This window comes from Plasticicumulans lactativorans, assembly GCF_004341245.1.
Taxonomy (GTDB): Bacteria; Pseudomonadota; Gammaproteobacteria; order Competibacterales; family Competibacteraceae; genus Plasticicumulans_A; species Plasticicumulans_A lactativorans.
In genome coordinates this window covers 115,344-169,641 of sequence record NZ_SLWY01000011.1, presented here as the reverse complement: position 1 = coordinate 169,641, position 54,298 = coordinate 115,344, and the positions used below count along the sequence as shown (strand labels likewise).

Below are 54,298 nucleotides of genomic sequence, written 5' to 3'. Positions count from 1 at the left end.
CGCCTGCTGAATGATCAGCACCTTGCATCAATGCCTCAGTGCCTCCTCGGCCGGCAGGTGGGCGTAGCCGAGCGCCTCGGCCACGGCGGCGTAGGTGACGTGGCCGGCGTGCACGTTGAGGCCGGCGCGCAGGCCGGCATCGTCGCCGAGCGCGCGCCGCCAGCCCTTGTCGGCGAGCGCGAGGGTGTAGGGCAGGGTGGCGTTGTTCAGCGCGAAGGTGCTGGTGCGCGGCACCGCACCGGGCATGTTGGCCACGCAGTAGTGGATCACCTCGTCGACCACGTAGATCGGGTCGGCGTGCGTGGTCGGGTGCGAGGTCTCGAAGCAGCCGCCCTGGTCGATCGCGACGTCGACCAGCACCGAGCCCTTCTTCATCTGCGTCACCTGCGCACGGCTGACCAGCTTCGGCGCCGCGGCGCCGGGCACCAGCACCGCGCCGACCACCAGGTCGGCGTCGAGCACGTGCGCCTCGACCGATTCGCGGGTCGAGAACACCGTGGCGATCTGTGCGCCGTACTGTTCGTCGAGCTGCTTCAGGCGCTCGATCGAGCGGTCGAGCACGAACACGTTGGCGCCCATGCCGACGGCGATGCGCACCGCGTTGGCGCCGACCACGCCGCCGCCGATGATCACCACCTTCGCCGCCGCCACGCCGGGCACGCCGCCGAGCAGCATGCCGAGGCCGCCGTTCTCCTTCTCCAGGCAGTGCGCACCGGCCTGGATCGCCATGCGTCCGGCCACCTCGGACATCGGCGCCAGCAGCGGCAGCCCGCCGTGCGCGCCGACCACGGTCTCGTAGGCGATCGCGGTGCAGCCGCTGGCGAGCAGCGCGCGCGTCTGCTCCGGGTCGGGGGCGAGGTGCAGGTAGGTGAACAGCACCTGGCCGGGGCGCAGCAGCGCGCACTCGGCCGGCTGCGGCTCCTTGACCTTGACGATCATCTCGGCGCGCGCGAACACCTCCGCGGCGCTGTCGACGATCTCGGCGCCGGCGGCGTGGTAGTGCGGGTCGTCGCAGCCGATGCCGGCACCGGCGTGGGCCTCGATCAGCACGCGGTGCCCGTGCGCGCTCAGTTCGCGCACGCTGCCGGGGGTCATGCCGACGCGGAACTCGTTGTTCTTGATCTCTCTGGGTACGCCGATGAGCATCGCTTCCACCTCGCCGAAGACATGCGGCGTTAGGGCGCGCCGCGGGCCGTATGCCGGCAAGCGTAGCCCCGCCGGCCCGCCGTCGCGGGGTGCGGTGTAACGGCGTATTTACGGGACGGGCGCGAAGGCGATGCGCTCGGCGCCGTGGTAGACGAGGAAGTGGCGCCCGCGCAGCCGCCCGACCAGGGTCACGCCGGTGCGCCGGGCGATGTCGAGCCCCATCTGCGTGGTGCCCGAGCGCGAGGTGAGCACCGGCACGCCCATGCGCGCGACCTTCATCACCATCTCCGAGGTCAGCCGGCCGGTGGTGTAGAACAGCGTGTCGGCGCCGTCGACGCCGTTGAGCCACATCCAGCCGGCGATGGCATCGACCGCGTTGTGGCGGCCGACGTCCTCGTAGAAGCACAGGACCTCGCCGCCGCGGGCGAGCGCACAGCCGTGGATCGAGCCGGTGTGCTTGTACAGCGTGTCGCGCACGCGCATCGCCTCGGCGAGTTCGTGCAGCGCCGCCACCGGCAGCAGCGGCGCTTCGAGCCGGGTGTGCTCGATCTTCTCCATCAGACTGCCGAACACCGTGCCCTGGCCGCAGCCGGTGGTGACGGTGCGCCGCCCGAGCTGCGCCTCCCAGTCGCCGATGCCGCGGCGCGTGGTGACCGCGGCGGCCTCGACCTCCCAGTCCACCTGCACCGCGAGGATGTCGTCGAGCTCGTCGACCAGACCCTGGTTGCGCAGGTAGCCGAGCGCGAGCAACTCGGGCTGCGTGCCGACCGTCATCAGCGTGACGATCTCGCGCCTGTCCACGTACAGCGTCAGCGGGCGCTCGGCCGGCACCGCACCGGCGCGGACGTGGCCGTTCTCGTCGACCGCGAGGACGGGGTGCGCGGCGTCGGCGCCGGCGCGGCTCATCTCGGGCAGATGCTGTGGCGGTCGGGGTGCGGGCATGGTGGCGGCTCGGCGGGCGTCTGCACCTGATGCTAGACGCTGCTTCGCGCCGTGCCCGCCAGCGGGCGCGGCAGGCGCTGCTAAGCTGGAACGTCGACCGCCGTCGCCGGAGTCAGCACCGCGCATGAACGCTCCGCCCGCAGATCCCGTCATGCCCGTCGCCGTGGTGATGGAATGGCGCGACGACCACGGCAACCGCTGGCTGGAGCGGCGCTGGAGCTGCGTCGGCGTGGCCTGCGGCGCGGCGCACGCGGCACCGCCTGCCGCCGCGCCCGAGCCGGCGGTGATCCACCGCGATGCCCACGGCGAGCAGTGGCTGTGGCGCGGGCTCGCGGTGCGCCTGTACCGCGACGAGCTGGAGAGCTACTACCAGAACCTGATGGGCGCCGCCCCCGGCGTGTTCGTGGTCACCCGGCCCGACGCGCGCGGCGACCCGTACCCTTGGCTGGTCACGCTGTGCTACGACCAGGCCGGCAACTGCATGGAGGTCGATGAAACCGTGCACAAGGTCGCGATGCCTGCCGAACTCTACCGCTGGCTCGAAGCCTACGTGCTCGCCGGCTACGCCCCCGAACCCCGCCACAAGCGGCAGCGCAGCTGAGGGGCGGTGTGGTGAACCCGCCCGATCACCGGCCGTCGTGGCTGCTGCGCTGGGCCGAGCGCAAGGCGCGCGCGCGCGCCGGGCAGGCGGCGGGTGCCGATGTGCCGGTCGCCGCCGGGGAGCAGGCGGCGGTCGACGCGGCGCCGCAGCCGCCGGTGCCGGAGTTGCCCGAGCTGGAATCGCTGGGGCCGGACTCCGACTTCCGCCCCTTCCTCGACCGCCGGGTCGACGCCGCGCTGCGCCGCCTCGCGCTGCGCCGGCTGTTCAGCCAGCCCGCGTTCAACGCCGGCGACGGGCTCGACACCTACATCGACGACTGCACCGCCTTCACCCCGCTCGGTGAGGTGATCACCGCCGACATGCGCCACCTCGCCGAGGTCGAGGCGCGGCGGCTGGCCGCCACCGTGTCCGCCCCAACGCCCGGCGGGGCGCCGTCCGCCGGCGCCCCGGTGCCCGTCGGGGCGGACGGCGACGGCCCTGACCTGGCCGGCACCGACGTCGCTTCGCCTGCCGCCGACACCACGGCGCCCGTGGCGGATGTCGACGTCGTCGAGGGGCGCGGATGAGCGCCGGCGCCGAGCGGCGCGCGCAGGCGCTCGCCGCCGCGGCGGCCGTGCCGGTGCAGCCGACCGACGCCGTGGAACTGCACTCGGCCGGGCGCGTGCTGATCCTCGGCCCGCTGCCGGCGGCGCTCGCCGCGGCGGCGCGGCTGGCGCCGGTGCTCGCCTGCAGCGTGCTCGCCGAGGATGCGCTCGTCGCCGCCACGCCGCCCGCAGGCGTGGCGCTGTACTTCCGTCAGGGCCGCACGCTGCAGGTAGAGGGCCACCTCGGGGCGTTTCGCGTGGTGCTCGGCCGCGGCGACGCGGCGCTCGATCTCGGTGCCCTGCTGGAGCCGGCGCGACCGCTCTTCGACCTGGTGCTCGACCTCGGCGCCGGCGCCGTCTGCACGCAGGACTGGCCGCCGCTCGGTTACCGGCACGCGCCGGATGCGGCGGCGCTCGACGCGGCGCTGGCGGAGCTGCCGGAACTGGTCGGCAGCTTCGAGAAGCCCCGCTACTTCGCCTACGACGCCGCCCTCTGCGTGCACGGACCGAAGGGGCTGGGCGGCTGCCGGCGCTGCATCGACGCCTGCCCGGCCGAGGCCATCATCTCGGTCGGCGAGCGCGTGCAGGTCGACCCCAAGCTCTGCCAGGGCGGCGGCGTCTGCGCCAGCGTGTGCCCGAGCGGCGCCATGCGCTACCGCTATCCGCGCCCGGCCGACGCGCTCGAACGGCTGCGGCGCCTGCTCGCGGCATGGCTCGCGGCCGGGGACGGCCGGCCGGTGCTGCTGCTGTACGACGCCCGTGCCGACCAGCCCGACTGGAACGCCTGGCCCGACGGCGTGCTGCCGGTGGAACTCGAGGAGATCGGCAGCGCCGGGCTCGAGTTCTGGCTGGGTGCGTTCGCCTTCGGCGCCGCGCGCGTGTGCCTCGCGCGCGGCGCCGCACTGCCGGCGCGGGTCGCGCGGGCGCTGGACGAGCAGCTCGACCTCGGCCGTGCGCTGCTCGACGGCCTCGGCTACCCGGGCGATGCGCTCGCCTGGGTGGCGGCCGCGGCGGCGCCGGCGGCGGCGCTCACCGGCCCAGCGATGCCGCCGCTGCCGCCCGCGACCTACGCGGGGTTCGACGACAAGCGCTCGATGCTGTGGGCCGCCATCGACCACCTGTACGCGCACGCGCCGCAACGCGCGGAGGTGCTGGCGCTGTCGGCGGGCGCCCCGTTCGGGCGCATCGCGGTCGACACGCAGGCCTGCACCCTGTGCATGGCCTGCGTGTCGGTGTGCACGCCGCGCGCGCTCGGCGACGGCGGCGATACCCCAAAGCTCACCTTCATCGAAGGCGCCTGCGTGCAGTGCGGGCTGTGCGAGCGCGCCTGCCCCGAACACGCGATCAGCCGCGAGCCGCGCCTGCTGGTGCCGTTCGAACGCCGGCGCGTGCCGGTGCTGCTGCACGAGGAGCCGCCGTTCTGCTGCGTGGTGTGCGGCAAGCCCTTCGCCACGCCGGCGATGATCCGCACGATCACCGCGAAACTCGCGCACCACCCGATGTTCGCCGGCGACGGCCTGCGGCGCCTGCAGATGTGCGACGAATGCCGGGTGAAGGAACTGTTCCGCGGCGAGGGGCTCGGCCGGGCAGCGCCGGGGCGCGACGCATGAGCGCGGCGAGCGACGCCGTCGCACTGCGCGGCACCACCTGGACGCTGCTCGCCGCGCTGCTGCGCGCGCCGCCGGACGCGGCGCTGCTGGCGCGGCTGCGGGCGCTGCCGGCGGGCGACCCCGGCGATCCGCGTCCGCTCGCCGCGGCCTGGGCGGCGCTGCGCAGCGCCGCCTGCACGAGCGCCCCCGAGACGCTCGCGGCGGAATACCAGGCCTTGTTCATCGGCGTCGGGCGCGGCGAGCTCGTGCCCTACGGCTCGTGGTACCTGACGGGCTTCCTGATGGAGCGGCCACTCGGCGAGTTGCGCGACACGCTCGCGCGGCTCGGCTATGCGCGCAGCGACGGGGCGCACGAGCCCGAGGACCACGCCGGTGCGCTGTGCGAAACCCTGGCGCTGCTGCTCGCCGACCCCGACCTCACCGCGGAGCAGGCGACGGCGTTCTTCGCGCAGCACGTCGACCCGTGGATCGGGCACTTCTTCGCCGATCTCGAAAACGCACCGTCGGCGCACTTCTACAGGGCAGTGGGACGCCTCGGCTCGGCCTTCGTCGCGTTCGAACGCCGCTACCTCGCGCTGCCGCCCTGAGCGGCGCACATTCCAGGGTTGCATGACCTACGCTGATGCCATGGCAGGGCGGAGGGCACGCGATGAACGAGATCGTCGAGACAGGCGAACGTGTGGCCAGCGAGGCGCGGCGCGCCTTCCTGAAACGCCTCGGCGGCGGCGCCGGTGCCGCTGCGGCCGCGGTGCTGCTGCCGCAGGCCGCGACCGGCGCACCCCCCGCCGCGGTGCCGCCACCGGCCACCGCGTCGGGTTACCGGGAGACCGCGCACGTGCGCGCGTACTACCAGAGCGCCGATCGCTGAACCGGGGGCCGCCATGAAGCTGACCAGGAAAGGCATGGGCGAGCCGGCCGCCGCCGGCGTGTTCCGCGGGCGCACGGTGACGCGGCGCGAGTTCCTCGCCGGGTCCGGGCTTGCCGTCGGCAGTGCCGCGCTCGCCGGGCTGCTTGCCCCGGGGCTGATGCGCCGGGCGCGCGCCGCCGACCCCGCGCCGGCACCGGCCGCGGCGCCGGTCGAGATCAGGCGCACGATCTGCGGGCATTGTTCGGTGGGCTGCGGCGTCTACGCCGAGGTGCGCAGCGGCGTGTGGGTCGGGCAGGAGCCGGCGTTCGACCACCCGATCAACCTCGGTTCGCACTGCGCCAAGGGCGCCAGCCTGCGCGAGCACGGCCACGGCGAGCGGCGGCTCAAGTACCCGATGAAGCTCGTCGACGGCCAGTGGACGCGCGTCACCTGGCAGCAGGCGCTCGACGAGCTCGGCGCGCGCCTGCTGCAGATCCGCGAGGCGTCGGGCCCCGATTCGGTGTACTGGCTTGGTTCGAGCAAGCACAGCAACGAGCAGGCCTACCTGTTCCGCAAGTTCGCGGCGTTCTGGGGCTCGAACAACATCGACCACCAGGCGCGCATCTGTCATTCGACCACCGTCGCGGGTGTGGCCAACACCTGGGGCTACGGGGCGATGACCAACTCGTACAACGACATCGTCAACGCCAAGGCGGTGTTCTTCATCGGCTCGAACGCCGCCGAGGCCCACCCGGTGTCGATGCAGCACGTGCTGCGCGCCAAGGAGCGCGGCGCGAAGATGATCGTCTGCGACCCGCGCTTCACGCGCACCGCGGCGCACGCCGACATCTACGTGCGGCTGCGCCCGGGCACCGACGTGCCGTTCATCTGGGGCCTGCTGTGGCACATCTTCGGCAACGGCTGGGAGGACCGCAGCTTCATCGAGCAGCGCGTCTACGGTCTCGACGAGGTGCGCGCCGAGGTCGCCAAGTGGCCGCCGGCCGAGGTCGAGCGCGTCACCGGCGTCAAGCCGGAGCTGGTCCGGCGGGTCGCGCAGACCATGGCCGAGAACCGCCCCGGCACCTTCGTCTGGTGCATGGGCGGCACCCAGCACAGCATCGGTAACAACAACACGCGCGCCTACTGCATCTTCCAGCTCGCGCTCGGCAACCTCGGCGTCGCCGGCGGCGGCACCAACATCTTCCGCGGGCACGACAACGTGCAGGGCGCGACCGACGTCGGCCCGAACTCCGATTCGCTGCCGGCGTACTACGGCCTGTCGCCCGACGCCTGGAAGCACTGGGCGCGGGTGTGGGACGTCGACCTCGACTACCTGAAGTCGCGCTTCGACCCCGGCGAGTACGACGACGGCAAGGGCGGCAGGCTGAGCCCGATGAACATGCCCGGCATCACCGTGAGCCGCTGGATCGACGGGGTGCTCGAGGACGGCGCCAACATCACGCAGAAGCACCCGTTGCGGGCGATGGTGTTCTGGGGCCACGCGCCCAACAGCCAGACGCGCGGCCCGCAGATGAAGCAGGCGATGGAGAAGCTCGACCTGCTGGTGATCATCGATCCCTACCCGACCGCCGCGGCGGTGATGCACGAGCGGCGCAACGACACCTGGCTGCTGCCGGCCTGCACGCAGTTCGAGACCACCGGTTCGTGCACGGCGTCGAACCGCTCGATCCAGTGGCGCGACAAGGTCATCGAGCCGCTGTTCGAGTCCAAGCCCGACCACGTGATCATGTACCTGTTCGCGAAACGCTTCGGCTTCGCCGAGCCGCTGTTCAAGCACATCGCGGTGAACGGCGACGAGCCGTCGATCGAGGACCTGACGCGCGAATTCAACCGCGGCAGCTGGACCATCGGCTACACCGGCCAGAGCCCGGAGCGCCTCAAGGCGCACCAGAAGAACTGGCATGTGTTCAGCCCCGACACGCTCAGGGCCGAGGGCGGCCCGCCCGACGTCGCCGGCGACTACTACGGCCTGCCGTGGCCGTGCTGGGGCACGCCCGCGCTGCGCCACCCCGGCAGCCCCAACCTGTACGACACCCGCGTGCCGGTCGCCGAGGGCGGCCTGTGCTTCCGCGCCAACTTCGGGGTGGAGCGCAACGGCGTGAACCTGCTCGCCGAGGGCAGCTATCCGAAAGGCTCCGAGATCGAGGACGGCTACCCGGAATTCAGCTTCGGCCTGCTGCAGAAGCTCGGCTGGGACGGCGACCTCACGGCCGACGAACTCGCGGCGATCCGCGCCGTGGGCGGCGACAAACCCGAGGCGGTGAACTGGAAGACCGACCTCTCGGGCGGCATCCAGCGCGTGGCGATCAAGCACGGCTGCGCGCCCTTCGGCAACGCCAAGGCGCGCTGCGTGGTGTGGAACTTCCCCGACGCCGTGCCGGTGCACCGCGAGCCGGTCTACGCCAGCCGGCGCGAACTCGCCGAGCAGTACCCGACCTACGCCGACCGCAAGGCCTTCTTCCGCCTGCCGACGCGCTACGCGTCGATCCAGGCCCGCGACTACAGCAGGGACTTCCCGCTGATCCACACCAGCGGGCGCCTGGTCGAGTACGAGGGCGGCGGCGAGGAGACGCGCTCCAATCCGTGGCTCGCCGAACTGCAGCAGCACATGTTCGTCGAGATCAACCCGGTCGACGCCAACAATGCCGGCGTGCGCGACGGCCAGGACGTCTGGCTCGAAGGTCCCGAGGGCGGGCGCATCCGGGTGCGGGCGATGGTGACGCGGCGGGTGGGCCCGGGGGTGGTGTTCACGCCCTTCCACTTCGCCGGCCACTTCCAGGGCCGTGACCTGCGCTCGAAGTATCCGGCGGGTTCCGACCCCTACGTGCTCGGCGAGTCCAACAACATCGCCACCACCTACGGCTACGACTCGGTGACGATGATGCAGGAGACCAAGGTCACGCTCTGCCGCGTGATACCGGCCTGACGACGGGAGAGGTGAGCGAAATGGCGCGAATGAAGTTTCTCTGCGACGCCGAGCGCTGCATCGAGTGCAATGCCTGCGTGACCGCCTGCAAGAACGAAAACGAAGTGCCCTGGGGGGTGAACCGCCGGCGCGTGGTGACCCTCGACGACGGCGTGCCCGGCGAGAAGTCCATCTCGGTCGCGTGCATGCACTGCTCCGATGCCCCGTGCATGGCGGTGTGCCCGGTCGACTGCTTCTACCAGACCGCCGACGGCCTGGTGCTGCACGACAAGGACCTCTGCATCGGCTGCGGCTACTGCTTCTACGCCTGCCCGTTCGGTGCGCCGCAGTACCCGCAGAAGTCGGCGTTCGGCACCCGCGGCAAGATGGACAAATGCACCTTCTGCGCCGGCGGCCCCGAGGCCGACGGCTCCGAGGAGGAGTTCCATAAGTACGGCCGCAACCGCATCGCCGAGGGCAAGCTGCCGCTGTGTGCCGAGATGTGCTCGACCAAGGCCCTGCTCGCCGGCGACGGCGACGTCGTCGCCGACATCTTCCGCAAGCGCGTGATCCAGCGCGGCGGTCGGCCGCAGACCTGGGGCTGGGACAAGGCGTACCCGGAATGAACCGCGTGCCGCTGCTGCTGCTGGGGTGCGTCGCGGCGCTGGCCGGCTGCTACGAGCGCGTGGGCGACGTCGTGCTGCACGAGCCGCACGTCTACAAGGGCAAGGCCGATCCGCTGATCGCGCGGATGGAGCAGCCCGGCCTGCGCGAGCGCCTGCGCGAGCGGCTCGTCGCCGTGCAGGCCGAACGCGAGAGGGGGCAGCCATGAACACCGTTGCCAAGCGCGAGCACCCGCTGGTGCTGCTCGCCCTGTGCTGGGGGCTGGCGGCAGGGCTCGTCATGGGGCTCGACGGCGGCTTCGGCCCGGCGCGTGCCGAGACCGCCGCGGCGCCGGCGGGGCAGGGGACGGCCGCGGCGCCCGCCGGGGAGGCGCAGGACGCCGTCCCGCACCCCGGCTGGACGCGCGACGCCGACGGCAAGTGGGTCAACCCGCGTGCGCGGACCTGGCGCGAGGTGCGCGAAGGCTACGGCGGCTATACCGCGGTGGTCGGCACCGCGGGCGACGACAAGGGCGTGCTGATCCAGAACGGCGGCGAGAACTGGCGCCAGCTGCGCAACGGCCCGGTCGCGGCCGTGGCCGGCTGGGGCCTGCTCGGCGTGGTCGGCATCCTCGCGGCGTACTTCGCGCTGCGCGGCAGCGTCAGGCTCGACCACGGGCGCAGCGGGCTGACCGTGCCGCGCTGGAGTGCGGTGTCGCGCTTCATCCACTGGTACACGGCAGTGCTGTTCGTGGTGCTGGCGCTGACCGGGCTGTCGCTGCTGTTCGGACGTCACCTGCTGATCCCGCTGCTCGGCAAGTCCGCCTTCGCGGCCTATGCCGGGTTCGCCAAGGCCTTCCACAACTACCTCGGCCCGTTCTTCGGCGTCGGCGTGCTGGCGCTGGCGCTGGCGTGGGGGCGCGCCAACCTGTTCGCGCCGCGCGAGGACGTGGCGTGGATCAAGGCCGGGGGCGGGTTGGTCGGCAAGGGCCACCCGTCGGCCGGGCGGTTCAACTTCGGCGAGAAGACCTGGTTCTGGGTGGTGGTGCTGGTCGGGGGTGCGGTCGTCGCATCGGGGCTGGTGCTCGACTTCCCGCAGTTCGGGCAGACGCGCCAGACGATGCAGTGGGCGCACCTCGTCCACGTGGTGCTGGCGATGGCGATGCTCGCCTTCGCGCTCGGCCACATCTACATCGGCAGCATCGGCAGCGAGGGCTCGCTGCAGGGGATGGTCACCGGTCGGGTCGACGTCAACTGGGCGAAGCAGCACCACGATCTCTGGTACGACGAGATCAGCGCCGAGCCGCCGCCGCCGCCGGCGACCGGGCGCACCCCGCCGGGGAGGCCGCAGCGGGTCTGAGCGGGCGCGGGCGCCACCACCCCGGCCCGGCCGCGGGGAGGGCGCCGCGGCGTCATCGGTGCGGCGTCGTGCGCGCTGATCCTGACGCGCACTCGTTCCTGGATCTCGGGTTCTGGGCGTGGGATACGGCGTTCCCGTGGACGTAGACTGTGGTCATGGACAAGACCATATTCCGAAAAGACGTCTTCTTCTGTGCCGCCCTCGCGGCCAGTGCTGCCGCGATGTACCTGTCGATCCGGTTGGGCGGAGGCTGGTGGTTTGTGGCGGCGTTCATGGGCTCGTGGCTGTTGCTCGGGGCGGTGTTCCGGTGCGCCGGTGGATCGTGGATCATCAGCGTCGGCGGCGCGTTCCTAGCTGCAGCCATCATCTTCCCGGGCGTTGTCAAGCTGTATGAGCGCAGCGATCACGCGCAGGCCATCAGGGACGAGCAGGCGCGAGTCGCAGCGCGCGCGAAAGCCGCGCAGGACGCGCAGCGGCAAGCCGAGATCACCCGCCAGAATCGCGAGCGCGCCGCGGCGCAGGCCGCCGACAAGGCACGCCGTCTGCCGGTGTCACGCAAAGAAGCCGAAAGCCTCATTTCCCTGATCACCGCCGACCAGCCACTGCGGTCGCGCGGCATCCGCAGCATCGCAGTGGATGGAAGCGATCCTGATCAACTTGTCGTCGTGGTCGAAAACGCTTGGCACGACCGCAACAAGTACGTACGCAAGGCCGATGCGATGGGGCTGGGCAAGCTCTGGGCAACCGTTCACGCCGCCAACCCGACCGTCACGATTCGAGCGCTCAGCGGCGACCAAGTGGCGTTCGCGATCGGAGCGGATTCCGTGAGCTTGGCGGATGAGTAGCGCCCAGACTCATCGAAATGCCACCACATTCCTCTTTTTGCGCAAGCAATTGATTTTGCTGGTTTGTAAATGCGTTTATTGCGGCGTTTTTTATCCACAAAAAACAATAAATTTATTATATAAATCATTTATTTAATTCCATCCAGGCAGCGTGCTTGGCGCGCATGTCGGCGAGCACCTCGAGGTCGATCAGGTCGTCGTCGCGCATGCGCTCGTCGTAGTTCTCCCAGCCCATGAAGTCGCGCAGCGCCCGCCGCGTCTCGGCGTCGAAGGCCTGCGCCGCGGGCTCGGCGGCGTAGAAGCCGCGCGCGTGCAGCAGCCGGCGCAGCTCCAGCGCGAGCGTGGGCGTGATCGGCACGAGCTGCTCCGGCGGGCTGCGGAAGTAGGTCAGCCGGTGCAGGCCGTAGAGCCGTTCGAGCTCGGCGATCGGCGTCGGGTGGTCGTACACCGAGATGTCGACGTAGCGGTCGTCGTGGCCGCCGTAGCCGCCGCCGGCGCGCACCACCTTGACCGCCGCCGACTGCTGGCCGCGGCGGTCGCCGCCCGCCGCCTGCCCGGCCGCCAGCGCCCGCAGCAGGCGCTCGACCAGCGGCCCGGATGCGCTGGTGAAGGTCGTGTACATCGCCTCGACCACCGCGGCGCCGGCGAGCGTGTTGCCCTGCACCGCGCAGTGCCCGCCGACGCGCCCGCCGGCCCAGCCGAAGCACGCCGCGCCGGTGAAGCTCGCCGCGCGTCCGCACGCGTCGACGATGCCGACCTGGCGGTAGTCGCGGTCGGCGTCGGTGCCGGTGAGCACCTCGAGCGCCTGCTCGGGGCTCGCGCCGTTCTCCAGCAGGCTCAGGCCGCGCGGCCCGAAGCTCGTGTTGCAGTACGACTGCGTGGCCACCGCGCCGACGCCCGCGCGCGCGAACGGGATGCTGACGCCGACGTTGGGGAACTTGGACTGCACGGCGACGCCGAGGTCGCCGTTGGCCGGGTCGAAGCCGACGATGGAGAAGGTCATGGCGAAGTCCGTGCACGGGGTGGGGGGAGCGCCACCATTCTTCACCGTCGCGTGCGGTGCCGCCAGCGCGTCAGCCGGGTGCCGCGTGCTGGCGGCGCCAGGCGGCGGGCGAGGCGCCGGTGCGGCGGCTGAAGAAGCGCGAGAAGTAGGCCGGGTCGCGGAAGCCGAGCGCGTAGCCGATCTCGGCCGCGCTCATCGAGGTGTACAGCAGGTCGCGCTGCGCCTCGGCGAGCAGGCGCGCGTGGATCACCGCGAGCGGCGAGCGCCCGGCGATGCGCCGGCAGACCTCCTGCAGGCGGCTCTCGCTGACGCACAGGCGCGCGGCGTAGTCGCCGATCGCGCGCTCGTGATCGCGAAAGCCCGCCTCGACCAGCTGGCGGAAGCGCAGGAACAGCTCGTCCTCGCCCGCCTGCAGCCGCTCGTCCGCGCTCGCGCGCGCGGCCTTCAGGCGCACCACCGCGGCGAGCACCAGGCCGAGGTGCGCGGCGATCGCGGTGATGCGCCCCGGCATCGACCACACGAACTCGCTGGCGATCGCCTCGAAGTGCGCCGCCAGCGCGTGCAGCCTCATCTCGTCGGCGCTCGGCTCGAACACCGCCACGCGTTCCAGCACCGGGCGGATCTCGGCGGCCATGCGGCCGGTCAGCACGCCGTCGATGAAGCGCTCCGACACCGTCAGCACGTAGCCCTCGGTGTCGGGCGCGAAGCTGAAGCCGTGCACCACCGCCGGCGGCAGCACGATCAGCGTCGGCGCGCGCAGCTCGATGCGGCGCTCGTCGCAGCGCAGTTCGCCGCTGCCGCGCACCATCAGGAACAGCTGGGCGAGGTCGCGGTGGCGGTGCGGCTGGATCTCCCAGGCATGCAGGCTGCTGCGCGCGGCGATGGTCTCGACGTGCAGGAAGTCGCGCTCGGCGTCGCGGTCGGGTTCGCCGTACAGGGCGTAGCGGGGGATGGCGGCCGTCTCGCGCATCTCGGGTGCCTCCAGGTCGGGCAGCGCTGCCGGCCCTGCCGTGGGCGGCGTCCGCGGACGCCGGCCGGGCTCGTGGGCACGCGGCGAAGGCTACCGGAAAAGTACAAGAATCGCCCCGATTCATCCATTCCGACGGAGGCGATGCATCGGTAGATTTTGACTCCAGAGAGCCGGCAATCGACCAGATAAGCGATAACCGAACATCTCGATCCGCCGCGGACGCACCCGGTCCGCGGCCTCAGGTCAACGAGCCCATGGCCGCCCGAGCCGCGCGCCAGCCGAGAGAGGAAGCCCCATGTCCACCCCGTCCCCGCACGCCATCCGCACCCAGGTCGCGATCATCGGCGCCGGCCCCGCCGGCCTGCTGCTGTCCCAGCTGCTGCACCTGCAGGGCATCGAGTCGATCGTGCTCGAATCCCGCAGCCGCGATGCCATCGAAGGCACCATCAAGGCCGGCATCCTGGAGCAGGGCACCATCGACCTGATGAACGCGATCGGTGCCGGCGAACGCATGATGAAGGAAGGTTTCGTCCACGAAGGCATCCGCCTGCGCTTCGATGGCCGCGAGGAGCGCATTGATTTTCCCGAACTCACCGGCGGCAGGAAGGTGATGATTTACGCCCAGCACGAGGTCATCAAGGACCTGGTGCAGGTGCGGCTCGACACCGGCGCGGACATCCGCTTCGAGGTCAGCGAGGTCAGCGTGCACGAACTCGGCGGCACGCGCCCGCAGGTCCGCTTCCGCGACCGCGACGGCGTGCTGCGTCGCATCGACTGCGACTTCATCGCCGGCTGCGACGGCACCCAGGGCGTGAGCCGGCCGTCGATCCCGGCGGGCGAGCTGAGCATCTACGAGCGCCTCTACCCGTTCGGCTGGTTCGGCATCCTCTGCAAGGCGCCGCCGTCCTCCGACGAGCTGATCTACGCCCACCACGAGCGCGGTTTCGTGCTGGTCAGCACGCGCTCGCCGGAAGTACAACGCATGTACTTCCAGTGCGACCCCACCGACAAGGTCGAGAACTGGTCCGACGACCGCATCTGGGCGGAGTTCAACGCCCGCCTGGGGAGCCGCGACGGCTGGAAGCTGCAGGAAGGCCCGATCTTCCACAAGGTGATCGTCGGCATGCGCAGCCAGGTGGTCGAGCCGATGCGCTACGGGCGGCTGTTCCTCGCCGGCGACGCGGCCCACGTGGTGCCGCCGACCGGCGCCAAGGGGCTCAACCTGGCGGCGGCCGACGTGCGCGTGCTCGCCCGGGCGCTGACGCACTACTACGCCACCGGCCGCACTGACCTGCTCGACGGCTACTCCGACACCGCGCTGAAGCGCATCTGGAAGGCGCAGCGCTTCTCGTGGTGGATGACCTCGATGCTGCACACCTTCCCCGGTGCCGACGCCTTCCAGCGCCGCGTGCAGATCGCCGAGCTCGACTACGTCACCGGTTCGCGCGCCGCCGCGACCGCGCTCGCCGAGAACTACGTCGGGCTGCCCTTCGACGGGCTCTGAGCGTCACCGAGCGGGCCGAGACCCGCACCTCCAGACACAAGCACTGCCACCGGCGCTGCGCCGCGGGGAACCGTCCCGGTGACGGTTCCGCCCGCGTGCGCGCCGCCGCGGGCGAGGACGAGAACCATGCAACACCGCCTCGACGTCCAGGATTTCATCGACAATCACCGCTTTTCGGGCCTCCAGTGGAGGGTGCTCGGCTTCTGCTTCCTGGTCGTCGCGCTCGACGGCCTCGACACCGCCGCCATCGGCTTCATCGCACCGGCACTGGTGCAGGAATGGGGCATCCCGCGCGAGTCGCTCGGCCCGGTGCTGAGCGCGGCGCTGGTCGGGCTCGCGCTCGGCGCGCTGATCGCCGGGCCGCTCGCCGACCGCTTCGGCCGCAAGGCCGTGATCGTCTGGTCGGTGGTCTTCTTCGGCCTCGGTTCGCTCGCCTCGGCGCTGGCGGGCTCGGTCGGCGAGCTGACGCTGCTGCGCCTGCTCACCGGCATCGGCTGTGGCGCGGCGATGCCGAACGCGACCACGCTGATGTCGGAGTACGCGCCGGCGAAGCACCGCTCGGTGCTGGTGACGACGATGTTCTGCGGCTTCACGCTCGGCTCGGCCGCGGGCGGCTTCCTCGCCGCGAAGCTGATCCCGCTGTTCGGCTGGCACAGCGTGCTGCTGCTCGGCGGCGTGCTGCCGCTCGTCTTCGCGCTCGCGCTGCTGCGCTGGCTGCCCGAGTCGGCGCGCTTCCTGGTGCTGCGCCAGCGCCCGGCCGCGGAGGTCGCCGCGATCCTGCGCCGCATCGAACCCGCGCTGCCCGAAACCACGGAGTTCGTCATCCACGACCAGCTCCGCCACGCCGGCAAGACCGACTCGTCGATCGCCACCGTGCTGTCGCCCGAGCTGCGCTTCGGCACCGCGATGCTGTGGCTCGCATACTTCATGGGGCTCGCGGTGTTCTACCTCCTCACCGGCTGGCTGCCGACGCTGGTGAAGTCGGTCGGCTTCCCGTTCGACCAGGCGGCCATGGTCGGCGCGATGCTGCCGGTCGGCGGCACCGTCGGCGCGATCCTGTGCGGCTGGCTGATGGACCGCCTGAAGCCCCAGTGCGTGATCGCCCTGGCGTACGCCGCCGGCGCCGGGCTGATCTACGTGCTGTCGCGGCACTACACCGACCTGACGACGCTGCTGTGGCTGGTGTTCGGCACCGGGGTGTGCGTCAGCGGCGCGCAGACCTCGCTGAGCGCGCTCGCCGCCGGCTTCTACCCGACGCAGGGGCGCGCCACCGGTGTGGCCTGGATGCTCGGCTTCGGGCGCTTCGGGGCGATCTTCGGCACGCTGCTCGGTGGCGTGATGCTCGGTGCCGGCTGGCACTTCAGCAACATCTTCGCGATCCTCGCGCTGCCGACGCTGGTCGCGGCGGCGGCGATCGGCCTGAAGGGGCTGCGCTACCGCGCGCCGGGGGTGGCCGGGGCATGAGCGTACACCCGCGCTGAGGACGTGAAGGCGAGGCCGACCGGGGGACCGGCCGGCCTCGTGGCGTTACGGCCGCCGCCGCGTCAGTTCAGGCTCAGCCACACGAACTGGCGCGCCCCCAGCGTCACGCCGTCGCGCAGGTGGTAGTCGACGCCGCTGACGAGGTCGCGGGCGCTCGCCGGCAGCGCGCCGAAGGTGCCGGCGGCGAGCGCCTGCGGCGTGTCGGCGAAGTTGGCGAGGACGAGGACGGTGTGGTCGGCGCCCGGGCGCTGGTAGCCGAGCACGTGCGGATTGTGCGTCGCGAAGCCGATCAGGCGCCCGCCCGCCAGCGCCGGCGTGGCCTTGCGCAGCCGGATCAGGTGGCGGAAGCCCGCGTGGATGCGGCCGGCGTCGGTCGCCGCGTCCTCGCGCTCGGCGTAGCGCTGGGCGGGGTAGTGCGGCCGGTGCACCCAGCGGCTGTCGATGGCCTGGTGCGGATCGTCGGCGTAGGAGTAGTCGTTGAGCTGGCCGACCTCGTCGCCCAGGTAGAGCAGCGGAATGCCGCCCGTGCTGAGCGCGATCGAATAGGCGAGCAGCACGCGCTCGATGCCGCCGATGTCGCCGGCCTCGACGCCGGCGAGCGAGGCCGCGGTGCCGCAGATGCGGCAGTCGCCGGTCTTCGGGTTGTCCTGGAACGGCACGCCGCGGGCGAAGCTGCCGGGAAAGCGGTTGACGTAGAAGTTGTTGAGGAAGCGGCGATGCTCGAAGCCGTCGATGCCGAACTCGGCGGCGTCCTCGTCGGCGAAGGTCCAGCCGATGTCGTCGTGGCTGCGTACGTAGTTGACCCAGGCGCAGTCGCCGTCGATGTTGTGGCGCCGCTCCAGCGCCTGCGCCAGCAGGCGCGCGTCGCGGGTGGCGAGTCCTTCCCAGGTCAGCGCCATCTGCAGCGGGTTGTAGGAGATCTGGCATTCGCCGGGGCTGATGTACTCGACCACCTCGTCGGGGTGGACGATCGCCTCGGACTTGAACAGCAGCGACGGTGCCGCCAGCCGGCAGACGGCGTTGAACGCTTTGATCAGCGTGTGCGCCTGCGGCAGGCTTTCGCACGGCGTGCCGAGCTGCTTCCAGATGAAGGCGACGGCGTCCATGCGCAGGAAGTCGATGCCCTGGTTGGCGAGGAACAGCATCTCGCCCGCCATCGCCCGGAATACCGCCGGGTTGGCGTAATTCAGGTCCCACTGGAAGTGGTAGAACGTGGCCCAGATCCAGCGCCCGTCCGGCAGCTGCACGAAGGAGCCGGGGTGATCGTCGGGGAAGATCTCGCGCACCGTGCGCTCGTAGGCGTCCGGCAGGCTGCGGTCGGGGAAGATCCAGTAGAACTTCTCGTACTCGGCATCACCCGCCAGCGCCTGCTTCGCCCAGGCGTGCTCGTTGGAGGTGTGGTTGAAGATGAAGTCGACGACCAGCGAGATGCCGCTCGCGCGCAGCTCCGCCGCCAGCGCCTTCAACTGCTCCATCGTGCCGAGGGCGGGGTTGACGTCGCGGTAGCTCGACACCGCATAGCCGCCGTCGGAGTTCTTCTCCGGGCAGCGGAACAGCGGCATCAGGTGCAGGTAGGTGAGCCCCAGCTCGCGGAAGTACGGGATGCGCGCGCGCACGCCTTCGAGCGTGCCGGCGTAGCGGTCCACGTAGCACACGCCGCCCAGCATGCGGTTGGACTGGAACCAGTGCGGGTCCGCCTCGCGGGCGGCATCGATGGCCTTCAGCTCGGGCCCGCGCTCGCGCCAGCTGCGCGCGGCCATCACCACGAGTTCGGCCAGCTGATCGAGGAAGTCCTCGCGCTCGCCATACACCTCGGCGAACAGCGCGCACAGCGTCGGGAACTGCATGTGCAGCCGCGCCTCGAACGCCGCCCAGTCCGCGCCGCGGCGCCCGCTGCCGATGGCCGTCTTGAGCCGTTGCTCGACGTAGGCGAGGGCGGCCTTGATCTGCTGATGTCTGGCAAACACGATGTTTCCCCTGGTGGCGGGTTCGGCCCGCATGTCGTTCAGGCACGTTCTTTATGGGCGTCGGGCCCGGGCGCGTGCAGATAGCACGGAAAGCGGATCGGAATCCACCGTCTGGGCCGCGCCCGCCGGGCTCCGGCAGTGGGAAGGCGCGGCACACGCCGGACCCGATCGAATTCATCGCGGACGTCATCATCATGCGGCGCTTTCACCGGCGCCACGCCCGGGAACCCGATGTCCACTGTAGCGAACCGAAACGTGCTGCGGCTTTCTGGCCGGACGCAGGATCAGGACGCTTGGTTTATTTGGCAATCAGATACAGGCCAAGCAAAAGCATTACGATGCCCGCAAGTGCTTTGAGCCAGCGTCCCTCTTTTTCCTGAAGGCGGCGCTGACTCAGCGTGATGACGCCGATTGCGAGTATGACGATGTCATCCAGCATATATAAAAAAATATAAAGCAAGAGATAGCCATAATATGACCATTGATCCAATTCCCGAAGCGTCAGGATGCTCGTGTAGAGCGCCGGAAATCCTGCGGTACAGAGGAGTTCGACGAACTGCACGAGGATGGCGAGCACCACTGCGCCGGCAATCGCCGCGAGCATTCGCTTCTCATGCAAAATTCTCCGCAATCGTGCATAAAGCCCCGGTTTCGCCGCCGCCGGAATCGAGAGCGAGGGGCCACGACCCCATGTCCAGAAATCCTTGACGTTGACCAGTCCGGCAATGATGGCGATGGTTCCCAGGATGAGTTCCGACGGGCGCGACACGCCGACCAGGACGAACACATTGAGCCAGGCCGCCATGAAGGCGAAATACGCGATGCCCTGGATGACCACGAAGGTGCCGGCGATGGCCAGCATCCGTTTGCGGTCGCGGGTGGCTGCCAGAAGGGCGAGCATCATGACCAGCACCCACATCGAACACGGATTGAAGCCGTCCAGCAGCCCGATCATGACCGTAAACAGCGGTAAGCCAAGGTCCTGGACGCCAAACGTGTGCCCGAGCCATCGCACCGTCAGCGTATCGCCGGGGCCACCTGCCACGGCGCTGCAGCTATAGTCCGCCCGCGCGCAGGTCTGGCCGTCATCGCCATCCGCTGCGGGTTTGGGGGGGGCGAGTTCGAGCAGGGCTGCAATGTGCGCTCCACTCGTTTCTTCTCCGGCGAAGCCGACGATCAACTAGCCGCGCAGATAGAAACTGGGCACCCCGGGATTTGTAATGCCGTGCTCGACTGCCAGGGCGTCGAGACGTTCGCGGTTGGGCCGTTGTAAGACATCGAGGATCGAGATGGACAGGCCGGGTCGCCGTTCCTGCAAGCGCAGAAGAAACCCTTTGGCTTCTTCGCAGCGGGGGCATCCTTGCCGGACAAACACGATGACGTCTTCGGCGCCGGCGACTTCCGCGATCGCTGGTGTCGCCCTCGCCTGAGCCGTCAGACAATAAAGCGCCAAGCCAAGCATCCAGATCGCAGCGAACGGGAGCCATCTATCCGTCGGTAAGGTCGAGCGAGCAGTCATCGTAGCCAGTCTTGTGAGCTTGCCGTTCAGCCTGGATCGAAAGGGGTTGGAACGGGTTTCTGCCGGCCTGCTCCCGTTCAATGATCTGCCGGCGTGACGCGGCCGGGTATGGCGACCGGGATTTGGGCATTGCCGGTTCCCTGCGTCGTCAGTTTCAGGTGTCCGCGCAAAAGGGGCAATTGGGCTCGTCGGTCCGGACCGGGGGCGACCGTTCATCGCCGACCGGTCGACGAACGGCTGCACGCGCTGGACGAGGTGCGGGCGATGGCGCTGGCGGCGCGAGCGCGGCGTGGGGCTCGCCCGAAAACATCACGCGGACCCCCTATAGTGAGTTGGCGAGGCGGCCGGCGCATGCCGCCGCCGCAGGCCCACTCCGCTGCTGCAAGGAGCAAGGTGCGATGAACACCGACCCGGCGTGCGTTCCATCCCCCGTCCCGGCCGCCAGCCGCCGCGCATGGCCTGGCATCCCGCCCGCCGTCGCGGGTTGAACGCGGAGCAGGACGAGGTCGTCGCCAGGCTGGTCGGGCCACAGCGTGCGCAGGTGGTCGCGCACCTCGAAGCCGTGCTCGGCTGCGCGGCGCGCTGAGGGGGGACGATGGACACGGCGGGCAGGGGGCGGGCGACGGCGAAGCACGGCGAGGGCCAGGCCGGTGCGGCGGCGCCGGCACGCGCGGCACCTCCGGCACCGGCGAGCAATGCGAACTGGCTGCAGCTCGCGCTGGCCACCGCCCCCGGCAGCGGTGCGGCGGGCGGCCGGGCGGCGGCCGGCGCGGGCACGCCGCCCGGGGGGGCGCCGCTGCCGGCGGCGCTGCGCGCCGAGGCCGAGCCGCTGTTCGGCCGCGGCTTCGGTGACGTGCGGGTGCACGCCGATGCCGCCGGCGACGCCGTGGCGCGTGCCCATGGCGCGCGGGCGCTGACCTTCGGCACGCACATCGCGCTGCGTGCCGGGCACTACCGCCCGGCCGCGCACGCCGGCCGGGCGCTGCTGGTGCACGAGCTCGCGCACGTGGTGCAGGGGCGCGGCCAGCCGGCGGCCGCCGCGCTCGCCGCGCCGCTCGCGCGCGCACCGGCGACGAGTGCCGCCGAGCGCGAGGCGCGCGCGCTCGCGCGCGACTACGCCCGCGGCGCCGAGCGGCTGCGCCCGGCGGTGCGCGCACCGGCCGGGGTGCTGCACGCCGACGACGGCGAGAACGTCGAGATGGCGGACGAGGACGAGACGCTGCCGATCGCCTATCCCGAGGTGCTGAAGAAGAACCGCTACTGGTGGAACCGCCTGGGGCTAGCGCCGATCACGCCGTTCGGTTCGCTGAACCCCTGGGACTACCCGATCGCCTACGCCAACGAGACCTACCGCCTGCAGCGCTTCGCCCACGCGAGCGGCGCCGACCAGGAGATCTTCGGCGTGCCGCAGGACCCGGACGGCGTGTTCGGCGCGCGCACCTACGTGATGCTGCGGCGCATCGCCGAGGCCGCGCGCGACGATCCGAAGGTCGCCGAGGCGGTCGACAAGGCGCTGATCGGGCACCTGCTGCCGTCGATCCTCGCCGCCGACGCCAAGGCCGCCGACGAAGCCTGGAACCGCGCGCTGGCCGACATCTTCAAGGCGAAGTTCACGGTGCGCTGGAACGTCTCGGTCAGCAACACCGCGCTGTGGGACTTCTGGGAGCAGGCCTTCGTGCTCGGCGACGCCATGCGCGCGCGCACCGACACGCTGCTGTTCGACGGCAAGCCGCCGGAGGGCACCGAGGACGCCGACCGCTTCGCGATCCTGCGCCGGCTCTACGGCGAGGAGGCGCTGCCGGGCGTGGCCGCGCTGTTCGAGGCCGAGCGCGACTTCATCCACTTCTTCGACATCGAGCGCCTGGGCGACACCGCGAAGCAGCCGAAGGGCTCGACCTGGAACGCCTACCTCGGCCTCGCCGGGCCGGACGTGGTCGACGCCGCGCTCGACCAGCTCGGGCTGGAACCGCCGGAGGGCGAGAAGACCGACCGCCTGCTCGCCGAGATCCACGCCAGCGAGGCCGATGCCACGGGCACGAAGAAGCCCAGGAAGGCGGGCAAGCCGCACATCGCGGCGCTGGGGCTGGTGTATTTCCTGCCCAAGCGCAGCGCCGAGCAGATCGGCGAGGCGGTGCGCGCGCACTTCTACCAGAAGCAGCTCGGCGAGGCGGCGACCGAGCAGGCGGCGGCCGAGTGGCTCGCCGGCTTCTCCGAGAAGATCGAGACGCGGCTCAAGGGCAAGCCCGACATCGAGGACTACGACACCCTGCTCGAACTGCTGGCGGGGCCGGCCGGTGCGCCGGTGCGCGACGCCGGCAAGGCCGAGGCGCTGGCGGCGCGCGCCGAGGAGACGCTCGGCCTGGTGCTGAAGATCGGCAGCGACGCCACGCCGACCTTCCTGCCGTGGCCGAACATCCGCCAGCTGCGCCAGAAGGGCATCGAGAACGCCAAGCGCATGCTGCGCTTCGGCGTGTTCAAGCCGCCGAAGGATTCGCCGCTGAACCTCGACAAGGAGGGCTTCACCGCGCGCCGGGTCGACGACAGCTCGGTGGAGCTCGCGCGCACGGTGTCGCAGCTGACCTGGGACTCCGAGAAGGGCGAGGGCCACGGCAACGTCTGGGCCGACTGGAAGTACTTCGACAAGGAGACCTACGGCAACCTCGAACCGGTGCACCTGCGCCTCGGCGAGCTCGACCCGCACACCACCTTCTGGGTCAAGCGCTACCGCGACGTGATCGGCGAGAACGAGTGGATCGTGCAGGACCTGTGGCTGCTCGGCGGCAACCTCCCCGAGGTGTCCAAGCAGTTGTGGGAGAAGGTCAACGCCGAGGCGATCATCGGCCTGATCGACGCCGCGCTGTCGCTGGTCGCCGCCGGCGCGCTGGTCGCCGGGCCGCTGATCGCGCTCGAGGCCGGCGCGGCCTCGGCGGCGACCGCGATGACCACCGGCCAGATCGCGCTGACGCTGACGCGCGCCTTCCTGCAGCGCGCGTTCTGGTTCGTCGTCAGCGAGTACCTGGCGCAGAAGTTCCTCGACCTCGACCACAGCATCAGCACCGAGAAGGACAAGTACACCGACAGCGACCGCGAGCATTGGCGCTACTTCAAGATCGGCCTGCTGGTGCTCGCCGGCACGCTGCTGCTGCGCCAGGCCTGGCGCGGCCTGAAGGCCGGCTCGTCGGCGGCGCTGCGCGCCTCGCTGGCCGAGATCGAGAAGGAGATGCTGAAAGCCGAGCTGAAGACCGAGGGCGCGGCGGCGGGTGCCGCCGGGCGCGGGCTGACGCAGGCGGAGCTGGCCGTCGGCAAGCGCGCGAACGAACTGGTGGAGGCCGTCGGCGGCGCCGAGGCGAAGACCGTCGCCGGCGAGGTCGCCGCCGAGACCGCGGTCAAGGGCGCGAGCGTCACCGACCGCATCGTCGCCGCCGGGCCGACCATCGCCGAGCGCGTCAGCGCCATCGCCGCCGACGCCGCCGGCACCCCCTACCTGCAGTACGGCGGGCAGCCGGTGCGGCAGTTCATCGCGCTGCTGAAGGGCCAGCTCGAGCGCCTGGCGCCGGCCGCGCGCGGCGCCACCGGCGCCGAGCTCGACCTGATCGACACGCAGGTGCGCGAGCTCGAGGCCGCGCTCGCCGGCGGCACGCGCCAGGCCGCCGACGCCGCGGTGCAGGCCGAGATCGGCCGCCTGCTGACGCGCCTGGAGGGCATCGCCGGCAAGCAGGGGCTGGCGAGCCTCGACGAGCTCACCGCGCGCTCGATGCTGAGCTTCATGTTCGGCTCGAAGAGCGTGCCGGTGCAGGCCGAACTCGACAAGTTCGTCGACGAGGCGTGGAAGCTCCTGAAGGGCAAGAACCGCCCCACGGCGGTGATCGACGCGACGATCCCGAAGGACACCAGCGGCTGGTTCAAGGCCTGGGTCGGCAAGTTCGGCGAGATCGCGACGAGCGCGCGCGCGCAGACCCGCGGCCAGCTCGCCGACACCGCCTACCACGAGGCGATGCACGCCAGGCTGCGCGAGCTGTTCCCGTTCCTGCGCGAAGGCGCGACCAAGAACCCGGCGCTGCGCACCACCTTCCGCCACCTCGACGAGATCATCGCCTACGCCTTCGGCGGCGTCGGCCGCATCCGCCACGGCGCCTCGGTCGCCGACAAGCTGATCGGCGTGGTCGAGATCCTCGGCAGCCCGTGGATCGCCTACGGCTCGGCGAACAACTTCCTGGAGGCGGTGCCGGGCATCGTCCGCGACGCGATCCTGTTCACGCTCTACATCTACGCGCTGGTGCGCTTCGCCGAGTCGCGCCAGCCGGCGCCGCCGAGCCAGCCGCAGGGCGGCACGACCGGACCGTGAGCGGCGAGGCGCGGCGGCTCGCGCAGGCGCTGCGCTGGCTGCAGGCCGCCATCGTCGCGGCCCGTGCAGCCGGTGCCGACGACGCGGCGCTGTGGCAGGTGCTGGCGACGCAGCCGTACCCGCCGCTGCCGGGGTGGATCGCCGCGCTCGCGGAGCTGCCGCGGGCGCGGCGTGTCGCCAGCGCGGCCGGGCCGGCGTGGCGCCTGCGCGCGCGCCTGGCCTGCTGCAGCGAGCCGGTGCCGGTGCAGGTGCTGCTGCTGCCAGTGGCGGCGGTGACGCTGCACGCGGGCGCCTGGCCGGCCTTTGCCGCCGTCGCCGCGCGCTTCGCGCTCGAGCGCATCTGCCGGGCGCGCGGCTGGCGCTTCCCGCAGGACCTGAACGCGCCCGAGCGCGCCGCCTTCGTCTGGGCACTGCCCTGGGCCGGCGTGCCGCCGCTCGCGCTCGACGCCGCCAGCCGGCAGCGCCTGCGCTTCGACGCCGCGGCAGGGCGGCTGGCGCTCGCCGGCACCTGGACGGCGAACGGTCGGCCGGGGCGGGTCGAACTCGCCTGGTCGGCGCTTACCCTCGCGGTCACGCCGCTCGCCGGCGCAGGCGGGCTACGCTGAGGGGGCGCGGTGCGCGCGCAAGCCCGATGCGAGGAGGAGCGATGTGGAGCGAGACCCGCCTGCGCCGGCCCGCGCCGGCATCGCCAGCCGCGGCGCAGCCGCACCGCAGCGACGCCGCGCACGCGGCCAATCCGCACTGGGCGCGCTTCGCGACCGCCGCGCAGTGCGCACGCCCGCAGGCGGCCGCGGCCGATGCGGCCGAGCGCGAGGCCGAGGCGAATGCCGCGCGCGCCGCGCACGGCGCGGCGCTGGCGGCGCCGTCGGCCCGCCCGCCGGCCGCCGCCGGCGGCGAACCGCCCGTCGGCGGTGAAGCCCTGCACGCCGGCGAGCGCGCTGCGATGGAGGCGCGTTTCGGCGCCGATTTCGGCGGCGTGCGCGTCCACGCCGACGCCGCGGCAGCATCGGCCGCCCGCGGGCTCGGCGCGACCGCCTTCACCGTCGGCGAGCACATCGCCTTCGCCGCCGGCGCCTACCGCCCGGGCAGCGAGCCCGGGCGCGCGCTGCTCGCGCACGAGCTCACCCACGTGCTGCAGCAGCGCGCCGCCGCGCCGGCGCTGCAGCGCCAGGACGCGCCGGCCGCCGCCACGCCGCCGCCGGGCACGCTCGCCGACGTGCGCGGCTTCGTCGACCACCCGGGTGACGAGCCCGATGCGACGCTCGCCGCCGCGATGCGCCTGTGGGATCGCTACCGCGCGCGGGTGACGGTGGCCGCCGTCACCTTCCGCGTGCTGCCGGAAGGCGAGCGCGAGTCGCACCTCGGCAGCGCGCATCGCATCGGCGGGCGCTCGACGTGGGAAGGCGCCACCCCGGTGATCGAGCTGCCGCAGGCGGTGCTCGACGACATCGCCGGGTACCTGCGCGTGCGCGGCACGCCGGCGGCGAGCGTCGGCGACACCGAGACGCCGGACGACGCCGAGCAGGCGGCGCAGGTGCGCGTGCAGCGGGCGCCGCTGGAGCGCGCGCACGAGGCGGTGCGCCTGATCGGCCACGAGCTCTATCACCTGTACCGCGAGCGCAGCGGTCATCCGGGCAACCCGGTGCAGCCGGTGTTCGAGCGCGAGGCGCAGGCGCAGCTGGCGCAGGTGCGGGCGAACTGGGTGGCGTGGCTGCGCGATGCGCCGCCGGCTTCGCTGCGCGCCGAAGGCATCCCGGCCGGCACCCGCATCACGCGCTGGGAGGACATCCCGCAGGCGGTGCGCGATTCGATCGAGCAGGGCACGGTGCGGACGATGGTCATCGACCCGCTGTACCAGCGCAGCGCCTACCTGGTCGAGGAGATCTACACCAAGCTCGAGGAGCTTTCGTACCTGCGCGTGCAGCAGCGCGACACCACGGCGAGCATCCGCCAGCCCTCGCTGAGCGAGGTGAGCCAGCTCGCGAACCTGATCTACTTCCTGCACAACGTGCTGCACAGCCAGGCCGACGACAGCGGGCTGCTGACGCCGGCGCTGCTCGCCGAGACCGACGCCGCGATCCTCGCCGAGCTGCGCCGGCGCTACCCGGCCGCCGCCGGCCGCCGCTACGACGCGTACGAGGTCGTGTTCTACCTCAGCGCGATCAACGGCGGCCTGCCGCCGCACTACGACAGCGCCGGGCACCTGCTGTCGCGGGTGCCCGGCGCGCGCCTGCCGCCCTGAGCCCGCGACGGCGGCTCAGTCGGCGAGCAGCGTGCCGGGCTTGCGGTAGGCCAGGCGCTCGCGCCCGGCGATCATGCACAGGCGCTGCCCCGGGCGTACCAGCCGGGTGACCGCCTCGACCGCGAACAGCAGGCCGCTGGTGGTGGCGAGCACCGGGGTGCGGTGCTCGGTGTCGGCGTCGAGGTCGACGATCTCGGCGACCACCTCGCCGGCGGCGACCTCGTCGCCGATCCAGCGCCGGTACAGCACCAGGCCCGGCACCGGGGCGCGCAGCGTGTCGACCGCATCGAGCGCGGCGACCAGCGGCTCGGTCGCCGGCGCGGCGCTGACCCGCGCGGTCAGGCTGAGCGCGCCGATGGCGACCATGTAGCGCAGCAGGCCCTCGGCGTCGGCGCCGGCGAGCGCGTCGCTGACGTCCTCCTTGCCGCGCAGCTCGACGGTGGCGGCGAAGCAGCCGGGGCCGAGCGGCGCGCCGCTCGCCGCGGCGAGCTGCAGCCACGGCAGCGAGCAGGCGGCGTCGAAGGGCGCGCCGCCGGCCTCGTCCTCGAGCAGCAGCACGGCGGCCCCGAGCGCGCGCGCGAGCAGGCGGCCGTTCGCCGCGTGCGCAGCGGCGGTGTAGAGGTGCAACAGCGCCGCACCGTCGCAGTGCAGGTCGAGCACGTGGTCGGCGTCGATCGCCAGGCCGAGCAGCGCGCGCTTGAGCTGTTCGGCCTCGCGCTCGGCCGGCGCCTCGGCGGCGAGTTCGGCGAGGCTCGCGCGCACCAGCGCGGCGTTGGCGGCGACATCGTCGCCGAGCCGCCCGCGCGCGTGGGCGATCAGCGGCGCGCCGAGATCGGGAAAGCCGCGGTTGAAGTTGCTGCCGGTCTCCAGGTCGAAGCGGCCGGGCTGGCGCGCCAGCACCTGCTGGGCGAGGCCGATCGGGTTCGCCACCGGCACCATCACCACCTCGCCGCAGACCTGCCCGGCAGCGTCGAGGGCATCAAGGCGCGCGCGCAGGTGGCGTGCGACCAGGAGCGCCGGCAGCTCGTCGGCGTGCAGCGCGGCCTGCAGGTAGATCTTCGGCCGCGCCCCGGGCATGCCCCAGCGGCACACGCTGAGGCTGCGACGGGTACCGGGCGCAGCGGCGGGCAGGAGGAGGGGGCTGACGGTGCTGGGCATGATCGCGGCTCGGCAGGGGGCAGACTCCAATCCTAGTGCGGCGCGGCCGCGCCGGCCGTGCCGGCACCGCGGCGCGCGCCGGCGCGGTGCGCGGTGCTCACGGCGCCGGGCAGCGTGCAGCGAAGGCTTCGGCATCGAAACCGACGCTGACGGTTCCGTCGGGCCACTCGACCACCGGGCGCCTGATCAGCGTCGGCTGCGCCAGCAGCAGGGCACGGGTGGCCGCGGCGTCGAGGTGCGTGCGCGCCGCCTCGGGCAGGCGCCGCCAGGTGGTGCCGCGGGTGTTGAGCAGGCGCTCGGTGCCGAGCGCGGCGATCCAGGCGTCGAGCCGCTCGGGCGCGAGCCCGTCGCGGCGCAGCTCGTGGTAGCGCGGCGCGGCGCCGCGCTCGGCGAACCAGGCGCGGGCCTTGCGGACGGTGGCACAGGTGTCGATGCCGTAGAGCGTGATCGTCATGGCGTGGCCGGAGGTGGAAGCGGGGGCGCGGATGCTAGCAGCCCGGCGCGTCGCCCGCCGCCCGGCCCGATCACGCGCGGTTGCGGTGCATGGCGGCATCCGGCAGCCTTGCAGGAACACGTGGCGCGTGCACCACGTGCGAGCTGCAGGGAACGCCACCCTTTCCGCTACCGTGAGCGACCCTGCCGTGAGTGTGTCCGAACCGCACCCGGGCTGCGACGACCCGTCCGGCCCCGCCTCTTCGCCGTCGACGGAGGCCCCGGCCGACGCGCCCGCCACGTCCGGGGAGCCGCTCGGCCTGTACGCCCAGGCGTTCGAGCACTGCCACGAGGCGATCGCGATCACCGATGCGCGGCGCTGCATCGTCGCGGTCAACCGTGCCTTCACGACGCTCACCGGCCATGCGGCGGCAGCCGTGGCGGGGCAGGCACTGCTCGATCGCGTCGCACCGCGGCGGCGGCCGGAACTCGACGCCAGCCTGTGCACCGCGCTCGCGCTGAACGGCACCTGGCAGGGCGAACTGCCGGGCCGGCGCGACGACGGCAGCGACTGCCCGCTGTGGCTCAGCCTGACCGAGGTGCGCGACGCCACCGGCACGCCGCAGCACTGCATCGCGATCCTGCTGGACATCAGCGAGCGCAAGGCGAACGAGGCGCGCATCCACTACCTGGCGCATTTCGACGCGCTCACCGGCCTGCCCAACCGGGTGCTGCTGCACCAGCGCCTGGCCCGGGCGACGGCGCGCGCGCGCCGGGCGGGCTGGAAGGTCGCGGTGCTGTTCCTCGACCTCGACCGCTTCAAGACCGTCAACGACTCGCTCGGCCACGATGCCGGCGACCAGCTGCTCACCGAGGTCGCGGGCCGGCTCAGGCGCAGCGTGCGCGAGGAGGACACCGTCGCCCGCCTCGGCGGCGACGAGTTCGTCATCGTCGTCGAGCGCCTGCAGCGCGACATGGACGTGGCGCTGATCGCCGACAAGGTGCTGCGCGTGGTGGGCGCGCCGCTGACCATCGCCGGCCACGAACTGCGCGTGAGCACCAGCATCGGCATCAGCCTGTTCCCCGAGCCCAGCGCCGATGCCGACGCGCTGATCCGCAACGCCGACACCGCGATGTACCACGCCAAGCAGGCGGGGCGGGACAACTTCCAGTTCTTCAGCGAGGACATGAACGCGCGCGTGCTGGCGCGCCTGACGATCGAGAACGGCCTGCGCCATGCGCTCGAACGCGGCGAGTTCGCGATCTACTACCAGCCGCAGGTGGCCCTCGCCGATGCCCGCCTGACCGGCCTGGAGGCGCTGCTGCGCTGGCACGCCGCCGACGGCACGGTGGTGCCGCCGGACCGCTTCGTGCCGATCGCCGAGGAGTCGGGGCTGATCGTGCCGATCGGCGAGTGGGCGCTGCGCGAGGCGTGCCGGCAGGCGCGGCGCTGGCGCGATGCCGGGCTCGCCACGGTGCCGGTGGCGCTGAACCTGTCGGCGGTGCAGTTCCACCGTGCCGAGATCGCCACCGTGCTGCACGATGCGCTGTGGGAGAGCGGGCTGGAGCCGCGGCACATCGCGCTGGAGGTCACCGAGAGCACGCTGATGGACGCCGACGTGGCGGCCGCGACGCTGGAGCAGCTGCACGAACTCGGCGTCGCGCTCGCGATCGACGATTTCGGCACCGGCTATTCGAACCTGGGCTACCTGAAGCGCTTCCCGATCGACCGGCTGAAGATCGACCGCTCCTTCGTGCGCGACATCGTCACCGACCCCAACGACGCCGCGATCGTGTGCGCGGTGATCCGGCTCGCCCACACGCTGGGGCTGCGGGTGGTCGCCGAAGGGGTGGAGACGGTCGAGCAGCTCGACTTCCTGCGCCGGCAGGGCTGCGACGAGGCGCAGGGCTACCTGTTCAGCCCGCCGCTGCCGGAGGCCGCGGTCACCGCCCTGCTGCAGGACGGTGGCTTCGGGCCGCAGGCGCGCTGAGCTGGGGGCCGCGGGCGGCGCTCAGTCGCGCAGCAGTTCGTTCAGCCCGACCTTGCTGCGCGTGCGCTCGTCGACCTGCTTGATGATCACCGCGCAGTACAGGCTGTGCGAGCCGTCGGGCGCCGGCAGCGAGCCCGACACCACCACCGAGCCCGGCGGCACACGGCCGTAGCTGACCTCGCCGGTCAGCCGGTTGTAGATCTTGGTGCTCTGGCCGATGAACACGCCCATCGAGATCACCGAGCCCTCGCCGACCACGACGCCCTCGACGACTTCCGAACGCGCGCCGATGAAGCAGTTGTCCTCGATGATGGTCGGCCCGGCCTGCAGCGGTTCGAGCACGCCGCCGATGCCGACGCCGCCCGACAGGTGCACGTTCTTGCCGATCTGCGCGCACGAGCCGACCGTCGCCCAGGTGTCGACCATGGTGCCGCTGTCGACGTAGGCGCCGATGTTGACGTAGCACGGCAGCAGCACCACGCCGGGGGCGACGTAGCTGCCGCGGCGCGCCATCGCGTTCGGCACCACGCGCACGCCGGCGGCGCGGAACTGCTCCTCGGTCCAGCCGGCGAAGCGCGGCTCGACCTTGTCGTAGTACTGCAGGTCGCCGCTGCCGATCACGCGGTTGTCGTTCAGGCGGAACGACAGCAGCACGGCCTTCTTCAGCCACTGGTTCACCACCCAGTCGGTGCCGACCTTCTGCGCCACGCGCAAGTCCCCGCTCTGCAGCCGGTCGAGCGCCTCCTCGACCGCGGCCTTGACCTCGGCCGGATGGCGCTGCGGGGTGAACTCGGCACGGTGCTCGAAGGCATCTTCGATCAGGACTTGCAGGCGGGTCATGCGCTTCTCCTTCGGGGACGGTGGTTTCACAGCGTAGCGACGAAACGGCGGATGCGCTCGGCCGCTTCGACGCACGCGGCGAGCGGCGCGACCAGGGCGATGCGGACACGCTGCGCGCCCGGATTGCCGGCGGCGCCGTCGCGGGCGAGGTATTCGCCCGGCAGCACGGTGACGTTCTGCGCCGCGAACAGGCGCCGGGCGAACTCGCTGCCCGGCAGCGGCGTGCGCGGCCACAGGAAGAAGCCGGCGGCCGGCCGCGGCACCTCGAGCACCGGCGCGAGGATGTCGAGCGTCGCGTCGAGCTTGGCGCGGTAGAGCGCGCGGTTGGCGACGACGTGGGCCTCGTCGTTCCAGGCGGCGACGCTCGCCGCCTGGGTGTGGCCGGGCATCGCGCAGCCGTGGTAGGTGCGGTAGCGCAGGAAGCCCTCGATCAGCGCGGCGTCGCCGGCGACGAAGCCCGAGCGCAGGCCGGGCAGGCTGGAGCGCTTCGACAGGCTGTTGAACACCAGGCAGCGGGCGAAGTCGTGCCGGCCGAGCCGCGCGCAGGCTTCGAGCAGGCCGATCGGCGGCGCGTCGTCGTCGAAGTGGATCTCGGAGTAGCACTCGTCGGCGGCGATCACGAAGTCGTGCGCGTCGGCCAGCGCCAGCAGGCGTTCGAGCGTCGCGAGCGGCGTCACCGCGCCGGCCGGGTTGCCCGGCGAGCACAGGTACAGGAGTTGGCAGCGCTCCCACACCGCCGCGGGCAGCGCGTCGTAATCGGGCAGGAAGCCCGAGTCCGCGGGGGTGTCGAGGTAGTACGGCTCGGCCCCGGCGAGCAGCGCCGCGCCTTCGTAGATCTGGTAGAAGGGGTTCGGCATCAGCACCAGCGGCGCCGGCGTGCCGCGCGCGACGACGGCCTGGGCGATGGCGAACAGCGCCTCGCGGGTGCCGTTGACCGGCAGCACCTGCCGTTCGGGGTCGAGCAGGCCGGGGGGCAGGTCGTAGCGCACGCTGGCCCAGCGCGCGATGGCCTCGCGCAGCGGCGCGCCGCCGCGCGTCAGCGGGTACGACGACAGCGCGCCCAGGTTCGCGGTGAGGGCCTCGAGCGCGAGCGCCGGCGCCGGGTGCTGCGGCTCGCCGATCGACAGCGCGATGTGCGCGAGCCCGGCCGGCGGCGTCAGCCCGGCCTTGAGCCGGTTGAGCCTGTCGAAGGGGTAGGGCTGAAGGCGCGCCAGATCGGGGTTCATCGGTGTGCCGGGGCTGGCCGAAAGGGGCGCCGAGTATAGCGAAGCCCCGCCACCCCCCCAAGCCGCGCCGGCGGCATGCTAAGCTTGTGCGTGGTTCACCACCCGTTCGTCGACGATGCTTCTCCGCCGCCTGTCACTGACCGCCGCCGCTATCCTGCTCGCCACCGCCTGTGCCCCCGGTGGGCACGAGCCGTCGCAACCCTACCCCGAACTCGCCGGGCCGCTCGACTACGCCGACCTCGTGCTGGTGAAGAAGAGCGAGCGGCGCCTCTACCTGCTGAAGAACGGCAAGCCGCTGCGCAGCTACAAGGTCGCGCTCGGCCGCGAGCCGGTCGGGCGCAAGCAGATCGCGGGCGATGGGCGTACCCCCGAAGGCAACTACGTCATCGACCGGCGCAACCCGAACAGCCGCTACTACAAGGCGCTGCACATCTCCTACCCGGAGGTGCCCGACCGCATCCGCGCCGCGCAGATCGGGGCCTCGCCCGGCGGCGACATCCTGATCCACGGCCAGCCGAGCGATCCGCGCAAGGCCAAGCCCTACCTGCAGAGCATCGACTGGACCGAGGGCTGCATCGCCGTGCACAACCGCGAGATGGACGAGATCTGGCTCGCCGTGCGCGACGGCACCCCCATCCGCATCGAACCCTGAGCCTGCTGCCGCAGGCAACAAAAAACCCGGCCGTGGCCGGGTTTTTTGTTGCCTGCGTCGCCTCAGCGCACGCGCGTGCTGGTGCGCTTGCGGGGCGTGACCACGCGCGGCGGCGTGTCGGCCATCGCGATGAGTTCGGGCGGCGTGGTCGGCCGGCCGCTCGCGGTGAGCATGGCGAGGGTGCCGTTGGGCACCCAGATGCGGGCGCCGCCGGGCAGCATCGCGCGGCCTCCGGCCGCCGCGCTGCTCCACGCCGGGTTGAGCGTCTCCAGGCGGTCGAGCGAGATGCCGTAGTAGCTCGCCAGGTGCGAGGCCGAGGTGGGACGGTCGAGCTGCAACTGCTCGCCTTCGAGCGGCTTCAGCATCACCAGCCCTTCCTTGAAGTAGACGAGGGGCTCACCGGCGATCTCGCGCGCGGCTAGGAACTGCGCGTAGAAGTTGCGCGATGCGAAGCCGAAGCTCGGGCCGTCGTACTCGCGCACGATCCGCCCGAAGTCGCTGCCGTACTGCGAACGCGCGCGCGCCATGCCGCCGACGCCGTGGTTGTACGAGGTGATCGCGAGCGCCCAGTCGCCCAGCCGCTGGTAGGCGTCGGCGAGGTAGCGCGAGGCGCCACGCGCCGCGGTGACCGGATCGAGGCGCTCGTCGGTGGCCGGGTGCAGCACCATGTAGTTGCGGGCGGTGGACGGCATGAACTGCCAGATGCCGGCGGCACCGACCGAGGAGCGCGCGTTCGCCTGGAACGACGACTCGACGTGCGGCAGGTAGGCGAGGTCCTCGGGCACGCCGGCCTCGCGGAAGATGCCGCGGAAGCGGCTGTCGTAGCGGCCGCTGATCTCGACGCCGCGCTTGAAGCGCTCGCGGATGCCGCGCTGCGCGCGCAGCCGCTCGGCGCTGCCGGTGATGCCGGCCGCCCCGGCGCTGCTGGCGACGATGCGGGCGCGGAGCTTCTTCTCGCCGTCGTCGAGTGCCTCGCCGGCGACGGTCTTGCGTTCGAGCTCGCGCAGGCGCGCCTCGAGCGCCGCCTTGCGCTCGCGCAGCAACTGCCGGTCGCCGTCGCCGAGCCCCTCGCGGGCGCCGCCGGGCAGGTCGACCACCTCGTAGACCAGGTCGAGGTAGCGGTCGTCGTGCAGCGCGTACTGGCCCAGGCTCCAGGTGGAGTAGACCTTCTTCCAGAACTCGACCGGCGCGCGCAGCTCCGCCGGCGCCGGGAACGGCCCGGCCCGCACGTAGCGGGCGTTGGGGTCCGATGACGTGTCGACCGATGCGCAGGCCGCGAGCACGACGGCGGCGGCGAGCGCGAGCGCCAGCCGGCGCAGGCGTGGGACGGAGATCATGGCAATCGGGCTCCCTGGACCAAGCCGTCGGCACGCATGCGTCCGGGCGACGCGCGGCGCGGGCTTCGTGTTGGTTATGGCGCTCTTATAGACGTCGTCGCAGGCGCTTGGCAACGCCGGCGGCGCACGGAATCACTCGCTGTTCCAGTTGCCGATGTCGGTGTCGACGCCCTCGCCGCCGACGTTGCCGTCGGCGCCCAGCGAGTAGACGTCGAACGGGCCGTGCTGGCCCGGCTGCTGGTACTGGTAGGCACGCCCCCAGGGGTCCTTGGGGATGCCCGCCAGGTAGCCGCCCTCGCGCCAGGCGTTGGGTTCTGGGGCCTCGGTGGGGCGGTGCACCAGGGCTTCGAGCCCCTGCGCGGTGGTCGGGTAGCGGCCGTTGTCGGCCTTGTAGCGCGTCAGCGCTTCCTGCAGCGCGAGCACGTCGACGCGCGCGCGGCGCACCCGCGCTTCGTCGGGGCGCTCCATCACGCGCGGCACGATCAGCACGGTGGCGATGATCAGGATGATCGCCACCGCGAAGGTCTCGATCGCGGTGAAACCGTGCTGGCGGCGGCGGAGGGGAAGGCAGGTCATCGGGCGCGGGCTCGTCGGTGGCGGCGGGCGCGGCGGATCATAGCAGAGGCGTTCGCGCTGGCGCGGCGCTGTCACGCAAGCATCACTGCGGCTTCACTGCGCTGCAACTGCGGGTGTCCAGGCTCAGGCGATCGTTCTTCGCCACGCCCGAGGTCGCCCATGTCCGCGTCGATCGCCGTTCCCGCCACCCCCGTCCGTGCCGCTTCCGCCGCAGGCCGCGCCACCGCGCGCCTGCAGGTGAGCCTGGCGGCCTCCGACGCCGAACTGCGCGAGTCGCAGCGCCTGCGCTACCGCGTGTTCGCCGAGGAGATGGGCGCGCGGCTGCACAACACGCTGCCGGGCCACGACCACGATGCGCTCGACGTCTACTGCCGCCACCTGCTGGTGCGCGACGGCGCGAGCGGCGAGCTGATCGGCAGCACGCGCATCCTCACCGATGCCTCGGCGCAGGCCGCCGGTGGCTTCTACTCGGACGGCGAGTTCGAGCTCGCGGCGATCCGCGCGCTGCCCGGGCGCGTGATGGAGATCGGCCGCACCTGCGTGCACCGCGACCACCGCAACGGCGCGACCATCGCGACGCTGTGGGCCGGCCTCGCCGCCTTCGTCGCCGAGCACGGCATCGCCTACCTGATCGGCTGCGCCAGCGTGCCCTGCGCCGACGGCGACGCGCGGGCGATCTACGCCGACCTCGCGCCGCGCCACCTGACGCCGCCGGCGCTGCGCGTCACCCCGCGCCGGGCGCTGCCGCCCACCGCCGCGCCGCGGCGCGACTACGTGCTGCCGCCGCTGCTGAAGGCCTACCTGCGGGTGGGGGCGCAGATCGGCGGCGAGCCCTGCTTCGACCCCGACTTCGACTGCGCCGACCTGTTCATCGTGCTCGACACGGTGAACCTGGAGCGCCGCTACGCGCGTCACTTCCTCGGGCGGGACGCCTGATGGACGGTGTGGCGCGCGCCTGGCGCCGCGGCTGGCGCCTGCCGCTGGTGCTGCTGCACCTGCTGCTCGGCGCGCTGGTCGCAGCCTGCCTGCCGGGCCGCGGCGAGCGCGTGCCCTCGGCGTGGCCGATGGTGCTGTGGTGCCGCGTGCTGTGCCGCATCCTCGGCCTGCGCCTGACCGTGTACGGCGACCCGCTGCCGGGGCGGGCGCTGCTGGTCGCGAACCACGTGTCGTGGCTCGACATCCTGTGCATCGCCGCGGTCTGCCCGACGCACTTCCTGGCCAAGCAGGAGGTGGCGGGCTGGCCGCTTATCGGCTGGCTGTGCCGGCGTGCCGGCACGGCCTTCATCCGCCGCGGCGACGAGCGCGGTGCGCGTGACGCCGCCGAGCGCCTGACCTGGCGGCTGCGCCGCCGCGGCGGGCGGGTGCTGGTGTTCCCCGAGGGCACCTCGACCGACGGCCGCGGCGTGCGCCGCTTCTTCCCGCGGCTGTTCCAGGCGGCGATCCGCGCACGCTGCCCGGTACAGGCGCTCGCGCTGCGCTACCCGCACGCCGGCGGCGTGCACCCGGCGGTGCCCTTCGTCGGCGACGACGCCTTCGTCGCGCACCTGTGGCGCGTGCTCGGTGCCGGCGGGCTGCATGCGGAGCTGCACTTCCTCGACGCCCTGCCGCCGACGCTGTCGCGCGACGAACTCGCGCGGCGCAGCCACGCGCAGGTCCTGGCGGTGGTCGGCGGGCAGGGGTGGCCCGATCAGGCGCCGGGGAGCGCGGCGATCACGTAGACGTCGTAGCGGGTGTTGGGGCTCGCGATCTCGAAACTCGGCGCGCGGCCGGCCAGCGGTTCCGCCTGGCGCGGGCGCTTGACCACCACGCGCCGGCGCGCGCAGGCCAGCGCCGGTGCCAGCAGCGCGTCGGCGTCGGGATCGTCGCCGAGCAGCGCGCGGAACTGGCGCATTTCCTTCTTCACCAGCGCCGAGCCGCGGCGGTGCGGGTACATCGGGTCGAGGTAGACGACGTCGGGCGCTTCCGTGGCGGGCAGCGTGGCGAGCCAGCGGGCGGCGTCGGCGTGGACGAGGCGCAGGCGCGCGCGTACCCAGTCACCGATCCCGGCATCGGCCGCGGCCCGGCGCAGGCCGTCTTCGAGCAGCGCGGCGATCGCCGCGCTGCGCTCCACCAGGCGCACTTCACAGCCGAGGCTCGCCAGCACGAAGGCATCGCGGCCGAGGCCGGCGGTCGCGTCCACCACCGTGGGGCAGGCGCCGTGTTTGAGCCCGACCGCCCGCGCCAGCGGCTGCCCGCGCCCGCCGCCGAAGCGGCGCCGGTGCGCGCTGGCGCCGCCGCTCCAGTCGACGCGGATCGGGCCCGGGGCGTCGGGTCCGCCGGCGACGAGCGCGAGACCGTTGTCGTCCAGCACCAGCGCGAACGCGTGTGCCGTCGCGGCGGCGGCTGCGAACGGCAGCCGGTAACGCGCCGCGAGGGCGGCGGCGGTGGCGGCGAGGGCGGGGGATGCGGCGGTGACGACGAGGTGCATGGGCGCGGCACGCTAGCGGCTCGGTGCGCGCCCGACAAGCGGATCGGCATGGCAAAAAATACGGGGGTACCGGAGTACCCCCGCGAACCTGCCTCAGGAGATCAAACGAGCTTGCCTGGATGTGTCGCCGGTCTTACGGCCGGCTAGCATCCGCGAGACACAGACCGCCAAACCTGCATCCCGAGATGGATGAGACTCCTTTCCGGCGAGGGGCGCGTTGATCTGAATCAAGAGAATGCCTGCCACAAACGACGAGGCCGCCCGGGGGGCGGCCTCGTCGGCGCGGGGCGCGCGGACGCGATCAGGCGGCCGGGGCGATCGCCTTGCGCGAGGTCTTCACGACCGCCTTCGGCGCGGGCTCGACGCCGAACTCGGCGACCAGCGCCTCGAACTCGGCCTTGAAGCCGGCGCTCAGGTCGGCGAAGGCCTTGGCGTCGTCGACCAGCTTCTGGCGCAGCGTCTCGGCGGCGCTGACCTGGGCCTCGGCGAAGGCCTTCAGGCTGTCGGCGTCGCTGACATCGGTGGCCGCCTGCAGGCGCGCCAGCGCGAAGTCGGCGTAGCTCTGGGCGGTGGCGAACTGGAACGCGACCAGCTTTTCCAGGTTGGCGACGAACAGCTTGTTCGCCTTGGTGGCCGGGGCCAGGTAGCTCTGGGCCTTGGCGACGATCTCGTTGAACAGGTCGGTGTTGTACATGGCGCTTACCTCATCAGTGGGTATGTGTAGGTGGATGTTGCGACGCAGCATAACAGAGTGTTTTGTGCATCGCAACATCAAGGCGCCGGATGCCGCGCGGCGGTGGGAAACGCCACCAGGTGTTCGGCCTCGATGCGCAGGCGCACGCGGCTGCCCGGGCGGTAGTCGAGGTGGCTGGGGAACAGCGCCAGCAGTTCGTGCGCGCCGTCGACGCTGAGGCTGTAGAGCGTCTGCGCGCCCTTGAAGGCGCGCGCGGTCACGGTGGCGGCGAGCGGCCCGGCGGGGTCGTGGACGACGTCGTCGGGGCGCAGCAGGACGTCGAGCGCGGTGCCGTCGGCCCACAGGTAGGCGCGGCTCGACTGCAGCGTGCCGAGCGGGGTTTCGAGCGCGTCGCTGCCGCGCAGCCGCGCCGGCAGGAAGCGGCCCTGGCCGATGAACTCCGCCACGTAGCGCTCGGCCGGCTCGTGGTAGAGGTTGAAGGGGGTGTCCCACTGCAGCAGGCGTCCGTCACGCATCACGCCGACGTGTTCGCCGACGGCGAAGGCCTCCTGCTGGTCGTGGGTGACCAGCACGCCGGTCGTGCCCTCGGCGCCGAGGATGTCGCGCACCTCGCGCGCGAGGCGTTCGCGCAGTTCGGTGTCGAGGCTGGAGAAGGGCTCGTCGAGCAGCACCAGGCTCGGCCGCGGCGCCAGCGCCCGGGCGAGCGCCACGCGCTGCTGCTGGCCGCCGGAGAGTTCGTGCGGATAGCGACGGCCGAAGCCGGCGAGGCCGACCAGCTCCAGCAGTTCCGCGACGCGCCGCTCGCGCGCCGCGCCGGCCTGCGCGCGCAGGCCGAAACCGATGTTGTCGGCGCTGTTCAAATGGGGGAACAGCGCGAGGTCCTGGAACACCATGCCGATGCCACGCCGTTCCGGCGGCAGCGTCGTCCCGGGGGCGCTGACCAGCGCACCGGCGACGCGGATGCTGCCGGCGTACACCGGCTCGAAGCCGGCGATCGCGCGCAGCGCCGTGGTCTTGCCGCAGCCGCTCGGGCCGAGCAGGCAGGCCAGCGTGCCGCGGCGCAGGCGGAAGGCGAGGTCGTGCACCACGGTGCGGCCGTGGTGGCGGCATTCGATGTGGTCGAGTTCGAGCTGGAAGTCCATGGTCCTCCGGTGCCGGAGCGGGGGCCCCGCGCGGTTGGAAGGGTGGGCGGTCTATGTCACCATCCGCGCGCTTGCGGCGTTGCGCCGGGGTGGCAGCGGATCCCGGGCGGGCTGCGCGTGATGGTCCTGCAAGAGCGGCGCAATGGAAAAACGGCTTGAAACCATTCTTTCCCTGGCCCTGCCGTATCGCGAGCGCATGCACCTGCAGCGCAGCGTGTTCCGCGGCGGCGACGGCCCGCGCGTGGCGGTCGTGGCGGGCATCCACGGTGACGAACTCGAGGGCCTGTACCTGTGCCACCGGCTCGCCGCGTGGTTCGAGGCGCTCGGGCGCACCCGCCCCGACGCCCTGCTCGGGCAGGTCGAGCTCTACCCCGGGCTGAATCCGCTCGGCCTCGATACCCTGAACCGCAGCGTGCCACCCTACGGGGTCGACCTCAACCGCGCGTTTCCCGGCCATCCGCGCGGCCTGCTGCCGCAGCGGATCGCGGCGCGGGCGATGGAGGTCCTCGACGGCGCCGCGCTGGTCGTCGACGTGCACGCGAGCAACATCTACCTGCGCGAGATCCCGCAGGTGCGCATCAACCACCTGTTCGCCGACCGCCTGGTGCCGCTCGCGCACGGCATGAACGTCGACGTCGTCTGGCTGCACGGCGCGGTGACGGTGCTCGAAGCCACCATCGCGCACAGCCTGAACGCGCGCGGCATCGCCAGCCTGGTGGTGGAGATGGGCGTCGGCATGCGCCTGACGCCGGCCTACACCGAGCAGCTGATGACGGGCCTGCTGAACGTCTGGCGCGACCTCGGCGTGCTCGCGGCCGATCTCGAACTGCCGGCGATCACGCACCGGCCGCTGCTCGCGCACCAGGACAACGTCCACTACCTGAACGCCGAGACCTCGGGCCTGTTCGTGCCGACGGTGGCGCACTGGAACGCCGTGCGCCGCGGCGAGCCGCTCGGGCGCATCGTCAGCCCGCTCGAAGGCCAGACGCTGTCCGAGGTGCGCTCGCCGGTCGACGGCCTCCTGTTCACGCTGCGCGAGTACCCGCTGGTGTACGAAGGCTCGCTGATGGCACGCGTGGTCGCGCAGGACACCCCCGCCGGAGCCCGGCCATGACGACCCCGACCCTGCTGCAGATGACCGCCCCGCTGCGCGAGGCCTTCGACATCCCCTACCACGACCTCGGCCCGCGCGACCGTCCGCCGCGCGTCGCCCTGGTGGCCGGGCTGCACGGCAACGAGCTGAACGGCGTGTTCGTGCTGTCGCGGCTCGCGGCCTTCCTGCGCGACCTCGCCGACGGCCTGCGCCCCGGGCAGACGCTGGAGGAGCGCGTGCTGGTGATCCCGGCGGTGAACGTGCTCGGCGTGAACCTGCACTCGCGGGTGTGGCCGTTCGACAAGATCGACATCAACCGCGTGTTCCCCGGGCTCGAGGGCGGCGAGACCACCCAGCGCATCGCCGCGGCGCTGCTCAAGCTCACCCGCAGCGCCTACTACCGCGTCGACATCCACAGCTCCAACCCGGACATCGAGGAGCTCCCGCACGTGCGCCTGTACGAGCCGAACGACGACGAGCGCGCGAGCGCCTGCCTGTTCGGCCTGCCGGCGGTGATCGAGCGCCCGCTCAACCGCATCTTCTCGACCACGCTCGCCCATGCCTGGCGCGCCCACGGCGGCGAGAACTTCGTGCTGCAGGCGGGCAAGGCCGGCGACCTGCAGCCGCGCCACTGCGAGGAGCTGTTCCGCGCGCTGGTGGCCTTCCTGCAGCGCAGCGGCGTGATCGGCGGGCTCGAACTCTCCGACGAGGAGGAGGACCTGCACTACTTCGGCCTGCGCCAGACCTACGCGCTGCTGTCGGAGCAGGCCGGTTTCTTCGTCTGCCGGCTCGAGGTCGGACGCTGGGTGCAGGCCGGGCAGCTGGTCGGCCACATCTACGACGGTTTCACCGGCGACATCCGCGCCGACGTGATCACGCCGGTCGCCGGCCTGGTCAGCAGCCTGCGCCGGCAGCCGCTGCTGTTCGAAGGCGACATGATCATGCGCATCCAGACCCTCGACGAGTCGGGCAACGACGTCGAGGCGATGATGCACGGCCAGGGCCAGTGAGCCCGCTGCTTCCCGGAGGTTCCGCGATGGACGACGCCACCCGCATCGAACTCGAAGCCGCCACCTTCCGCCGCCTGGTGGCGCACCTGCGCGAACGTACCGACGTGCAGAACATCGACCTGATGAACCTCGCCGGCTTCTGCCGCAACTGCCTGTCGAAGTGGTACCGCGCCGCCGCCGAGGAGCGCGGGCTCGGCCTGGACGACGCGACCGCGCGCGAGATCATCTACGGCATGCCCTACGCTGAGTGGAAGGACCGCTACCAGCGCGAGGCCAGCGCCGAGCAGCAGGCGGCCTTCGTCGAGGCGATCCGCAAGCCCGACGCCTGAGGCGGGGTGACCGCGGGCGCCGGGCAGGGGGCCGCGGCGTGCAATCAGCGCAAGGGGAGATGACCGATGAAGACGAGGTTCGAATGGCTGGCCGCGGCGGGGCTGGCGTGCGCGTTGCTCGTGGCGGGCCCGGTGCGCGCCGCCGAGCCGCTCGTGGTGACCGGCAAGCACTGGACCAGCGCCAGCACCGAGCAGAAGAAGGCCTTCCTGATCGGTGCCGTGTCGGTGGTGAACGTCGAGCACGAGTTCCAGGGCGACAAGCTGCCGAAGAGCCGCAAGAGCGCGATCCCGACGCTGTACAAGGGGCTCGCGGGGATGACCTTCCCGCAGCTCGAACAGGCGATCGACGCCTACTACGCCGGCAAGCCGGACGCGCTCGGCACGCCCGTGCTGCACGTGATGTGGGACATCGCCCTGGCCAACACCAAGGCCCAGTGAGGGGACGCACCATGAAGAACCTGACGCTTTGCGGCGTGCTGGCCGTGGCGCTGACCGGCACCGCGTGCACCAACATGAGTTCGACCCAGCAGGGCACCCTGAGCGGCGCGGCGATCGGGGCCGCGGGCGGCGCCGGGATCGCGGCGCTGTCGGGCGGCGACGCCGGCACCGGCGCGGTGATCGGCGGCCTGGTCGGCGGCACCGTCGGCTACATGCGGGGACAGGATGCGTCGAAGAAGCGCTGACGGCGGCCTGCGCCGACCGAGGTGCCGCCGATGGTGATCCCGCCGGCCACGGTCCGCATCGCCGGTGCGGCGGTGCTGCTGCTGATCGTCGGCGGCTGCTACCTGGTGCTCGCGCCGTTCCTGAGCGCGGTGGTGTGGGCGCTGATCCTGGCGGTGTCGCTGCAGCCGCTGATGGTCCGGCTGCTGCGCCACGGCCACCTCGGCCCCGGGACGGCGGCGGCCTTGATCACCCTGCTGTGCACCGCGGTGCTGCTGCTGCCGGTGATCATGCTGCTGCCGAGCCTGTCCGAGCTGACGGTGTGGCTGTTCAACCGCATCGGCGACATCATCGACCAGGGCCTGCCCTCGGTACCGGCGTGGCTGCGCGACGTGCCGCTGTTCGGCGACGATCTGGTCGGCTACTGGCAGCGCTTCGAGCATGACGGCTCGCAGCTCGTGGCCGAGCTGCGCAAGTACATGGTGCCCTTGCGCGACTTCCTGCTCGCTGCCGGCGCCGGCCTCGGCCGGGGCCTGCTCGAACTCGCGCTGAGCCTCGGCATCCTCTACTTCATGCTGCGCGACGGCCCGCGCTGGGCCGCCAGGCTGTACGCCGTGGCCGGGCACCTGATCGGCGTGCGTGGCGGCGCGCTGCTGGAGGTGGCGCGGCAGACCATCCGCGGCGTGGTCAACGGCATCCTCGGCACCTCGCTCGCGCAGGCGCTGCTCGCCGGCGTCGGCTTCTGGGTCGCCGGGGTCGACAACGCGCTGTTCCTCGGCTTCCTGACCTTCTTCCTGTCCTTCGTGCCGATGGGCCCGGCACTGCTGTGGGTGCCGGCCGCAATCGGCCTGTACCGCGCCGGCGACACGGGCTGGGCGGCGTTCCTCGCCGTCTGGGGTGCCCTGGTCGTCGGCACCGTCGACAACATCCTGCGTCCGCTGCTGATGCAGCGCGGCATGGACCTGCCGTTCCTGTTCATCTTCCTCGGCGTGCTCGGCGGTGCGCTCGCCTTCGGGCTGACCGGTGTGTTCATCGGCCCGACCCTGCTCGCGGTCGGCTACACGCTGCTGCGCGGCCTGACCGAGACGCCGCCCGCGGCGGCGGCCGGCGGCGAAGGGCCGGCGCCGCGCTGAAGGCGCGCGGTGCCCTGCCGGCCCGCCCTCTGTCAACTATGCTTGCCGCCGGGAGCCTGGTGGGCGCCCGGCCGGCTTGTCTCGGGGAGCGCTTTCGGGGAAAGTTTCGCCGCCCGTGCGGTCGGGGGCAAAACCCCCGAGAAAACCACACCCTACGCATCCGTGCGGGACCACCAGGAACGTCAGGCCGCCTTACCCGTGGCGGTTCCATCGAGGAGAAAACGCACATGATGATTTCTCGCAACGCTCTCGGCGTCGCCGTCGCTCTCGCGCTGTTCGGCGCCGCCGCGCACGCGGCCGATACCGTGAAGATCGCCATCGCCGGCCCCAAGACCGGCCCGGTGGCGCAGTACGGCGACATGCAGTTCATCGGCGCACGCATGGCGATCGAGCGCATCAACGCCGCCGGCGGCGTCGCCGGCATGAAGCTCGAAGGCGTGGAACTCGACGATGCCTGCGAACCGAAGCAGTCGCCGACCGTCGCCAACAAGGTCGTCGGCGAGAAGATCCACTTCGTCGTCGGCCACCTGTGCTCGGGCGCGACCAAGCCCGCCGCGAAGATCTACGACGACAACGACGTGCTGATGGTCACGCCGGCGGCGACCAACGACGAGATCACCGCGATGGGGCTGAAGCTCGTGTTCCGCACCATCGGCAAGGACAGCCAGCAGGGGCCGACCGCGGGCAACTTCATCGCCGACAAGATCAAGCCCAAGCTCATCGCGGTGATCCACGACAAGCAGTCCTACGGCCAGGGCATCGCCGAGCAGGTGCGCAAGACCGTCGAGGCCAAGGGCATCAAGGTCGCGATGTTCGAGGGCATCAACAAGGGTGACACCGACTTCTCGGCGCTGATCACCAAGCTGAAGCAGGCCGGCGTGGACTTCGTCTACTACGGCGGCTACCACCCCGAGCTGATCGTGCTGCTGAAGCAGGCCAGGGAGCAGAACCTCGGTGCCCGCTGGATGGGCCCGGAAGGTGTCGCGGTGTCCGACGTCAAGGGCGAGGCGGCCGAAGGGCTGCTGGTCACGCTGCCGACCGATTTCTCCACCGACCCCGCCAACGCCGAGCTGGTGAAGGCGTTCAAGGCCAAGAACGAGGACCCGAGCGGCCCGTTCGTGCTGACCTCCTACGCGGCGGTGCAGGTGATCGCCGACGCGGTCAACGCCACCAAGGCCACCGACGCGACCAAGGTCGGCGACTACCTGCGCAAGGCGACGTTCAAGACCCCGATCGGCGAGATCGGCTTCGACGACAAGGGTGACCTCAAGGGCGCCAAGTTCGAAGTCTACGAGTGGCACAAGGACGCCACCAAGACGCCCGCGAAGTAAGGAACCGGCGGGCCCGCGCGGCCCGCCATCGACAGGTTCGATGCCCCTGTTTCCGGCGGAGACGGGGGCGTTCCTTATCGACGTGGGGTCCGTCCATGAACGAATTTCTGCCTCAGTTCCTGCAGCAGCTCATCAACGGCCTGAGCCTGGGCTCGATCTACGCGCTGATCGCCATCGGCTACACGATGGTGTACGGCATCATCGGCATGATCAATTTCGCCCACGGCGAGGTGTTCATGATCGGCGCCTACGTGGGCCTGGTCACGCTGACCGCGATCGGCGCGGCCGCCGGCCTGCCGGTGTGGCTGCTGGTCGTCATCGCCGTGCTGGTCAGCGTGCTCGTCACCAGCGCCTACGGCTGGGCCATCGAGCGCGTGGCCTACCGGCCGCTGCGCGGCAGCCCGCGCCTGGTGCCGCTGATCTCGGCGATCGGCATGTCGATCTTCCTGCAGAACTACGTCCACCTCGCCCAGGGCTCGCGCGACATGCCGATGCCCGACCTGATCACCGGCTACCTGTTCCAGCACGAATTCGCCAACGGCTTCACCGTCAGCATGTCGAACTCGCGCGCGCTGATCATCTTCGTGGCGATCGCGCTGATGGTGGCGCTGACGCTCTACATCGGCCGCTCGCGCATGGGCCGCGCCTGCCGCGCCTGCTCGCAGGACATGGGCATGGCGAACCTGCTCGGCATCGACACCAACCGCGTCATCTCCTTCACCTTCGTGCTCGGCGCGGCGCTCGCCGCCGTCGGCGGCGTGCTGATCGGGCTGTCGGTGGGCAAGATCAACCCGTTCATCGGCTTCGTCGTCGGCGTCAAGGCCTTCACCGCCGCGGTGCTCGGCGGCATCGGCAGCATCCCCGGGGCGATGCTCGGCGGCGCGCTGCTCGGCATCACCGAGACCTTCGCCTCCGCCTACCTGCCCACCGAGTACAAGGACGTGGTCGCGTTCAGCCTGCTGGTGCTGATCCTGCTGTTCCGCCCGACCGGGCTGCTCGGCCGACCGGACGTGGAGAAGGTGTGATGAGTCGACCCAACGCAATCAAGAATGCTTCCCTCGCCGCGCTGGTCACGGCGGTGCTGACGATCCCGATGCTGGGGCTGCGCCTGCAGCCGGGCGGCGGCCTCGAACACGACTGGCTGCTGGTGCTGTTCGCCTGCGCCGCGGTGTTCGCCGTGCAGCTCACCGGCGACCGCCTCGGCTTCCTGGCGCGGCTGAAGCCCACGTTCCGCCTGCCCGCGGTGGTCGGCGAGGGCGGTCCCTGGCCCTACGTGATCGCCCTGCTGGTGGCGCTGGCCTGGCCCTTCGTCGCTCCGCGCGACTGGCTCGACGTCAGCGTGCTGGCGATGATCTACGTGCTGCTCGGCCTCGGCCTGAACATCGTCGTCGGCTTCGCCGGCCTGCTCGATCTCGGCTACGTCGCCTTCTACGCGGTCGGCGCCTACACCTACGCGCTGCTGTCGCTGTACTTCGGCTTCTCGTTCTGGGAGTGCCTGCTGATCGGCGGCGGGCTCGCCGCGACCTTCGGCGTGCTGCTCGGCTTCCCGGTGCTGCGCCTGCGCGGCGACTACCTCGCCATCGTCACGCTCGGCTTCGGCGAGATCATCCGCCTGATCCTGAACAACTGGGACAGCCTCACGCACGGCCCCGACGGCATCAACAACATCCCCAAGCCGACGCTGCTCGGTTTCGAGATCACCAAGCGCGCGAGCAGCGAGGGGGCGCGCACGCTGTGGGAGGCGCTGGGCATCACCTACAACAGCGCCTACCAGGGCATGGCGCTGTACCTGATCGTGCTGCTGCTGGTGGTGTTCACGCTGTTCGTGATCAACCGCCTGGTGCGGATGCCGGTGGGGCGCGCCTGGGAGGCGCTGCGCGAGGACGAGATCGCCTGCCGCTCGCTCGGCCTCAACCCGACCACCGTCAAGCTCTCGGCGTTCGCGCTCGGTGCCTTCTTCGCCGGCATCGGCGGCGTGTTCTTCGCCGCCAAGCAGGGCTCGATCACCCCCGAATCCTTCGTCTTCGTGGAATCGGCGGTGGTGCTCGCCATCGTCGTGCTCGGTGGCATGGGCTCGCAGTTCGGCGTGATCCTCGCCGCGCTCGCGCTGACCATCATCCCCGAGCTCGCGCGCGAGTTCTCCGAGTACCGCATGCTGGTGTTCGGGCTGGTGATGGTGCTGATGATGATCTGGCGCCCGCAGGGCCTGCTGCCGGCCAGCCGTCCGCGTCTGGAGCTGCCGCAATGAGCACCCTGCTGGAGGTTTCCGGGCTGCAGATGCGCTTCGGCGGGCTGCTCGCGGTCGACGGCATCGAGTTCCACGTCGACGCCGGCGAGGTGTTCGCGATCATCGGCCCCAACGGTGCCGGCAAGACCACGGTGTTCAACTGCGTCAGCGGCTTCTACCGGCCCTCGGCCGGGCGCATCGACCTCGACGGCCAGGCGATCGCCGGGCTGCCCGGGCATGTGATCGCGCGGCGCGGGGTGGTGCGCACGTTCCAGAACATCCGCCTGTTCCGCAGCATGACGGTGGTCGAGAACCTGCTGGTGGCCCAGCACGCGCACCTCGAAACCAACCTGCTCAAGGGCCTGTTCAAGGTGCCGTCGTTCCGCCAGGCCGAGCGCCGGGCGATGGAGCAGGCTGCCTACTGGCTCGACAAGGTCGGGCTGCGCGCGCACGCCAACCGCGAGGCGGGCAACCTCTCGTACGGCCAGCAGCGGCGCCTGGAGATCGCCCGCTGCATGATCACCGAGCCGAAGCTCCTGCTGCTCGACGAGCCCGCCGCCGGCCTCAACCCGCACGAGACGCACGAACTCGACGACCTGATCCGCGACCTGCGCAAGCAGCACGGCGTGTCGGTGCTGCTGATCGAACACGACATGTCGCTGGTGATGGCGATCGCCGACCGCATCCTGGTGATGGAGCACGGCCGGCCCATCGTCACCGGCGTGCCGGCCGAGGTGCGCGCCGATCCGCGCGTGATCAAGGCCTACCTGGGAGAAGAGTGATGGCCGAGCCGATGCTGCAAGTGGAGAACGTCCACACCTTCTACGGCAAGATCGAGGCGCTCAAGGGGGTTTCGCTCGAGGTCAACCGCGGCGAGATCGTCACGCTGATCGGCGCCAACGGCGCCGGCAAGACCACGCTCCTGATGACGCTCTGCGGCACGCCGCGCGCGGCGAGCGGGCACATCCGCTTCGAGGGGCGCGACATCACGCAACTGCCGACGCACGAGATCATGCGCGATGGCATCGCCGTCTCGCCCGAGGGGCGGCGCATCTTCCCCGGTCTGACCGTGCTCGAGAACCTGCAGATGGGCGGCTTCTTCGCCGACAAGGCGCAGATCGAGGAGGACGTCGAGCGCGTGTTCTCGCTGTTCCCGCGCCTGCGCGAGCGCCACAGCCAGCGCGCCGGCACCATGTCGGGCGGTGAGCAGCAGATGCTCGCGATCGGTCGCGCGCTGATGATGCGCCCGCGCCTGCTGCTGCTCGACGAGCCTTCGCTCGGCCTCGCGCCGCTGATCATCGCGCAGATCTTCCAGATCGTGGAGGAGATCCGCGCCGAGGGGGTGACCGTGTTCCTGGTCGAGCAGAACGCGCACCGCGCGCTCGCGCTCGCCGATCGCGGCTACGTGATCGAGAACGGCAGCATCGTGCTCGCCGACAGCGGCCAGGCGCTGCTCGCCAACGCCGACGTGCGCAAGGCCTATCTCGGCGGCTGACACGCCAGGGGGCGGGGGCGGCGCGACACTGCGCGCCCCTGTTGAAAACGCTGGCTTGTCGGTGCGCAGGCGGAAAACCAGGCCGTGCGCCGACATCCATGCGATGTTCCTCCCCGATCCTTCTCTTGGTGATTGCTTTCAGGCCGGGAAACCTTCCCCGGCCTTTTTTTTGCCGCGCGCGGGGGCGGGGCCGGCGCGGCCGTGCCGGCGCTGGCCGCCGTCCGGTGCACGCACCATAATCGCGGCTCCTCGCAGCCGCAGAAGGGGCGCCCCGCGCCGACACCCGTGCAGCCGAACCCGTTCGTGACGCCCGAAGTGCCCGAGCCGCCGCGCCGTCCGCGCGGCATCTACCTGCTCCCCAACCTGTTCACCACCGCCGCGCTGTTCGCCGGCTTCTACGGCGTGATCGCGGCGATCCACGGCCGCTTCGAGGCCGCCGCGGTCGCCGTCTACGTCGCGATGGTGCTCGACGGCCTCGACGGGCGCGTCGCGCGCATGACGCACACCGAGAGCGAGTTCGGCGTGCAGTACGACAGCCTCGCCGACATGGTGTCGTTCGGCGTCGCGCCGGCGCTGATCATGTACCAGTGGGCGCTGTCGGGGCTCGGCAAGCTCGGCTGGTTCGCGGCCTTCGTCTACACCGCCGGCGCGGCGCTGCGCCTGGCGCGCTTCAACGTGCAGGTCGGCAGCACCGACAAGCGCTACTTCATGGGGCTGCCGAGCCCGTCGGCCGCCGCGGTCACCACCGGGCTGGTCTGGGTCGGCGCCGACCAGGGCTGGACGGGGTCCGACTGGGCGAGCGTCGCCTTCGTGCTGACCACGCTCGCCGGGCTGCTGATGGTCAGCAACTTCCTGTTCCACAGCTTCAAGAAGATCGACCTGAAGGGGAAGGTGCCGTTCGTCGTCGTGGTGGTCGCGATGCTCGCCTTCGCGCTCGTCTACAGCCAGCCGCCGGTGATCCTGTTCGTCGGCTTCCTGGTCTACGTCGCCTCGGGGCCGACGCTCGCGGTGCTGCGCTGGCGCCAGCGCCGCCGCCGCCGCCAGGAAGGCGGCGCACGCCCGTGAGCGGGGCGCGGCGGTGCGCTTGGCAAGCCCCGGGGCGCTCTCTATAGTCCTGCGCAGCGCGGCCGACGCAACGCCGCGAGCATGCTGCGACCGGCACCGTGAGGGCCGGTCGCGACGTTTCAGGCGGCCACCGTCGCCCTGCACGCCCAGCCCGGCCCCGGCAGCACCGGGCCTTCCGGAGTCGCACCATGAGCAAGCCCCAGTTGATCGTCTTCGACACCACGCTGCGCGACGGTGAACAGAGCCCCGGCGCGTCGATGACGCGCGAAGAGAAGATCCGCATCGCCAAGGTCCTCGAGAAGATGCGCGTCGACGTCATCGAGGCCGGCTTCCCGATGGCGAGCCAGGGCGATTTCGAGGCCGTGCAGGCGGTCGCGCGCACGGTGAAGGAGTCGACCGTCGCCGGCCTGTGCCGCGCGACCTTCGCCGACATCGACCGCTGCGGCGAGGCGGTGCGCGACGCGGTGTCGGGGCGCATCCACACCTTCATCGCCACCAGCCCGATCCACATGAAGATGAAGCTGCGCATGGAGCCCGACGCCGTCGTCGAGGCCGCCGTCGCGGCGGTGCGGCGCGCCCGACAGTGGACCGACGACGTCGAGTTCTCCGCCGAGGACGCCGGGCGCTCCGAGCTCGACTTCCTCTGCCGCATCGTCGAGGCGGTCATCGACGCCGGCGCGCGCACCATCAACATCCCCGACACCGTCGGCTACAACCTCCCCGAGCAGTTCGCCGCCACCATCCGCGCGCTGCGCGAGCGCGTGCCGAACGCCGACAAGGCGGTGTTCTCGGTGCACTGCCACAACGACCTCGGGCTTGCCGTCGCCAACTCGCTCGCCGCGGTGCTGGCGGGCGCACGCCAGGTCGAGTGCACCGTCAACGGCCTCGGCGAGCGCGCCGGCAACGCCTCGCTCGAAGAGATCGTGATGGCGGTGCGCACGCGCCAGGACGTCTTCCCCTGCGACACCCGCATCGACACCACGCAGATCGTCAGCGCGTCGCGGCTGGTGTCGGGCATCACCGGCTTCCCGGTGCAGCCGAACAAGGCCATCGTCGGCGCCAACGCCTTCGCCCACGAGTCCGGCATCCACCAGGACGGCGTGCTCAAGCACCGCGAGACCTACGAGATCATGCGCGCCGAGGACGTCGGCTGGAGCGCCAACCGCATGGTGCTCGGCAAGCACTCCGGGCGTAACGCCTTCAAGACGCGGATGGAGGAGCTCGGCATCGCCTTCGCGTCCGACGCCGAGCTGAACACCGCCTTCACGCGTTTCAAGGAACTCGCCGACAAGAAGCACGAGATCTTCGACGAGGACCTGCAGGCGCTGGTCACCGAGGCGAGCCTCGAAGCCGGCAACGACCGCGTCCGCCTGCTCTACCTCAAGACCGCGTCGGAAACCGGGCAGACGCCGGACGCCGAGGTCACGCTCGCCATCGACGGTGCCGAGCGCCAGGCGCGCGCGCGCGGCGACGGTCCGGTCGATGCCGCGTTCAAGGCGATCGAGAGCCTCCTGGCGACCGGCGCCGAGCTGAAGCTGTACTCGGTCAACGCGATCACCGGCGGCACCGACGCACAGGGCGAGGTCACCGTGCGCGTCGAGAAGGCCGGGCGCATCGTCAACGGCCAGGGCGCCGACACCGACATCGTCATCGCCTCGGCGAAGGCCTACGTCAACGCCCTCGGCAAGATCCTGCAGCCGGTCGAGCGCGCCCACCCGCAGTTCAACGACGCCCAGTACGGTGACGTCTAGTCCGCACCCGCCGCGGCGCGGCGCAGGGCGCGGCTGATGTCCGAGCACCACCGCCGCTACCTCGCCGCCCTCGGCATCCCGCTGTGGCTGCAGCGCGATCCGCCCGCGCTGGTGGCGACCGACGCGGTCGTGCCGGCGCCACCGGCCGGGATCCTGCCGGCCGCCGACGCACCCGCGCAGGCGCCCGCGCCGGTACCGGCACCGCAAGTGGTCGATGAGCCCATGACGGCCGCGCCGGTGGACGTCCCCGCGGCCACGGAGATCCCGGACGACTGGGCGCTGTGGGCCGAACTCGCGCCCGACGAGGCCCCCGCGCCCGAGGTCGAGCCGGCGGCCTCCGCCGCCGCGCCGCCGCCGCGCGCCGCGCGGATCGCCGCGCTGGACTGGGACGGGCTGGCCGCCGCGGTGCGCGGCTGCGAGGCCTGCGAGCTGTGCCGCACGCGCACCCAGACGGTGTTCGGCGTCGGCAACCGGCGGGCGCGCTGGATGGTGATCGGCGAGGCGCCGGGCGCCGACGAGGACCGCCAGGGCGAGCCCTTCGTCGGCCAGGCCGGGCAGCTGCTGAACGCGATGCTGCGGGCGATCGGGCTCGCGCGCGAGGAGGTTTTCATCGCCAACGTGCTGAAGTGCCGCCCGCCGAACAACCGCGATCCCAGCCCGGCCGAGGCCGCCGCCTGCCGGCCCTTCCTCGAACGCCAGATCGAGCTGGTCGCCCCCGAGCTGATCCTGGCCGTCGGCCGCATCAGCGCCCAGCACCTGCTCGCCACCGACGTGCCCGTCGGCAGGCTGCGCGGTCGCGTGCACCGCTACGGCGCGCGCGGCATTCCGCTGGTCGTCACCTACCACCCCGCCTATCTGCTGCGCGCGCCGCTCGAAAAGCGCAAGGCCTGGGACGACCTCGAACTCGCGTGCGCGCAGTTGCGCCCGGTGGAGGGCCGGGCATGAGCGCCGCCGCCGAGCCGCGCGTGCGTGCGCGCCCGATGCGCCAGGACGACGTGCCCGCGGTGATGGCGATCGAACTCGCCGCCTACCCGTTCCCGTGGACCGCGGGCATCTTCCGCGACTGCCTGAAGAGCGGCTACCACGGCCTGGTGCTCGAACGCGGACAGCAGCTGATCGGCTACGCGATGCTCTCGGTCGCGGTGGATGAGGGACACCTGCTCAACCTCTGCATCGACCCCGCGCAGCAGGGTTGCGGCCACGGCCGCCACCTGCTCGGCGAGGCCATCGTGCTGGCGCGCAGGTTCGGCGTCGAGACGCTGTTCCTCGAAGTGCGCCCGTCGAACCCGCACGCGATCGCGCTGTACCGCTCGGTCGGCTTCTGCGAGGTCGGCGTGCGGCGCGGCTACTACCCGGCGGCGCGCGGCCGCGAAGACGCCCTGGTGATGGCGCTGACCCTGCTGCCCGAGGACGGCGGGTTCAGGCCTTGACCAGCGAGCGCGATCCGCCGCCACCGCCGTAGCTGGCGCGGGCGTTCTGGCCGTAGAGGCAGGTGCTGGTGTCCTGCCCGCGCAGGATCGCGAGCGCGCGCTCGGCGTTGCTGCGGCTCGCGCTGATCACGGCGCCGTTGACGGTGTTCTGCTGCCAGGCGCGCTCGGCCACCGCGGTGAGGTCGGACCACACCGCGTGCAGGCGGAAGCGCCCCTCGGTGCCGTTTGCGGCGATCGCCGCCTGCAGGCCGGCGGCGTCGGCGCCGAAGCCGCCCTCGACGAGGAAGCGCAGGCGCTCCCCGGCGATTTCCTGCAGGCGTTCGGTGCACGCCGACTTGGCGTCGACCAGCGCCTGCAGCGCCGCCGGGTCGCGCGCGCGCAGCGCCGTATACTCGTGCTGCAGCAGGTCGAGCAGTTCGCGTGTGACGGCGAGTTCGCGTTCCATCAGGCTGAGCAGCATGGCCGACCTCACGGGCGCGACAGTTCGGATTCGAAGTCGAGCAGCCTGCCGGCCAGCCGGCGGCTGTCGATGTGGTACTCGCCGCTCGCGATCGCCTTGCGCAGGGCGTCGACGCGGGCGGCGTCGAAGGCCGGTTCCTGCGTGAGCGCGGCCTGGGCGTCGCGCAGGCGCTGCGCCTCGGCGGTCAGGCTGACCTCGTCGGTCGCGGCGGTGGCGGCATCCGGGGTGGCGCTGCCACCTGCCGGCTGCAGCCGGCTCACCGCGGCGGGGCCGCGCAGCGGGGGCGGCCCGCCGTCACCACCCACGTTGTTGATCGCCATCGGTATCGTCCTCGCGAGCATCACGGCTTCAGTATACCGATGGCTATCGGCCGCTCCCGCCGGAACTTTAGCCGCACGTGCACGACGCCCGCTCAGTCGACGACGAGGCGCCGGCCGGCCTCGAGGCGACCTTCGACCTCACGGCCGGAATCCAGATTGCGCGCCCGCAGGCGCTCGCCCGGGCGCGCGTCGGCGCTGGCGATGCCGATGCTGCTCACCTCCATGCCGGGGGTGCGCAACAGCACGGTGATGCGCTCGCCGCGGCGTACCGCGGCGGCATCGGCGAGCGCGAGCGGCGCGATCACCGCGCCGGCGGCGAGCGGGGAGAGCAGCTGGCGCCCGACCACGCGCCGCGGATCGGTCTCGAAGCCGCCGCCGAGGCGGGCGATGTCGCTGCGCTGCAGGCGTACGTCGCCGGCCGCCAGCCATTCGCCGCGGCGCAGCGGGCGGGTCGCCACCACCACCTCGCGCGCCACCATGACCGTCGCCCCGAGCACGAGCTTCCAGCCCGGCGGCTGCGGGCAGCGCAGGCCGACCGAGGTGTTGCCCTGCGCGCGCGCGCCCGGCGGCAGGAAGGCTTCGGGGGGCACCGGGCAGTCGGGCAGGCGCAGCCGCGGATCGAGCTCGTCGACCTCGATGCGGACCGCGTCGTGCGGCGGCGCCTGCTGCGCGAGCAGGAAGGCCCGCGCCCGTTCGTGCAGCTCGGCGAGATCCTGCCCGGCCCGCGCGGCGGGGGCGCAGGCGAGGAGGGCGGTGAGTGCGCACCAGGCGGGCGCGCGCGGGCGTCGGGATGTCGTCATGCCGACAGCGGCAGCAAGAGCCACGCCACGCCCGCCGCGCCCGCCCGGGGCGGCACTGGCACATCGCTTGCTCGTACCCTCTCGTGCCGACCCGTGTGTCGGAAAACCGGCGCCCAGCCGCGCGAGGGGGAAGCCGCATGGCCATCGATTTCGACCGCACCCTCCAGGTGCACGTGCAGGCGGT

At 71.9% G+C, this 54,298-nt stretch carries 55 protein-coding genes (1 of these 55 running past the window's edge); 36 read left to right on the top strand and 19 right to left on the bottom strand.

The window, feature by feature from the left end; all coding sequences use genetic code 11:
• Nucleotides 1-27: 27 nt before the first annotated feature.
• Nucleotides 28-1,146 (bottom strand): alanine dehydrogenase, encoded by a 1,119-nt coding sequence (gene ald, locus EV699_RS11395; RefSeq protein WP_132542755.1) that lies wholly within the window; start codon nt 1,144-1,146, stop codon nt 28-30.
• A gap of 108 nt (nt 1,147-1,254) precedes the next feature.
• Nucleotides 1,255-2,088, bottom strand: coding sequence for a formate dehydrogenase accessory sulfurtransferase FdhD (locus EV699_RS11390; RefSeq protein WP_243662640.1), 834 nt, complete (start codon nt 2,086-2,088; stop codon nt 1,255-1,257).
• Between the two features lie 151 nt (nt 2,089-2,239).
• Here EV699_RS11390 and EV699_RS11385 point away from each other — a divergent pair, with 151 nt between their 5' ends.
• The 10 genes from EV699_RS11385 (at nt 2,240) to EV699_RS11340 (ending at nt 11,463) form a co-directional block, all read left to right on the top strand.
• A complete protein-coding gene (locus tag EV699_RS11385; protein WP_165904105.1) occupies nt 2,240-2,689 on the top strand; it encodes a DUF3305 domain-containing protein in 450 nt (149 codons plus the stop codon).
• A gap of 11 nt (nt 2,690-2,700) precedes the next feature.
• Nucleotides 2,701-3,255, top strand: a complete 555-nt coding sequence (locus EV699_RS11380; RefSeq protein WP_243662639.1) for a DUF3306 domain-containing protein — start codon at nt 2,701-2,703, stop codon at nt 3,253-3,255.
• Nucleotides 3,252-4,883, top strand: coding sequence for a 4Fe-4S binding protein (locus EV699_RS11375; RefSeq protein WP_132542749.1), 1,632 nt, complete (start codon nt 3,252-3,254; stop codon nt 4,881-4,883). The genes EV699_RS11380 and EV699_RS11375 overlap by 4 nt, the downstream gene beginning before the upstream one ends.
• Complete coding sequence (locus EV699_RS11370; protein WP_132542747.1) at nt 4,880-5,470, top strand: TorD/DmsD family molecular chaperone; 591 nt, start codon at nt 4,880-4,882, stop codon at nt 5,468-5,470. Before EV699_RS11375 ends, EV699_RS11370 begins: the two co-directional genes overlap by 4 nt.
• 62 nt (nt 5,471-5,532) lie before the next feature.
• On the top strand, nt 5,533-5,751 hold the full coding sequence (locus tag EV699_RS11365) for a transcriptional initiation protein Tat (protein ID WP_132542745.1): 219 nt from the start codon (nt 5,533-5,535) through the stop codon (nt 5,749-5,751).
• 13 nt (nt 5,752-5,764) lie between these two features.
• The gene (locus EV699_RS11360; protein WP_132542743.1) at nt 5,765-8,677 is read left to right on the top strand and encodes a formate dehydrogenase subunit alpha; all 2,913 of its coding nucleotides are present in this window, start codon (nt 5,765-5,767) and stop codon (nt 8,675-8,677) included.
• A gap of 20 nt (nt 8,678-8,697) precedes the next feature.
• Nucleotides 8,698-9,282: a formate dehydrogenase FDH3 subunit beta gene (gene fdh3B / locus EV699_RS11355; protein WP_132542741.1), complete on the top strand. Its 585-nt coding sequence runs from the start codon at nt 8,698-8,700 to the stop codon at nt 9,280-9,282.
• Entirely contained in the window at nt 9,279-9,488 is a 210-nt protein-coding gene (locus EV699_RS11350) for a hypothetical protein (protein WP_132542739.1), read from the top strand. Before fdh3B ends, EV699_RS11350 begins: the two co-directional genes overlap by 4 nt.
• Nucleotides 9,485-10,618, top strand: a complete 1,134-nt coding sequence (locus EV699_RS11345) for a formate dehydrogenase subunit gamma (RefSeq protein WP_132542737.1) — start codon at nt 9,485-9,487, stop codon at nt 10,616-10,618. The genes EV699_RS11350 and EV699_RS11345 overlap by 4 nt, the downstream gene beginning before the upstream one ends.
• Nucleotides 10,619-10,773: 155 nt before the next feature.
• Nucleotides 10,774-11,463, top strand: coding sequence for a hypothetical protein (locus EV699_RS11340; RefSeq protein WP_132542735.1), 690 nt, complete (start codon nt 10,774-10,776; stop codon nt 11,461-11,463).
• Nucleotides 11,464-11,587: 124 nt separating this feature from the next.
• Here EV699_RS11340 and EV699_RS11335 read toward each other — a convergent pair whose 3' ends face one another.
• Both EV699_RS11335 and EV699_RS11330 read right to left on the bottom strand, forming a co-directional pair.
• Entirely contained in the window at nt 11,588-12,466 is an 879-nt protein-coding gene (locus tag EV699_RS11335) for a DUF1028 domain-containing protein (protein WP_132542733.1), read from the bottom strand.
• Between the two features lie 70 nt (nt 12,467-12,536).
• Nucleotides 12,537-13,436: a helix-turn-helix domain-containing protein gene (locus EV699_RS11330; RefSeq protein WP_132542731.1), complete on the bottom strand. Its 900-nt coding sequence runs from the start codon at nt 13,434-13,436 to the stop codon at nt 12,537-12,539.
• 319 nt (nt 13,437-13,755) lie between these two features.
• Between EV699_RS11330 and pobA the strand changes: the two genes are divergently transcribed.
• Nucleotides 13,756-14,940: a 4-hydroxybenzoate 3-monooxygenase gene (pobA, locus tag EV699_RS11325; protein WP_132542828.1), complete on the top strand. Its 1,185-nt coding sequence runs from the start codon at nt 13,756-13,758 to the stop codon at nt 14,938-14,940.
• 126 nt (nt 14,941-15,066) lie between these two features.
• Nucleotides 15,067-16,404 (top strand): aromatic acid/H+ symport family MFS transporter, encoded by a 1,338-nt coding sequence (locus EV699_RS11320; RefSeq protein ID WP_132542729.1) that lies wholly within the window; start codon nt 15,067-15,069, stop codon nt 16,402-16,404.
• Between the two features lie 80 nt (nt 16,405-16,484).
• On the opposite strand, the gene EV699_RS11315 is transcribed toward EV699_RS11320, so the two are convergent.
• The 3 genes from EV699_RS11315 to EV699_RS20220 all read right to left on the bottom strand — a co-directional run bounded on the left by EV699_RS11315 (nt 16,485) and on the right by EV699_RS20220 (nt 19,908).
• On the bottom strand, nt 16,485-18,422 hold the full coding sequence (locus tag EV699_RS11315) for an alpha-amylase family glycosyl hydrolase (RefSeq protein ID WP_132542727.1): 1,938 nt from the start codon (nt 18,420-18,422) through the stop codon (nt 16,485-16,487).
• Between the two features lie 265 nt (nt 18,423-18,687).
• Nucleotides 18,688-19,569 (bottom strand): NrdH-redoxin, encoded by an 882-nt coding sequence (locus EV699_RS11310; protein WP_243662638.1) that lies wholly within the window; start codon nt 19,567-19,569, stop codon nt 18,688-18,690.
• On the bottom strand, nt 19,570-19,908 hold the full coding sequence (locus EV699_RS20220; protein WP_243662637.1) for a hypothetical protein: 339 nt from the start codon (nt 19,906-19,908) through the stop codon (nt 19,570-19,572).
• A 415-nt stretch (nt 19,909-20,323) separates the two neighbouring features.
• Here EV699_RS20220 and EV699_RS19955 point away from each other — a divergent pair, with 415 nt between their 5' ends.
• From EV699_RS19955 to EV699_RS20215, 4 genes are read left to right on the top strand one after another with little or no spacing between them, the layout of a single operon-like run.
• Entirely contained in the window at nt 20,324-20,494 is a 171-nt protein-coding gene (locus tag EV699_RS19955; protein ID WP_165904104.1) for a hypothetical protein, read from the top strand.
• A 9-nt stretch (nt 20,495-20,503) separates the two neighbouring features.
• Nucleotides 20,504-24,253 (top strand): eCIS core domain-containing protein, encoded by a 3,750-nt coding sequence (locus EV699_RS20100; RefSeq protein WP_132542725.1) that lies wholly within the window; start codon nt 20,504-20,506, stop codon nt 24,251-24,253.
• Nucleotides 24,250-24,858, top strand: a complete 609-nt coding sequence (locus EV699_RS11300; protein WP_132542723.1) for a hypothetical protein — start codon at nt 24,250-24,252, stop codon at nt 24,856-24,858. The genes EV699_RS20100 and EV699_RS11300 overlap by 4 nt, the downstream gene beginning before the upstream one ends.
• Nucleotides 24,859-24,899: 41 nt before the next feature.
• Nucleotides 24,900-26,495, top strand: a complete 1,596-nt coding sequence (locus EV699_RS20215; RefSeq protein WP_243662636.1) for an eCIS core domain-containing protein — start codon at nt 24,900-24,902, stop codon at nt 26,493-26,495.
• A 15-nt stretch (nt 26,496-26,510) separates the two neighbouring features.
• Here the strand turns inward: EV699_RS20215 and EV699_RS11290 are convergent, their stop codons facing one another.
• Together EV699_RS11290 and EV699_RS11285 are read right to left on the bottom strand one after the other, a co-directional pair.
• The gene (locus EV699_RS11290) at nt 26,511-27,653 is read right to left on the bottom strand and encodes a succinylglutamate desuccinylase/aspartoacylase family protein (RefSeq protein WP_165904103.1); all 1,143 of its coding nucleotides are present in this window, start codon (nt 27,651-27,653) and stop codon (nt 26,511-26,513) included.
• 97 nt (nt 27,654-27,750) lie between these two features.
• Nucleotides 27,751-28,107 carry a Spx/MgsR family RNA polymerase-binding regulatory protein gene (locus EV699_RS11285; RefSeq protein WP_132542719.1) on the bottom strand — a complete coding sequence of 119 codons (357 nt, stop codon included), beginning with the start codon at nt 28,105-28,107 and terminating at the stop codon, nt 27,751-27,753.
• A 187-nt stretch (nt 28,108-28,294) separates the two neighbouring features.
• Between EV699_RS11285 and EV699_RS11280 the strand changes: the two genes are divergently transcribed.
• A complete protein-coding gene (locus EV699_RS11280; protein ID WP_165904102.1) occupies nt 28,295-30,076 on the top strand; it encodes a putative bifunctional diguanylate cyclase/phosphodiesterase in 1,782 nt (593 codons plus the stop codon).
• A gap of 21 nt (nt 30,077-30,097) precedes the next feature.
• Here EV699_RS11280 and dapD read toward each other — a convergent pair whose 3' ends face one another.
• Both dapD and dapC read right to left on the bottom strand, forming a co-directional pair.
• Nucleotides 30,098-30,916: a 2,3,4,5-tetrahydropyridine-2,6-dicarboxylate N-succinyltransferase gene (gene dapD, locus EV699_RS11275; protein ID WP_132542715.1), complete on the bottom strand. Its 819-nt coding sequence runs from the start codon at nt 30,914-30,916 to the stop codon at nt 30,098-30,100.
• 26 nt (nt 30,917-30,942) lie between these two features.
• Complete coding sequence (dapC, locus tag EV699_RS11270) at nt 30,943-32,142, bottom strand: succinyldiaminopimelate transaminase (protein WP_132542713.1); 1,200 nt, start codon at nt 32,140-32,142, stop codon at nt 30,943-30,945.
• Nucleotides 32,143-32,257: 115 nt separating this feature from the next.
• On the opposite strand from dapC, the gene EV699_RS11265 reads away from it, so the two are divergent.
• The gene (locus EV699_RS11265) at nt 32,258-32,794 is read left to right on the top strand and encodes a L,D-transpeptidase family protein (RefSeq protein WP_132542711.1); all 537 of its coding nucleotides are present in this window, start codon (nt 32,258-32,260) and stop codon (nt 32,792-32,794) included.
• A gap of 62 nt (nt 32,795-32,856) precedes the next feature.
• On the opposite strand, the gene EV699_RS11260 is transcribed toward EV699_RS11265, so the two are convergent.
• Nucleotides 32,857-34,131: a lytic transglycosylase domain-containing protein gene (locus EV699_RS11260; protein ID WP_132542709.1), complete on the bottom strand. Its 1,275-nt coding sequence runs from the start codon at nt 34,129-34,131 to the stop codon at nt 32,857-32,859.
• 132 nt (nt 34,132-34,263) lie between these two features.
• The gene (gspG, locus tag EV699_RS11255; RefSeq protein ID WP_132542707.1) at nt 34,264-34,707 is read right to left on the bottom strand and encodes a type II secretion system major pseudopilin GspG; all 444 of its coding nucleotides are present in this window, start codon (nt 34,705-34,707) and stop codon (nt 34,264-34,266) included.
• Nucleotides 34,708-34,866: 159 nt separating this feature from the next.
• On the opposite strand from gspG, the gene EV699_RS11250 reads away from it, so the two are divergent.
• Nucleotides 34,867-35,643, top strand: a complete 777-nt coding sequence (locus EV699_RS11250) for a GNAT family N-acetyltransferase (RefSeq protein ID WP_132542705.1) — start codon at nt 34,867-34,869, stop codon at nt 35,641-35,643.
• The gene (locus EV699_RS11245; protein ID WP_132542703.1) at nt 35,643-36,425 is read left to right on the top strand and encodes a lysophospholipid acyltransferase family protein; all 783 of its coding nucleotides are present in this window, start codon (nt 35,643-35,645) and stop codon (nt 36,423-36,425) included. The genes EV699_RS11250 and EV699_RS11245 overlap by 1 nt, the downstream gene beginning before the upstream one ends.
• On the opposite strand, the gene EV699_RS11240 is transcribed toward EV699_RS11245, so the two are convergent.
• From EV699_RS11240 to EV699_RS11230, 3 genes are all read right to left on the bottom strand, one after another.
• On the bottom strand, nt 36,395-37,174 hold the full coding sequence (locus EV699_RS11240; protein ID WP_132542701.1) for a class I SAM-dependent methyltransferase: 780 nt from the start codon (nt 37,172-37,174) through the stop codon (nt 36,395-36,397). The genes EV699_RS11245 and EV699_RS11240 overlap by 31 nt on opposite strands.
• A gap of 301 nt (nt 37,175-37,475) precedes the next feature.
• Complete coding sequence (locus EV699_RS11235) at nt 37,476-37,868, bottom strand: phasin family protein (RefSeq protein ID WP_165904101.1); 393 nt, start codon at nt 37,866-37,868, stop codon at nt 37,476-37,478.
• A 77-nt stretch (nt 37,869-37,945) separates the two neighbouring features.
• Nucleotides 37,946-39,010, bottom strand: coding sequence for an ABC transporter ATP-binding protein (locus EV699_RS11230; protein ID WP_132542697.1), 1,065 nt, complete (start codon nt 39,008-39,010; stop codon nt 37,946-37,948).
• Nucleotides 39,011-39,152: 142 nt separating this feature from the next.
• Between EV699_RS11230 and EV699_RS11225 the strand changes: the two genes are divergently transcribed.
• The 15 genes from EV699_RS11225 to rimI all read left to right on the top strand — a co-directional run bounded on the left by EV699_RS11225 (nt 39,153) and on the right by rimI (nt 52,534).
• On the top strand, nt 39,153-40,124 hold the full coding sequence (locus EV699_RS11225) for a M14 family metallopeptidase (protein ID WP_132542695.1): 972 nt from the start codon (nt 39,153-39,155) through the stop codon (nt 40,122-40,124).
• Nucleotides 40,121-41,113, top strand: a complete 993-nt coding sequence (locus tag EV699_RS11220; RefSeq protein WP_132542693.1) for a M14 family metallopeptidase — start codon at nt 40,121-40,123, stop codon at nt 41,111-41,113. The genes EV699_RS11225 and EV699_RS11220 overlap by 4 nt, the downstream gene beginning before the upstream one ends.
• Nucleotides 41,114-41,139: 26 nt before the next feature.
• Nucleotides 41,140-41,442: a DUF1244 domain-containing protein gene (locus EV699_RS11215; protein WP_132542691.1), complete on the top strand. Its 303-nt coding sequence runs from the start codon at nt 41,140-41,142 to the stop codon at nt 41,440-41,442.
• Nucleotides 41,443-41,508: 66 nt separating this feature from the next.
• Nucleotides 41,509-41,880: a hypothetical protein gene (locus tag EV699_RS11210; RefSeq protein WP_132542689.1), complete on the top strand. Its 372-nt coding sequence runs from the start codon at nt 41,509-41,511 to the stop codon at nt 41,878-41,880.
• A gap of 11 nt (nt 41,881-41,891) precedes the next feature.
• Nucleotides 41,892-42,125: a YMGG-like glycine zipper-containing protein gene (locus EV699_RS11205; protein ID WP_132542687.1), complete on the top strand. Its 234-nt coding sequence runs from the start codon at nt 41,892-41,894 to the stop codon at nt 42,123-42,125.
• Nucleotides 42,126-42,155: 30 nt separating this feature from the next.
• The gene (locus tag EV699_RS11200; protein ID WP_132542685.1) at nt 42,156-43,235 is read left to right on the top strand and encodes an AI-2E family transporter; all 1,080 of its coding nucleotides are present in this window, start codon (nt 42,156-42,158) and stop codon (nt 43,233-43,235) included.
• Between the two features lie 227 nt (nt 43,236-43,462).
• A complete protein-coding gene (locus tag EV699_RS11195; RefSeq protein WP_132542683.1) occupies nt 43,463-44,566 on the top strand; it encodes a high-affinity branched-chain amino acid ABC transporter substrate-binding protein in 1,104 nt (367 codons plus the stop codon).
• 95 nt (nt 44,567-44,661) lie between these two features.
• On the top strand, nt 44,662-45,591 hold the full coding sequence (gene livH, locus EV699_RS11190) for a high-affinity branched-chain amino acid ABC transporter permease LivH (RefSeq protein ID WP_132542681.1): 930 nt from the start codon (nt 44,662-44,664) through the stop codon (nt 45,589-45,591).
• On the top strand, nt 45,591-46,814 hold the full coding sequence (livM, locus tag EV699_RS11185; RefSeq protein ID WP_132542679.1) for a high-affinity branched-chain amino acid ABC transporter permease LivM: 1,224 nt from the start codon (nt 45,591-45,593) through the stop codon (nt 46,812-46,814). The genes livH and livM overlap by 1 nt, the downstream gene beginning before the upstream one ends.
• On the top strand, nt 46,811-47,575 hold the full coding sequence (gene livG, locus EV699_RS11180; protein WP_132542677.1) for a high-affinity branched-chain amino acid ABC transporter ATP-binding protein LivG: 765 nt from the start codon (nt 46,811-46,813) through the stop codon (nt 47,573-47,575). The genes livM and livG overlap by 4 nt, the downstream gene beginning before the upstream one ends.
• Before the next feature lie 11 nt (nt 47,576-47,586).
• Entirely contained in the window at nt 47,587-48,288 is a 702-nt protein-coding gene (locus EV699_RS11175) for an ABC transporter ATP-binding protein (RefSeq protein WP_165904110.1), read from the top strand.
• Between the two features lie 303 nt (nt 48,289-48,591).
• Complete coding sequence (gene pssA, locus EV699_RS11170) at nt 48,592-49,353, top strand: CDP-diacylglycerol--serine O-phosphatidyltransferase (protein ID WP_132542673.1); 762 nt, start codon at nt 48,592-48,594, stop codon at nt 49,351-49,353.
• A 188-nt stretch (nt 49,354-49,541) separates the two neighbouring features.
• The gene (locus EV699_RS11165) at nt 49,542-51,104 is read left to right on the top strand and encodes a 2-isopropylmalate synthase (protein WP_132542671.1); all 1,563 of its coding nucleotides are present in this window, start codon (nt 49,542-49,544) and stop codon (nt 51,102-51,104) included.
• Nucleotides 51,105-51,140: 36 nt separating this feature from the next.
• The gene (locus EV699_RS11160) at nt 51,141-52,049 is read left to right on the top strand and encodes a uracil-DNA glycosylase (RefSeq protein ID WP_132542669.1); all 909 of its coding nucleotides are present in this window, start codon (nt 51,141-51,143) and stop codon (nt 52,047-52,049) included.
• Complete coding sequence (gene rimI / locus EV699_RS11155; RefSeq protein WP_132542667.1) at nt 52,046-52,534, top strand: ribosomal protein S18-alanine N-acetyltransferase; 489 nt, start codon at nt 52,046-52,048, stop codon at nt 52,532-52,534. The genes EV699_RS11160 and rimI overlap by 4 nt, the downstream gene beginning before the upstream one ends.
• Here the strand turns inward: rimI and EV699_RS11150 are convergent.
• The 3 genes from EV699_RS11150 to flgA form a co-directional block, all read right to left on the bottom strand.
• Nucleotides 52,524-52,994, bottom strand: coding sequence for a flagella synthesis protein FlgN (locus tag EV699_RS11150; RefSeq protein WP_132542665.1), 471 nt, complete (start codon nt 52,992-52,994; stop codon nt 52,524-52,526). The two genes, rimI and EV699_RS11150, sit on opposite strands and share 11 nt — an antisense overlap.
• Nucleotides 52,995-53,002: 8 nt before the next feature.
• On the bottom strand, nt 53,003-53,314 hold the full coding sequence (gene flgM / locus EV699_RS11145; protein WP_165904100.1) for a flagellar biosynthesis anti-sigma factor FlgM: 312 nt from the start codon (nt 53,312-53,314) through the stop codon (nt 53,003-53,005).
• A gap of 92 nt (nt 53,315-53,406) precedes the next feature.
• Nucleotides 53,407-54,114 (bottom strand): flagellar basal body P-ring formation chaperone FlgA, encoded by a 708-nt coding sequence (gene flgA, locus EV699_RS11140; RefSeq protein WP_132542661.1) that lies wholly within the window; start codon nt 54,112-54,114, stop codon nt 53,407-53,409.
• A gap of 137 nt (nt 54,115-54,251) precedes the next feature.
• Here flgA and flgB point away from each other — a divergent pair, with 137 nt between their 5' ends.
• Nucleotides 54,252-54,298, top strand: partial view of a flagellar basal body rod protein FlgB gene (gene flgB / locus EV699_RS11135; RefSeq protein ID WP_132542659.1) — the 5' end (the start) only. 340 nt of this gene lie beyond the right edge of the window; the window shows 47 of its 387 coding nt (coding positions 1-47); it begins with the start codon at nt 54,252-54,254; its stop codon lies off the right edge, out of view.

Excerpts from the sequence above, each read along its gene's own strand:
- ald (WP_132542755.1), bottom strand. The coding sequence starts at position 1,146 with ATGCTCATCGGCGTACCCAGAGAGATCAAGAACAACGAGTTCCGCGTC.
- EV699_RS11390 (WP_243662640.1), bottom strand. The coding sequence starts at position 2,088 with ATGCCCGCACCCCGACCGCCACAGCATCTGCCCGAGATGAGCCGCGCC.
- EV699_RS11385 (WP_165904105.1), top strand. The coding sequence starts at position 2,240 with ATGCCCGTCGCCGTGGTGATGGAATGGCGCGACGACCACGGCAACCGC.
- EV699_RS11375 (WP_132542749.1), top strand. The coding sequence starts at position 3,252 with ATGAGCGCCGGCGCCGAGCGGCGCGCGCAGGCGCTCGCCGCCGCGGCG.
- EV699_RS11370 (WP_132542747.1), top strand. The coding sequence starts at position 4,880 with ATGAGCGCGGCGAGCGACGCCGTCGCACTGCGCGGCACCACCTGGACG.
- EV699_RS11365 (WP_132542745.1), top strand. The coding sequence starts at position 5,533 with ATGAACGAGATCGTCGAGACAGGCGAACGTGTGGCCAGCGAGGCGCGG.
- EV699_RS11360 (WP_132542743.1), top strand. The coding sequence starts at position 5,765 with ATGAAGCTGACCAGGAAAGGCATGGGCGAGCCGGCCGCCGCCGGCGTG.
- fdh3B (WP_132542741.1), top strand. The coding sequence starts at position 8,698 with ATGGCGCGAATGAAGTTTCTCTGCGACGCCGAGCGCTGCATCGAGTGC.
- EV699_RS11350 (WP_132542739.1), top strand. The coding sequence starts at position 9,279 with ATGAACCGCGTGCCGCTGCTGCTGCTGGGGTGCGTCGCGGCGCTGGCC.
- EV699_RS11345 (WP_132542737.1), top strand. The coding sequence starts at position 9,485 with ATGAACACCGTTGCCAAGCGCGAGCACCCGCTGGTGCTGCTCGCCCTG.
- EV699_RS11340 (WP_132542735.1), top strand. The coding sequence starts at position 10,774 with ATGGACAAGACCATATTCCGAAAAGACGTCTTCTTCTGTGCCGCCCTC.
- EV699_RS11335 (WP_132542733.1), bottom strand. The coding sequence starts at position 12,466 with ATGACCTTCTCCATCGTCGGCTTCGACCCGGCCAACGGCGACCTCGGC.
- EV699_RS11330 (WP_132542731.1), bottom strand. The coding sequence starts at position 13,436 with ATGCGCGAGACGGCCGCCATCCCCCGCTACGCCCTGTACGGCGAACCC.
- EV699_RS11320 (WP_132542729.1), top strand. The coding sequence starts at position 15,067 with ATGCAACACCGCCTCGACGTCCAGGATTTCATCGACAATCACCGCTTT.
- EV699_RS11315 (WP_132542727.1), bottom strand. The coding sequence starts at position 18,422 with ATGCGGGCCGAACCCGCCACCAGGGGAAACATCGTGTTTGCCAGACAT.
- EV699_RS20220 (WP_243662637.1), bottom strand. The coding sequence starts at position 19,908 with ATGACTGCTCGCTCGACCTTACCGACGGATAGATGGCTCCCGTTCGCT.
- EV699_RS20100 (WP_132542725.1), top strand. The coding sequence starts at position 20,504 with ATGGACACGGCGGGCAGGGGGCGGGCGACGGCGAAGCACGGCGAGGGC.
- EV699_RS20215 (WP_243662636.1), top strand. The coding sequence starts at position 24,900 with ATGTGGAGCGAGACCCGCCTGCGCCGGCCCGCGCCGGCATCGCCAGCC.
- EV699_RS11290 (WP_165904103.1), bottom strand. The coding sequence starts at position 27,653 with ATGCCCAGCACCGTCAGCCCCCTCCTCCTGCCCGCCGCTGCGCCCGGT.
- EV699_RS11285 (WP_132542719.1), bottom strand. The coding sequence starts at position 28,107 with ATGACGATCACGCTCTACGGCATCGACACCTGTGCCACCGTCCGCAAG.
- dapD (WP_132542715.1), bottom strand. The coding sequence starts at position 30,916 with ATGACCCGCCTGCAAGTCCTGATCGAAGATGCCTTCGAGCACCGTGCC.
- dapC (WP_132542713.1), bottom strand. The coding sequence starts at position 32,142 with ATGAACCCCGATCTGGCGCGCCTTCAGCCCTACCCCTTCGACAGGCTC.
- EV699_RS11265 (WP_132542711.1), top strand. The coding sequence starts at position 32,258 with ATGCTTCTCCGCCGCCTGTCACTGACCGCCGCCGCTATCCTGCTCGCC.
- EV699_RS11260 (WP_132542709.1), bottom strand. The coding sequence starts at position 34,131 with ATGATCTCCGTCCCACGCCTGCGCCGGCTGGCGCTCGCGCTCGCCGCC.
- gspG (WP_132542707.1), bottom strand. The coding sequence starts at position 34,707 with ATGACCTGCCTTCCCCTCCGCCGCCGCCAGCACGGTTTCACCGCGATC.
- EV699_RS11250 (WP_132542705.1), top strand. The coding sequence starts at position 34,867 with ATGTCCGCGTCGATCGCCGTTCCCGCCACCCCCGTCCGTGCCGCTTCC.
- EV699_RS11245 (WP_132542703.1), top strand. The coding sequence starts at position 35,643 with ATGGACGGTGTGGCGCGCGCCTGGCGCCGCGGCTGGCGCCTGCCGCTG.
- EV699_RS11240 (WP_132542701.1), bottom strand. The coding sequence starts at position 37,174 with ATGCACCTCGTCGTCACCGCCGCATCCCCCGCCCTCGCCGCCACCGCC.
- EV699_RS11235 (WP_165904101.1), bottom strand. The coding sequence starts at position 37,868 with ATGTACAACACCGACCTGTTCAACGAGATCGTCGCCAAGGCCCAGAGC.
- EV699_RS11230 (WP_132542697.1), bottom strand. The coding sequence starts at position 39,010 with ATGGACTTCCAGCTCGAACTCGACCACATCGAATGCCGCCACCACGGC.
- EV699_RS11225 (WP_132542695.1), top strand. The coding sequence starts at position 39,153 with ATGGAAAAACGGCTTGAAACCATTCTTTCCCTGGCCCTGCCGTATCGC.
- EV699_RS11220 (WP_132542693.1), top strand. The coding sequence starts at position 40,121 with ATGACGACCCCGACCCTGCTGCAGATGACCGCCCCGCTGCGCGAGGCC.
- EV699_RS11215 (WP_132542691.1), top strand. The coding sequence starts at position 41,140 with ATGGACGACGCCACCCGCATCGAACTCGAAGCCGCCACCTTCCGCCGC.
- EV699_RS11210 (WP_132542689.1), top strand. The coding sequence starts at position 41,509 with ATGAAGACGAGGTTCGAATGGCTGGCCGCGGCGGGGCTGGCGTGCGCG.
- EV699_RS11205 (WP_132542687.1), top strand. The coding sequence starts at position 41,892 with ATGAAGAACCTGACGCTTTGCGGCGTGCTGGCCGTGGCGCTGACCGGC.
- EV699_RS11200 (WP_132542685.1), top strand. The coding sequence starts at position 42,156 with ATGGTGATCCCGCCGGCCACGGTCCGCATCGCCGGTGCGGCGGTGCTG.
- EV699_RS11195 (WP_132542683.1), top strand. The coding sequence starts at position 43,463 with ATGATGATTTCTCGCAACGCTCTCGGCGTCGCCGTCGCTCTCGCGCTG.
- livH (WP_132542681.1), top strand. The coding sequence starts at position 44,662 with ATGAACGAATTTCTGCCTCAGTTCCTGCAGCAGCTCATCAACGGCCTG.
- livM (WP_132542679.1), top strand. The coding sequence starts at position 45,591 with ATGAGTCGACCCAACGCAATCAAGAATGCTTCCCTCGCCGCGCTGGTC.
- livG (WP_132542677.1), top strand. The coding sequence starts at position 46,811 with ATGAGCACCCTGCTGGAGGTTTCCGGGCTGCAGATGCGCTTCGGCGGG.
- EV699_RS11175 (WP_165904110.1), top strand. The coding sequence starts at position 47,587 with ATGCTGCAAGTGGAGAACGTCCACACCTTCTACGGCAAGATCGAGGCG.
- EV699_RS11165 (WP_132542671.1), top strand. The coding sequence starts at position 49,542 with ATGAGCAAGCCCCAGTTGATCGTCTTCGACACCACGCTGCGCGACGGT.
- EV699_RS11160 (WP_132542669.1), top strand. The coding sequence starts at position 51,141 with ATGTCCGAGCACCACCGCCGCTACCTCGCCGCCCTCGGCATCCCGCTG.
- rimI (WP_132542667.1), top strand. The coding sequence starts at position 52,046 with ATGAGCGCCGCCGCCGAGCCGCGCGTGCGTGCGCGCCCGATGCGCCAG.
- EV699_RS11150 (WP_132542665.1), bottom strand. The coding sequence starts at position 52,994 with ATGCTGCTCAGCCTGATGGAACGCGAACTCGCCGTCACACGCGAACTG.
- flgM (WP_165904100.1), bottom strand. The coding sequence starts at position 53,314 with ATGGCGATCAACAACGTGGGTGGTGACGGCGGGCCGCCCCCGCTGCGC.
- flgA (WP_132542661.1), bottom strand. The coding sequence starts at position 54,114 with ATGACGACATCCCGACGCCCGCGCGCGCCCGCCTGGTGCGCACTCACC.